We start from the raw sequence: 55,543 nt of genomic DNA, 5'->3' as shown, positions 1-55,543 counted from the left end.
GCGCAGGCGCGCCAGCGCGTCGGCCAGCCCGGGCAGGTCCGGGCGCCGGGCCGCGAGCGCCTCGCCGGTGGTCAGGGCCCGGTCCGGCTGCCCGATGGCCGAGTACGCCTCGACGAGTTCGAGCGCCGCGGCGTCCCGGAGTGCGCGCAGGTCGCGGATGACCGGCTGGGCGAACGCGTAGCGCTCGGTGTCGGACAGCGGGCGGCCGCGCCACAGCGACAGCGCCCGCTCCAGCAGCGTGACCGCGTCGACCGGCGTCTCCCGGCGGGCCCGTTCGACCAGGTCGCGGAACGCGTGCACGTCGACGTCGGCGCGGGGCGTCGTCAGCCGGTAGGCGGACACCTGGCCCGGTTCGGTGACGAGCACCGACGGGTCGGCCAGGAGCCGGCGCAGCTCCAGGATGCGTTTCTGCACGCCGACGCGGTCGGCGCGGGTGAGGGCGCGCCGGTCGCCCCACACGGCGGTGAAGATCTCGTCGACGGTGAGCGGTTCGCGGTCCGCGAGGACCAGCCGGGTCAGTACCACGGTGGTGAGCGGCGTCGGGCGCACCACCCGGCCGGCGACGTGGATCTCGGCCGGGCCGAGCAGGCTCACCGAGGGGCGTGACATCCGGGCCCCGGAAGCACATCGGAAGCACGTCGGAAGCGGCTGCGGCCTTGAGTCGCAAGCGGCGTCACGGGTCTCATTCTAAATCGGAACGTCCGATGCTCACCGTCCTCGTGGAGGGGCGAGGACGGCGAGTAATCGGCGTACTCTCTGCGGTCACGAGATGGGGGGCCTCGGAGGGGGCGCGATGCGCAAAGCACTGATCGTCGGAATCGACCACTACACGGAGCTGCCCGACCTGGCCGGCTGCGTGCACGACGCGCGGGCCGTCGGTGAGGCCCTGCGCCGCAACGCCGACGGGCGGCACAACTTCGCCGAACCGCGGATCGTCACCGCGCCCGCGCCCGGCGGTCTGCTCGTCCGGACCCAGTTACGGGCCGCGGTGGAGAGCCTGTTCGAGGGAAGGCCCGAGATCGCGCTGTTCTACTTCGCCGGGCACGGCTGGATCGACGACACCGGCGGCTTCCTCTGCGCCAGCGACTCGACCGCCGGCCACGACGGGCTCGCGCTCTCCGACGTGATGACGTTCGCGAACCGGTCCGACGCGCAGAACAAGGTGATCATCCTGGACTGCTGCCACGGTGGGGTCGCCGGTGAACGGGCGCTCAGCCGTGTCTCGGAGGTCGCGACCGGGATGACGATCCTGACCGCGTCGACCGCCGAGCAGTACTCGGTCGAGACACGCACCGGGGGTGTCTTCACCACGCTGCTGGTCGACGCGCTCGACGGCGCCGCCGCGAACCTGGTCGGGGCCGTCACCCCGGGCAGCGTCTACGCCCACATCGACCAGTCGCTGGGGCCGTGGGCGCAGCGGCCGGTGTTCAAGACCAACGTCGACAGCTTCGTGTCGCTGCGGACGGCGACGCCACCGATCGACGGCGCGGACCTGCTCGCGATCACCACGCTCTTCCCGACGCCCGATCACCGCATCCGGCTGGACCCGACGTACGAGCCGGAGCGTTCGACGGATCAGCGCACGCTCCCGCCGCCCGACCCGGCCCACACGGCCGTCTTCCGGGTCCTGCAGAACTACGTCAAGGTCAACCTGGTCCGCCCCCTCGGCGCCCCGCACATGTGGCACGCGGCCATCAACGGCAAGTCGTGCGAGTTGACCGTGCTGGGCCGGCACTACTGGCGGCTCGTCGACAAAGGACTTCTGTGACGCTGCGTTCCGAACGGCTCATCGAAACGCTGGCCGCGGTCGAACACGAACGGTGGGCGCACTGGCAGCGCTACCTGCACTCCCGCGGCGAGCGGGCCGCCGACGGGTCGCTCGTGCTCCCGGCCGAGCTGGTGGAGCGCTGGGAACGCCAGATCGCGACGCCGTTCGCCGAGCTGAGCGACGAGGAGAAGGAGAGCGACCGCGAACAGGTGTTCCGCTACCTGCCGATCATCGAGGCCGCCCTGGACGACACCGACTGACTACACCGGGAACTTGACGCCGGTCAGGTCCTCCGAGACCGACCAGAGCCGCTGCTGGAGCGACACGTCGTAGGACTGCGGGCTGGACGTGACCAGGCGGGGGTGGCCGCGCACCTCGCCGACGCCGGCCGGGCCGTAGTACTGGCCGCCGAGCACGGCGGGGTCGGCGGCGGCGCGCAGCGTGGGGAGTGCTCCCTGCGCCGGTTCCTGGGTGACCACCGGGGCCAGCAGCGTCAGCGTCCGCCGGAAGAGCGCGGGGGAGTTGCGCAGCAGTTCGGTGCTGGACATGCCGGGGTGGGCGGCGACGGCCGCGGTGGTGCCGTGCGTGGCGAGCCGCCGCTGCAGTTCGTAGGTGAACATCAGGTTGGCCAGCTTGGACTGCCCGTAGGCGGCGGCCCGCCCGTAGGAGCGCTCCCACTGCAGGTCGTCGAAGTGGATCGCGGCGCGGATGCGGTGGCCGACGCTGCTGACCGTCACGACGCGGGAGCCCGGCACGGGCAGGAGCCGGTCGAGCAGTAAGCCGGTGAACGCGAAGTGGCCCAGGTGGTTGGTGCCGAACTGCAGCTCGAAGCCGTCCCGGGTGGTCCGTTTCGGCGTGTACATCACGCCGGCGTTGTTGACCAGCAGGTCGATGCGGGGGTGCTCGGCACGCAGCGCGGCCGCGGCGGCGTGCACGGAATCCAGCGACGTGAGGTCCAGCGCTCGCACGGTGACGTCCCCGCCCATCCGCGCCGCGGCCAGCTTCCCCTTCGCGGTGTCACGCACGGCCAGCACCACCGACGCCCCCCGCTCGGCGAGCGCACGGGCGGTCTCGTAGCCCAGCCCGGTGTTGGCGCCGGTCACGACCGCGACGCGGCCGTGCTGAGCCGGGATGTCGTGCTCGGTCCAGGTCATGTCGTCCTCCTAAAGTACCGCCGGTCTGTTGAATTCAACGGTAAGAGACCGGCGGTCTACTGTCAAGAGACCGCCGGTCTGCAAGTTAGAGTGACGGCATGACGTTCCAGCGAGCGCGCAGTGCGGAGCAGCGGGAGGCCCGCCGCCGCGCGATCCTCGACACCGCCGCGACGATGCTCGACGAGATGCCGGTCGCCGACCTGAGCCTCAACGAGCTGAGCCGGCGGGTCGGCCTCGCGAAGTCGAACGTGCTGCGGTACTTCGAGAGCCGCGAGGCCGTGCTGCTCGAGCTGCTCGACCACTACCTCGGGACCTGGCTCGACGAGCTGGCCGACGAGCTGGCCGCCGACGTCGATCCGCGGGCCGGTGTGGAGGAGCGGTCGGCCCAGCTGGCCGTCGTGCTCAGCCGGTCGCTGGCCGTCCGGATGCGGATGTGCGAGCTCTTCGGCGCGCAGGGCTCCGTCCTCGAACGCAACGTCTCGCTCGAGGTGGTGGTGCGCTACAAGCGGGCGTCACTGCAGCGTCTCGCGACGATGACCGAGCTGACGCTGCGCTGCGTGCCGGAGCTGGGCGGCGCCGCCCAGCTGTTCTGCCTGAACACCATGATCGTGGCCGGTGCGCTGTCGGCCTACGCGTCGCCGATGCCCGCCGTGCTCGCCGCCTACGAGGCCGAGCCCGACCTCGCGGTGATCGACCTCGACGTGCGCGAAGCCCTGCGGCTCGCGATCGTCACCGGCCTGCTGGGCACCGTGCCGCGCTGACCCGGGCCGACGGCGGCAACCGGGCCTACCCGGTGGCGATGTCGCAGACCCCGATCCGGCCTCCGGCTATCGTCGAGCAGGAACTTCGTGCTCAGGGGAGTAGCTCATTCGTACCGTCAACGCCATCGCCGCGACCTCCGCCACCGACCCACTGGTCCGCACCACGATCGAGCGCCGTGACCTCGGCGCCCGTGACGTGCTCATCGAGATCCGCTACGCCGGTATCTGCCACTCCGACATCCACACCGTGCGCAGCGAGTGGGGTCCGGTGGCCTACCCGCTGACGGTCGGCCACGAGATCGTCGGCCGGGTCGCCGAGGTCGGGCCGGACGTCACCAGGCACGCCGTCGGCGAGCGGGTCGGCGTCGGCTGCATGGTGAACTCGTGCCGCGAGTGCGAGGCGTGCCGGGACGGCCAGGAGCAGTACTGCACCGGCGGCAACACGATGACCTACGCCGGCGTCGACCGGGACGGCACCGTGACCCAGGGCGGCTACTCGACGCACGTCGTCGTCGACGAGGACTTCGTGCTGCGGGTGCCCGAGGCCATCCCGTACGAGGCGGCGGCGCCGCTGCTCTGCGCGGGCATCACCACGTACTCGCCGCTGCGGCACTGGAAGGCCGGCCCCGGCTCGAAGGTGGCCGTGGTGGGCCTCGGCGGCCTCGGCCACATGGCGGTCAAGATCGCCGCCGCGCTGGGCGCCGAGGTGACGGTGCTCTCGCAGACGCTCAACAAGAAGGACGACGGGTTGGCGTTCGGCGCCGAGCACTACTACGCCACCGGCGACAAGGCCACGTTCCAGGCGTTGCAGAACACGTTCGACCTGATCATCAACACGGTCAGCGCGCCGATCAAGATGTCGTCGTACCTGCGTCTGCTGCGCCTGGACGGCGTGTTCGTCACCGTCGGCGCGCCGCCCCAGCCGCTGGAGGTGCCCGCGTTCGCGCTGATCAACTCGCGTCGCTCGTTCGCCGGCTCGAACATCGGCGGCATCGCCGAGACCCAGGAGATGCTCGACTTCTGCGCCGAGCGGGGCATCGCCCCCGAGGTCGAGGTGATCGGCGCCGACGCGGTGAACGAGGCCTACGAGCGCGTGCTCGCCTCCGACGTGCGGTACCGCTTCGTCATCGACGTCGACACCCTGCGCTAGGGCCTGTTTCAAAAATTCAGGCCGCACGCCGCCTCCGGGTGGGCGTGCGGCCCACCGCTACCGTTCGGATCCATGTCGTTCCCTCACGATCCGTACGGCGGCCAGCCGCAGCACCCCTACGGCACCCCGCCGCCGTACGGCCCGCCGCCCGGAGCGGCCCCGTACGGTCCGCCGCCCTACGGCGCGCCCCCGGGGTACGGGCCGCCGCCGCCGAAGAAGTCGAACGGCGGCGTGATCGCGATCGGCGTCGGGGTGGCCCTGCTCGCCGTGTGCCTGGTCTGCGGCATCGCCGGCGCGATCTACCTCGCCAACCGCGGCGGGAGCGAGACCACCGCCGGCTCCGACCGCGCGCCGACCGGCCGGTTGAACCAGCCGGTCAAGGACGGGGATCTCGAGTGGACGGTGAAGTCCGGCGAGTGCGGCGCGACGTCGATCGGGTCGGTGAAGGCGGCCCAGCAGTTCTGCGTCTACCAGGTCACGGTGACGAACACCGGCCGGGCGTCGGTGCCGCGCGGCCTGGGCTTCCACGAGGCCTACGGCGCCGGCGGCGAGAAGTACGAGTTCAACCTCCTCGCCTCCACCACGGCCACCGAGAACGATCCGCGGGAGTTCGCACCGGGCGCCACCGCGAACCTCAGCCTGGTGTTCGAGGTGCCCACCGGCGCGACCCCCACGACGATCCGGCTGCGCGACAGCACCCGCGCGGACGGCGTCAGCGTGACAGTGCGGTGAAGAACGCGGTGATGTCGTCGGCCAGCAGCGCCGGCTGCTCGTGCGCGGCGAAGTGGCCACCGCGCGGCATCTCGGTGTACCGCCGGACGTCGGGGTAGGTCCGCTCGATCCAGCTCCGCGGTTTGCGCGCCCCGAGGTCGGCGGGGAACCGCGCGTACGCGGTCGGCACCGTGACCAGCGAGACCGGCGGCACCAGCGCCAGGGCCCGCTCGTAGTAGGGCCGGAACGACGTCGAGATCGAGTTGGTGAACCAGTACAGCGACGCCTGGGTGAGCACGAAGTCGTCGCTGAACGCCGCGAAGTCGTCGCTCCAGGCCCGGTACTTCTCGACGATCCAGGCGAGCAGGCCCGACGGTGAGTCCGACAGCCCCTGGGCCAGCGTCAGCGGACGGGTCTGCTGCTCGTGCGAGTACCCGCGTTCGGCCTCGGCCCAGGCGTTCTCGGCGTCCAGGAACGCGCGTTCCGCACCGGTCAGCCCGGCCGGGTCGTACGCGGCCGGGTTGGCCGTGTCGAGCAGGTGCAGGCCGACCACCGACTCCGGGTGGGCCTGCGCGAGGCGGCTGACGTCGCCGGCGCCGATGTCCGAGCCGTGCGCGCCGTACCGGGGGAAGCCGAGCTCGTCGTGCATCAGCGTGTGCCAGAGGTCGTGGGTGTGCGGTGCCTCGGCCAGCGCGTGCCGCTGCGGTGCCGTCCCGTAGCCGGGCAGGGAGGGGACGATCACGGTGAATCCCGCCGAGGCGAGACGCCGCGCCAGTTCGACCAGCTCGAGGAACGTGCTCGGCCAGCCGTTGGCGAGCAGGAGCGGGAAGCCCTCGCCGAACCGGAGGTAGGGCACCGCCCCGGCGTGGTGCGGCAGCGCGTTGATCGCGGCCTCGTGTTCGCGCCAGTCGTAGTCCGACGCCCAGTGCTCCACCAGCCGGCGCAGGGTGGCGCCGTCGGTGCCCGCTTCCCACGCCGGGACGGGCCACGGCGTCGCCCAGCGGGTGTTGCGTAGCCGGGTGCGGAGATCGGTCAGGTCAGCTTCCGGAATATTCAACACCATTGAAACCTATTACCGGTGTCGCGACGATGTCAACACCGGTATCCGGGTATAGTGGTGTCGTGCAGCTGGTCGTGGACTTCCTCAACACGCTCGACGAGCGGACGTTCAGCCGCCACGGCGCGCAGCACGAACCCTCCGACCGGCTCGAGCCCGGTGACGCCGTCGCGCTGCGCACCGCGCTCCGGCAGGCGCTCTCCGGTGGTGAGCCCGACCTCGCCGCCTTTCCGCTGCGCCTCACCGGCAACCTGCGCCTCGCGGCCGACACCGGCACACCCTGGCTCGACACAATCGTCGAAGCCGTGGCCGTGAGCGTCGCCACCGGAGACTGGAAGCGGCTCAAGCTCTGCGCTGCTCCCGACTGCCGCTGGGCGTTCTACGACACCTCGCGCAACGGCCGCGGGCGCTGGTGCGAGATGGAGGTGTGCGGCAATCGCCACAAGACGCGCACCTACCGCGAGCGCCGCCAGCGAGCCGAGTGACGCCGGGCGCCAGAATCTAGGAGTGGTTGCGAACACCGACGACGATCTCCGCCTGCTGCGCGCCTACGAACCGGTGCTGCGGTTCACCCGGGGTGAGTACTTCTTCCCCGTCTCGGTCGAGCACTACGTGGCCCAGGCCGGCCTCTGGCGCACCGAGGCCGGTGTCGGCCAGGTCGAGGAGATTCCGGCCGGTGGCCTGTCGCTGGCCAAGCTGGCCGACGCGGCCGGTGCCGAGCAGGGCCTGCGGCTCTCGCTGTCGGGCATCGGGGGCAACGGCAAGGGGCTCGACGTCACGCACGTTCCGCTGCGTGAGCGCCCGCCGCACCTCGCCCGGGCCAGCCGGCTGGCGTCCGTGGGGCTCACCGCGCGGCTCATCGACACCGCCAACCGGGCGTCGTTGCTGTTCCGCGGCAGCGTCCCGGGCGGAAGCGCGGCGCGCTCATTCCTGCTCCAGCGCGAGCACCTGCGGCCCGACCTGCCGACGTACTACGGCCGCGTGTACCGCGACGACCCCTGGATCGTCTGCCAGTACTGGTTCTTCTACAGCTTCAACAACTGGCGGTCGGCGTTCGGCGGGGTCAACGAGCACGAGGGCGACTGGGAACAGGTCACGGTCTACCTCGACGGCACCTCCGCCGACGCGCTTCCCCCGCCGCGCTGGGTGGTGTTCGCGGCGCACGACGAGGTGGGCGACGACCTGCGCCGCCGCTGGGACGACCCGGATCTGAGCCTGGTCGACGGTCGCCACCCGGTGGTGTTCGCCGGTGCCGGCTCCCACTCCGGCGCGTACCTGCCGGGCGACTACCTGATCACCGTCCGCCCCCCGCGGCTGGGCGGCGTCGTCGACGCGCTGCGCTGGACCGCCCGCCACGTCGTGCCCTGGTCGCTCAAGGACCGGCACGCCGTCGGCATCCCCTACGTCGACTACGCCCGCGGAGACGGCCGGGCGATCGGCCCCGGTCAGCCCGAGTGGTGGCGCCCGGTGCTGATCGACGACGACACCGACTGGGTGCGCAACTACCGGGGGCTGTGGGGCCGCGACACCCGCGACCGGCTCGGTGGCGAGCGCGGCCCGGCCGGTCCCCGCTACTCGCGTGACGGCAGCGTCCGGGCGTCCTGGGGCGACCCGGTCGGCTGGGCCGGACTGGCGAAGGTCGCGCCCAGCCCGGCCGCGGAGCGGGAGCTGGTCGAGGTGCGGGCCCGCCGCAACTCCGACCGGGTGGCCGAGCTCGACCGCAGGATCGCCGAACTGCGTACCGAACTCTCGGTCGACGCCGCCGGGCTGCCGGTCGCGGCGCCGGAGGTGACCGCGCTGGCCGCGCGGGAGAAGAAGCTCCTGGGGCTGCGCATGGAACGCATCCGGCTGGCCGACGAACAGGTCCACATCGACGCCGCGCCGGCCCAGCATCCGCACGCCCACCTGCGGCACCGCCGGATGCCGATCGAGCCGATGTCCGGGCTGCGGGCCCGGTTCAGCTCCTGGTGGGCGGTGCTGAGCACACCACTGATCCTGCTGGCCGTGGCCGCCGTCGTGTCGCCGCTGATCAGCCGGGGTCCCGACGCGGCGCTCGTGCTGCTGCTGGTGCTCGTGGCGGTGGAGGGCCTGGTCAAGAAGAAGCTGCTGGCCGTGCTGCTCCGCCTGCTGGTGGCGGTCGTCGCGGTCGCGGTGCTGGCCGTGCTCTGGTTCGAGGGGCGCTACGTGGTCACGTTCGTGTTCCTCAGCGCGGCCCTGCTGGTGCTCTCGGTGAACGTCCGCGAGGCGTGGCGTCGTTAGGCTGGGCGGATGACCCCCGCACCCGGCGCGCTCGATCGTGGGCTCGGCATCCTGCGGCTGGTCGCGCAGCACCGCCGGATGCCGGTCGCCGGTATCGCCGACGCGCTCGGCCTGAGCCGCGCCACCGCCTACCGCCTGGTGGAGCGGCTGCGTGACGAGGGCTGGCTGATCAGCGAGGGCCACGGCGGCCCGGTGCGGCTCGGCCCCACGGCGGCCCAGCTCGCCGCGGCCGCGCTCGAGTCGGTCGACCTGCGTGAGGTCGCGATCCCGGTGCTGCGCGAGCTCGTCGAGGCCACCGGGGAGACCGCGAACCTCGCGGTGCCGAACGGCACCGAGATGGTGTTCGTCGCCCGCGAGCAGCCCCGGCGGACGGTGAGCGTCGTCGTGTACTCCGGCTCCGGCCGCCCCTTCCACACCACGTCGCTCGGGCGGGCGTACCTGATGGCGTTGCCGCGGCCCCGGCTCGACGACTTCGGCCTTCCCCCCGACCTCGAGGACAAGCTGAACTCCATGCGTGCCCGCGGCTGGTCGGAGGACCGTCGCGAGTACGACCCGTCGAGCTGCTGCTGCGGCGCGCCGATCCGCGATCACACCGGCGAGCCGGTCGCCGCGCTCAGCGTCGCCGGCGTGGCCGAACGCATGGACCCGGTGCTCGACGAGGTCGGCCCGCAGGTCAGGGACGCCGCCGCGCGAATTTCGGCCAGCCTCGGCTATCTCCCGCCGCCCTCGGCGGGCTAAGGTAAATCCAGATTAGTGAGATTCAGTCTCACCCACTGAGAATTCGGAGGGACGCCCGCATGCGCCTCGCCCACGCCCGCACCGCCGACGGTGACCGACCGGTCGTCCACCTCGACGGCCAGTGGTACGACCTGCGCCCGCTGCACGCCGCCGTCACGCCCGCGGTGCTCGGCCCCGACGCGCTCGCCGCGATCCGTTCCGCGTCGCTCCCGGCGGTCGCGGAACCCACCGAATTCGCTCCGCCGCTTACCGGCATCGGCAAGATCGTGTGCATCGGGCTCAACTACACCGACCACGCCGAGGAGACCGGCGCCACCGCGCCGCCCGAGCCGATCCTGTTCATGAAGGCGCCCGACACCGTGGTGGGCCCGACCGACGACGTGCTGATCCCGCGCACCTCGGTGAAGACCGACTACGAGGTCGAGCTGGCGATCGTCATCGGCTCGACCGCGCGGTACCTGGCCTCGCCCGACGAGGCGCTCGCGCACGTCGCCGGCTACGCGGTCAGCAACGACGTCTCCGAGCGCACGTTCCAGATCGAGCGCGGCGGCCAGTGGGACAAGGGCAAGAACTGCGAGACGTTCAACCCGTTCGGGCCCTGGATCGAGACCGACGTCGCCGACCCGCAGGACCTCGAGCTGAAGCTCTGGGTCAACGGCGACCTGCGCCAGAACGGCAACACGAAGAACCAGATCTTCGGCGTCGCGCACGTCGTCTGGTACCTGAGCCAGTTCATGACGCTCTACCCGGGCGACGTGATCAACACCGGCACACCGGCCGGCGTCGCGATGGGCCGGGCCGACGGGCAGTTCCTGCGCGACGGCGACGTCGTCGAGTTGGAGATCACCGGCCTGGGCCGGCAGCGCCAGACGTTCCGGCCGGCCTGAGGTGGGCGAGCTCGACGGCCTCCGCGCGCTGGTGACCGGGGGAGCGTCCGGCATCGGCCTGGCGATCGCGACGGCCTTCCGGGCCGAAGGCGCCCGCGTCGCGGTGCTCGACGTCGCGGACTCCGGCCCCGCCGATGTGGTGTACGTCCAGGCCGACCTCGCCGACGACGACGCCGTGCGCGCCGCGGTGGCGTCGGTGGTGTCGCGGCTCGGTGGCCTCGACGTGCTGGTCAACAACGCGGGCATCGGCGCGCAGGGTTCGGTGGAGCAGAGCACCGACGCCGAGTGGCACCGGGTGCTCGACGTCAACGTGGTCGGCACCGCGCGGGTGTCCCGGGCGGCCTGGCCCCACCTGCGCGAGTCCACGCGTGGGGCGATCGTGAACACCGCGTCGATCGCGTCGACGGCCGGGTTGCCGCAGCGTGCGGTGTACTCGGCCAGCAAGGGCGCGGTGTCCGCGCTCACCCGCGCGATGGCCGCCGACGGCATGCCCGACGGGATCCGGGTCAACGCGGTCAACCCGGGAACCGCGGACACCCCGTGGGTCGGCCGGTTGCTCGACAGCGCGCCCGACCCGGCGGCGGAGCGCACCGCCCTGGAGGCGCGCCAACCCCACGGGCGCCTGGTGAGCGCGGAGGAGATCGCCCACGCCGTGGTGTATCTGGCGTCGCCGCGGGCGGGCTCGACGACGGGCGTCGAACTCGCCGTCGACGGCGGCATGCACGGCTTGCGCCTGCGCCCCCGCTGACGGAGCCGGGGCTACAGCCGGTAGGTCGTGGCGGCGGTGGTGGTGAAGATCGCTTCGCGTTCGGCCGGGGTCAGGTCGGCCACCAGCTCCTCGGTGGCGCGCACGACGTCGGCGTAGGGGGCGGCCAGGAGGCAGACGGGCCAGTCGGAGCCGAACATCAGCCGGCTCGGGCCGAACGCCTCCACCGCCACCTCGACGGCCGGGCGCAGATCGGCGAGGGTCCACGAAGCCCAGTCCGCTTCGGTGACCAGACCCGAGAGCTTCGCGACCACATTCGGCGCCGTCGCCAGCTCGCGCAGGTCCGCCTCCCACGCCGCCAGCGCGCCGGTCGCCAGCGGCGGCTTCGAGAGGTGGTCGAGCACGAACCGTACGTCCGGCAGCGTGTTCACCAGCTCGATCGCGGCCGGGAGCTGCGGGGGGAGCGTGAGCAGGTCGTAGACCAGCCCGCGGGCGCCGACCGCGCGGACGCCCCGCTGGACGTCGGGGCGGAGCAGCCAGCGCGGATCGGGTTCGGCCTGCACGAGGTGGCGCACGCCGACCAGGCCGGCGGGCAGGGCGTCGAGCACGTCACCGACGTCGGGTGCGGTGAGGTCGACCCAGCCGACGACCCCGGCGATCCGGTCCGACGCCGCCGCCAGCGACAGGAACTCGCGGGTCTCGTCCAGGTCGGGGAGCACCTGCACCAGCACCGTGCGATCGAAGCCGGGCGGCAGATCGTCCACTCCGAACGACCGGTGGATCTCACCCAGCGGCTCGAGCCACTCCTGCGGGCGCCGGCTCAGGTCCCACAGGTGGTGGTGAGCATCGATCCTCACTCAGTCCAGCTCCGCCCACAGCTCGTCGGGAATCGCGAGGCGTATTTCATCATATGAATAGGTCGTCACCTCCCTGGTCGACCCGATCGTGCTCGAGGCGCAGATCCGGCACGACCGGGAGCTCGGCATCCTGGACGACCTGGTCGCGGCGACCGCGCGGGTGATCATGCCGGCGCAGCAGGAGCCCTCCGCCGGGTGTGAGAACCGACCGCCGGGAGCGGGGGAGACTGCTACCGTCGAAACATACATTCATCATGTATGTAAACGGAGGCGGCCATGAACGAGACCTCGCTGGGCGGCGTGCGAATCCGTTACCGCGACACCGGCACCGGGCCGCCCGTGGTGTTCGTGCACGGGCTCTTCGTCAACGGGGAGCTGTGGCGGAGCGTCGCGCCCGCCGTCGCCGCGGCGGGGTTCCGGTGCCTGGTGCCCGACTGGCCGCTCGGAGCGCACACCGTGCCGGTGCCGGCCGCCGACCTCGCCCCGCGCGGTGTCGCGGCGCTGATCGGCACGTTCCTCGAGCAGCTCGACCTGCGTGACGTCACGCTCGTCGCCAGCGACACCGGCGGCGCGTACACCCAGCTCCTGCTGGCCGCCGGGGCCGCGAACGACCGGATCGCCCGGGTGGTGTTCACCCCGTCGGACGCGCTCGACGTCTTCCCGCCGGCGGTCTTCCGGCTGCTGCCGGTCTACGCACGCAGCCGCGCCGGCACCTGGCTGCTGACCCGGCTGCTCGGCGTCCGTGCCGTCCGGAACCTGCCGATCGCGTTCGGCCGGCTCACCCGCCGCCCGCTGGCCGACGACGTCGCCGCCCGGTACTTCGGCCCGGCGCGGGCGTCCGCGGAGATCCGGGCCGACCTGCGCCGGGCGCTGCGCCACGTGCACCGCAGGCACACGCTCGCCGCGGCGCCGGCGCTCGCGGGTTTTCCCGGCCCGGTGCTGCTCGCCTGGGCCGCCGACGACCGGCTGTTCCCGCTCGAACTCGGCCACCGGCTCGCCGCGCTGTTCCCCTCCGCACGTCTGGTGGCGCTCCCCGACACCTACACTCTGGTCCCGGAAGACCAGCCCGAGCCGCTCGCGCGGCTGATCGTGGAGTTCGCCACCACCCATGCCGCCCCCGCGCCGTAGCCAGCAGGACCGGTCCCAGGCCACCCGGTCGCAGCTGGTCGCCGTCGGCCGCACGCTCTTCGCCGAGCGTGGTTACGCCCACGTCAGCGCGGACGAGATCGTCGCGGCCGCCGGGCTGACCCGCGGCGCGCTGTACCACCACTACGGCGGCAAGGAGGAGCTGTTCGCGGCGGTCTTCGAGAACCTGGAGGCGGAGCTCACCGCCGAGGTCGTCGCCGCGCTGGGAGCCGAGCCCGACCGGAGCGCGGCACTCCGGCTCGGGCTGGGCACGTTCCTCGACCTCTGTTCCCGGCCCGACGTCGTGCGCATCGCGCTCACCGACGCCCCGGCCGTGCTCGGGTGGGAACGGTGGCGGGCGATCGAGGCCGCGCAGGGGCTCGGCGTCCTCGTCGACGCGCTGCGCGCCGCCGGGGTGGAGCGCGACGTGCCCACGCTGGCCCGGCTCGTGCTGAGCGCGGTGATCGAGGCGGCGCTCCTGATCGCCCACCACCCGCAGCCGGAGCAGGCCCGGGCCGAGGCCGAGCGCGCGCTCACGGCGCTGCTGGCCGGCCTGCTACCGGGCTGAGCCCAGCGTTCCGCTGATCTCGTTCGGCACGCCGTCGAGCGTGACCGACCCGGTGACCTCGCCGGTGGTCAGGTCGAGGCGGTGCACCTTCTTCGCCGCCGGCTCCGAGACGTAGGCGACCGTGCCGCGCACGAAGTACGCCGGGCGGGGCTGCTGCCAGTCCAGCGGCTCCTGCCACGGAGCCACCACCGGCCACGCGTGCACGAACCGGCCCGAGACCGGGTCGACGACGTGCAGCTTGCCGTCGGTGCCGAGGATCAGCGCCTCGCCGTCCGGGCCCCGGCCCAGCGAGCGGAACGTGTAGCTCACCCCGGCGGGCATCGGCACCGTCCGGAGCCGGTTCGTCGCCGTGTCGATCAGCGAGAAGTGCGTCGGGCGCTCGAGCTCGGCGTCCGGCTCCACTTTGTAGTCGCCGAGCAGGATCGGCGAGGCGTCGCTGCCGGACTGGTTGCCGGTGCGTGCGTACTCGCGGCCGCCGTCGACCTTGACGAACTTCCCGCCCTTGTAGAGCAGCACCCCGTCGTTGCAGCCGAGCGCGACGACGTCGTCCTTGGCGACGGCCTCGCCGTGCACACCGTCGCAGTCCTCGCTGCGGGCGATCTCCTTACCCGCGGCGTCCAGGGCGATCGCGCCCGGCCGCGACTCCTCGGTGCCGAGCGTCACGACGAGCGTCCCGTCGGCGAGCTCCACCGCCACCCCGTGGTGCGGGGTCGCGGCCCGGTACGTGCGGCCCTCCGGTTTGCCGTCGGCGAGCTCGGCCGGGTCGAAGCTGTTGACCTCGCCGGTGCCGTCGGTGAACAGGGTCGTGCGGTCACCGTGGCGCACCACGTGACCCGGCTTGGCGCCCGGGTAGGCGATGTCGGTCATCGTGCCGTCGACCGCGTCGAGCACCCGGAAGCCGTCGGTGGTGGAGACGAACACGTGCTCGTCGTCGCCGGCCGGGTTGACCCGGTTGAAGCCGTCCAGGTCGATCGTGTGCGCGACCTTCAGCGACTCGCCGTCGAGCACGAGGATGCCGCCGTCGTAGGTGACGGTCACCGGCTGCTTCACCCGGGTCGTCGCCGCGGCGCCCGTCTCGTCGGACTCGGTGCCGCAGGCGCTGAGCGCCAGCACGGCGGTGGTGAGCGCGGCCGCGCCGAGGGTCGTGGGTCGTTTCACTGATTCTCTCCTTGGTCGGTGCGGGTCAGGCCGCCGACGATCGCGTCGGCGTTGAAGCGCATCAGCGCCAGATAGGTCGCGGCGTCGCCGTCGGGGCCGCTGAGGGATTCGGAGTGGAGCGCGATCACCCGGACGGTGAGCCCGGCCGAGGAGGCCAGCACCTCGGCCAGCCGGGCCGGCTGGGAGGTGTCGGCGAAGATCGCGGGCACCCGGTGGCGGGTGATCGCCGTGGTCAGCGAGGCCAGGTCGGACGCGCTCGGCGACGCGAGCGTGGTGCCGCCGGGGATGATCGTGCCGACCACGGTCAGGTCGTACCGGTCGGCGAGGTAGCCGAACACGTGGTGGTTGGTGACCAGCACCCGTCGCCCGGCCGGGATCGCGGCGAACCGTTTCCCCAGGTCGGCGTGGAGGGCGTCGAGCTCGGTCGTGTAGTCGCGGGCGCGTCGGCGCACCGCGTTCTCGTCGACGTCGACGTGGTCGGCGATCTCGTCGGTGATGATCCGCACCGCGGTGGCCATCCGCACCGGGTCGGTCCAGAAGTGCGGATCGGGTTGCCCGGCGGCGTCACCGTCCCGGTACTCGATCGGGTCGACCCGCGCGCCGACCTCGAGGGTGGGGACGTCGGCGGCGTCCACGTGCCTGGCGATGCCCTCTTCGAGCCCGAGTCCGTTGTGGACGAGCAGGTCGGCGGTCTGCATCGTCCGTGCCTCGCGGGCCGAGATCGCGAACGAGTGCGGGTCGGCGTCCGGCTTCATCAGCACGGTGACCTCGGCCTCGTCCCCGACGATCGTGCGCACGACGTCGCCGAGGATGTTCGTGGTCACGACGATCCGGGGCCGGCCGTCGTCGGGCGCCGTGCAGGCGGTCAGGCCGACGAGTACCAGCAGGGCCAGCAGCGCTCTCATCGGCCGACCTCGACCGCGAGGTCCGGTCGCGCGGACACCCGGAGGGTGCGGGCGGTGCGTAGCCCGTCGCGGTAGTCGATCTCGTGGACGACCCGGGCGCGCGGCTCGGCCAGGTAGGCCCGGTTGACGTCGAGCGTCAGCGACTCGCCGCGCACCGACGCCGTCGCGAGCACCGTGCCGCGGTTCAGGTCGACGCTGGTCAACACGCCGTTCGAGTCGAGCGCGAGCACGGTGGCGCCGTCCGCGGGGGAGGCGACCGCGGCCCGATCGCGCCCCGGCACGTGCCGGAGCGTGCCGGTGGACGCGTTCACCGACCAGATCCCGGTGCCGTCGGTCGTGGCGGCCTCGTTGCTGCGTGGGCGGTAGGCCCAGCCGGTCGTCGGCAGCGGGACCGCCGACGCGGGTAGCGTCACCGCGGTGAGCCGTTCCTTGACCCGCACCACGCTGTTCTCGCAGGCGATCACCGCGCCGCCACGCAGCACGGCCCAGCCGCGCGGGGCGGAGCACGCGACCGCGAGCTTGCCGGTCCGCCGCCCGTCGGCGTCCGTCGCGACGAGCCGCCCGCCGGTGGCCACCAGGAGCGCGTCGGCGTAGGGCACGGCGAGCGTCGCGGACCCGAGCGTGGTGCGTTCGACGATCGCGCCGGACTCCAGGGCGCGGCGGTCGAGCACGGTGACCCGGCCGGACGTGGTGCCGATCGCGGTGTGGGCGCCCGCGCCGGCGATCGTGGTGGCCGGCGCATCGAGGGTGAGGACCCCGAGCGACCGGGCCGGTGCCCGGTAGTAGTGCACGTGGTCGGTGTGGTCGACGGTCCACACCCCGGCGTCGACGATCTCGACGCGGCCGTCCCCGGCGTCGACGTAGACGAACCGGCCGTCCTCGACGATCCGCTGGGCGCCGACGCGCAGCGCGACGTGCGTCTCGGTCTCGCCGGTCAGGTCGAGCAGGTGCAGCCGGTCGCCGCCGCGGGTGGCGTACGCGATCGCCGGCCGGGGCTCGGGTAACTCCTCGGCGCCGGCGACGTAGCCGTGCGGCGTCGCCTCCGCGGCCGGCTCCGGCGCGTCGGCGCAGGCCGCGAGCGTGAGCGTCGCGACGGTCGCGGCGAGCAGTCGGGTGAGGGTCACAGCTGTCCTTTCGTTGCCGGGACGACCCGCCGCACGGTGAGCACGACGAAGAACAGGGCGACGGCGACCGCGGCGATCGTGGCTCCGGCGGCGGTGGCGGCGAACCAGGAGATCCACAGGCCGATCAGGACCGCGGCCGAGCCGAGCAGGAACGCGGTGAACATCACCGCGGGCAGCCGCCGGGCGACGAGCAGGGCCGCCGCCGACGGCGCGATCAGCAGCCCGAACGCCGGCAGCGTGCCGACGACGCTGAAGGCCACCGCCATCGTGATCGTGAGGAGCACCAGCATCGCCGCGTTGGCGAGCCCGGGCCGCAGGCCGAGCGTGCGTGCCTTGCGGGGGTCGAACGTGAGGGCCAGGAACGGCCGGTAGCCGACGACGGAGACCGCGGCCACGACGACCGCGGCGCCGCCGAGCAGCACCAGGTCGGCCGAGCGGATCGCCAGCACGTCGCCGAACAGGAACGCGGTCAGGTCGGTCGCGAACGACCGCGAGTGCGAGACGACGATGACGCCGACCGAGAGCATGCCGACGAACAGCAGCCCGATGCTCGTGTCGCGCCCGAACTCGCGGCTGTGGCGCAGCGCGTTGACACCGATCGCCATCGCGAGCGCGCTGGCCGCGGCGCCGGCCACCAGGCTGCCGCCGAGCACCGAGGCGATCGCGACGCCGGGCAGCATGCCGTGGCTCATGGCCTCGCCGAGGAACGTCATTCCCCGGGCGATGACCCAGACGCCGACCAGCGCGCAGACCGCCGCCAGCAGTACTCCGCCGACGAGGGCACGGCCGACGAAGGGCACGGTGAAGGGTTCGACCAGGGATGACGTCACGCGGTCACTATAATGAAGATGACAATCGTTGTCGTTAAGGAGGTCGGGTGAGCAACGTCATCAGTGCCGAGGGCGTGGGTTTCCGCTATGGCGGGGTGCCGGTGCTGCGCGAGGTGACGCTCGGCCTGGCGGCCGGGTCGATGCTCGCGGTGACCGGTCCGAACGGGTCCGGCAAGAGCACGCTGCTGCACCTGCTGGCCGGGGTCGGGACCCCGACCGAGGGGCGCGTGCACCGTGACCGGGGCACCCGGGTCTCGTTGTTGCCGCAGCGCACCGGCGACATCGACGCGTTACCGCTCACCGTGGCCGAGTGCGTCCGGATCGGACGGTTCCGGCCGCTGCGCCGCCTCCGCCGGGCCGACCGGCTCGCCGTCGACGCGATGCTCGACCGGCTGGAGCTCGCGGACCTGGCCGACCGGCGGCTGCGTGAACTCTCCGGCGGGCAGCGTCAGCGCACGCTGCTGGCGCAGGCGCTCGTCCAGGACGCCGAGGTGTACGTGCTGGACGAGCCCACCGCCGCGCTCGACACCGGCAGCCGGGCGCGGGTGCACGAGCTGCTCGCCGAGCGCAGGGCGGACGGCGCCGCGATGGTGCTGGCCAGCCACGACGCCGACGAGTCGGCGCTGGCCGACGAGGTGCTGACGCTCGGTTAGGCCAGCGTCTGCTTGATCTCGTTCTTGAGGATCTTGCCGACCTTGGAGCGGGGCAGGTCGGGCCACACCTCGACCTGCTTCGGCGCCTTCACGCTGCCGATGCGCTGCTTCACGAACGCGGTGAGCTCGGCCGGGTCCACCTCCTGGCCCCGGCGCGGCTGCACCACGGCGGTGACCCGCTCGCCCCATTTTTCGTCGGGCAACCCGATCACCGCGCAGTCCTGCACGGCCGGATGGGCCATCACCGCCTGCTCCACCTCGGTGGAGTAGACGTTGAAGCCGCCGGTGATCACCATGTCCTTGGCCCGGTCGACGATGAACAGGTAGTTGTCCTCGTCGAGGTAGCCGATGTCGCCGGTGTGGTGCCAGCCGTGCGCGCCCGCTTTCTCCGAGGCGGCCGGGTCCCGGTAGTAGCCGCGCATCACCAGCGAGCCGCGCACCACGATCTCGCCCCGCTCACCCCTCCGGAGCAGGGCGCCGTCCTCGGCCATGATGCCGACCGTCACCAATGGGGTCGGGCGTCCGGCCGAGGAGAGCTTGTCGGTGGCGACCGACCCGTCCGCGCGGAAATGGTCGCGCGGGGCCAGCGTCGAGATCATCATCGGCGCCTCGGTCTGCCCGAACAGCTGCCCCATCACGGGGCCGATGCGGTCCAGCGCCTCGGCCAGCCGCGCCGTCGACATCGGGGCCGCGCCGTACCAGAAGCACTGCAGCGACGTCAGGTCCGTCGTGTCCAGGTCGGCGTGGTCGAGCACCAGGTAGATCAGCGTCGGCGGCAGGAACGTGTGGGTGACGCGGTGGCGCTCCACCAGGGCCAGGAACGCACCGACGTCGGGCGCGCGCATCACGACGATCTCGCCGCCGAGCGCGAGCACCGGGAAGCACAGCACCCCGGCGGCGTGGGTGAGCGGCGCCAGCGCCAGGTACGTCGGGCGGCCCGCGAACGGGTAGCTCATCAGCGTGAGCGCGGTCATCGCCTCGAGGTTCGCGCCGGTGAGCATCACGCCCTTCGGGCGGCCGGTGGTGCCACCGGTGCCGACCAGCATCGCGAGATCGTCGGCCGCCGGCCGGTCCAGGGACCCCTCCCCGAGGAACTCGTCCCAGGTGAGGGCACCCTCGACCGCGCCGTCGAGGCAGACGAGCGTCAGCTCCGGCAGGCCCAGTTTCGCCACCAGCGGTGCGAACGAGACCTGGAAGATCAGCACACCGCACTCGAAGAGCTCGAGCAGCTCGCGGTTCTCCGCGGCCTCGTTGCGTGGGTTGATCGGGCACCAGACCGCGCCGGCCCGGCTGATCCCGAAGACGCAGCTGAACGCGACCGGATCGTTGGCCGACAGGATCGCGACCTTGTCGCCGGGTTCGACGCCCTGCCCGGCCAGCGCCGCGGCGACGCGGAAGCTGAGCTCACGCACCTGCGCGTAGCTGCTGGAGCGCCCGTCGGTGGTCAGACAGGGTGCGTCGGGCCCCAGCGACGCACCCTTGTCGAGGTAGTCGACCAGCCGCACGGTCACATCCCCATGCCGCCGTCGACCGGCAGACCGGCGCCGTTGACGAAGCGCGACCCGTCCGAGGCGAGGAACACGACCGCGTCGGCCATGTCGCTGACCTCGCCGAGCCGGCCCGACGGGGTGAGCGCGACGACCGCGCCGACCGCCTCCTCCGGCGAGGCGAACAGCCCGAGCCGGGCGACGTCGTCGGCCAGACCGGCGCCCATCGCGGTGGGGACGAGGCCGGGGTAGATCGTGTTGACCCGGACGCCGTAGCCCATCCGGCCGGACTCCGCCGCGGCGACCCGGGTCAGGCGGTCCACGCCGGACTTCGTGGCCGAGTAGACCGCGATGCCGGGGAACGCGATCGTCGCGGCGACCGATGCCACGTTGATGACCGAACCGCCGTGGCCGGCGACCCCACCGGGGCGCATGGCACGGAACGCGTGCTTGATGCCGAGCGTGGTGCCGAGCAGGTTGATCTCGAGCTGCCGGCGGATCTGGTCGGCCTCGACGTCGACCAGCAGGCTGGTGATCTCGACCCCGGCGTTGTTGACGACGATGTCCAGCCCGCCGAGGGTCTCGGTGGCGGCGCCGACCGCGGACTCCCAGTTGGCGTCGTCGGTGACGTCGAGGTGGACGAAGCCGTGGCCGTCGCCGAGCGACTCGGCGACCTTGGTGCCCAGCTCGTCCTGCACGTCGGCGACGATCACCGTCGCGCCGGCGGCGGCCAGTGCTAAGGCCATCCCCTCGCCGAGCCCCTGCGCTGCTCCGGTGACGAGAGCCTTGCGTCCGGTCAGGTCGAAAACGGTCATGAGGCGCTCCGTTGCGTCATGAAGTGGCGGCGGTTCCAACTTACGGCGCGGTGCTTGACGGTTGTCAAGACTTCTTTGGTCAACTGTCAAGACGACGTAGGATCGGGTCCTACCGACGGGGGAGGGTGGGATGGCGGCGACGCGCACGGCGCGGAAGGCCCCGGCCGACAAGTACGACGAGCGACGCACCCAGCTCGCCGAGTCGGCCCTGCTCACGCTGGGTGAGCTCGGGTACGCCCGCAGCAGCCTGCGCGAGATCGCCAACAACTCCGAGTTCAGCCACGGAGTCGTGCACTACTACTTCGCCGACAAGCTCGAGCTGATCATCTACTGCGTCCGCTACTACAAGGCGCGCTGCGTGACCCGCTACGACGCGGTCGTCGCCGACTCGTCCACTCCGGAGCAGCTGGTCGAGGCGTTCGCGGCCAAGCTCGTCGAGACGATCCTCGACGAGGCCCCGATGCACCGGCTCTGGTACGACCTGCGCACCCAGAGCATGTTCGAGGAAGGGCTGCGCGAGGCGGTCCTGATGATCGACCGGACGCTCGAGGAGATGATCTGGCGGGTGGTCGCCCGCTACGCCACGCTGAGCGGCCGGGACGTCGTGACCACGCCGGCGGCGGCCTACGGCCTGCTCGACGGCGTCTTCCAGCGCGCCCTGCTCGGCCACCTCACCGGCCGCGCCGACGCGCTCGACGACCTGCGCGACCAGACCCGCTCCCTGCTCCCGCTCCTGCTGGCCCCCGCCACGTAGCCCGCCCGGTGGTGCCCGCTAACCGAGGATCTCGCCGTCCTGCAGATACCGGGAGACGCCGAAGCGGAGCGCCTCGCAGGCCGCGGAGAGGCGGGGGCGGCCCTGTTCGGGGAGGAGTTCGCCGGCCTCGCCGGGGTCGCAGAACGCGGACTTGCGGGCGCGGATCGCGTCGGTCTGGGCCTCGGAGAGCGTGCCGGCGTCGAAGATCAGCGTGAGGTGGTCGTCGACGTAGTCCACGACCAGCAGGCGGGTCGGGGCCCGGTCGAGCCCGAGTCCTTCGTGGAGGGCGCGCTCGGCGGCCGCCCACGGCGACTCGTGCGCCGCGACGTCGCTGCCGGGCAGGTCGTCGTCGACGAGGAGGACGCGGCCCTGCTGGTCACGCACGAGGACATCGGCGATGACGCGCTTGCGCGGCTGATCGGGGTTACGTTCCTGGAGCGGCAGTACCTGAGTCTGGGTCACAGGGAACACGTTCCCGGGAGGACGCGGAATGAATCTCGTCAGCCATCTCCTCGAGCGTCAGCTGCGGCTGCCCCCACCGATCACCCGCGACGTGGTCTGCGAGAAGGACCTGCGGATCCCGATGAGCGACGGGGTGGAACTGCTGGCCAACCGGTGGACGCCCCGCGACGGCGGCGACGGGCTGCCGACCGCGCTCCTGCGCACCCCGTACGGCCGGGGCGGCGCGTTCGGCACCGGGCTGGCCCGTCCGCTGGCCGAACGCGGCTACCAGGTGCTGATCCAGAGCACCCGCGGCGGGTTCGGCTCCGGCGGCACGTTCGACCCGCTGCGCCAGGAGCGCGCCGACGGGCTGGCGACGCTGGACTGGCTCGTCGAGCAGCCGTGGAGCGACACGATCGTGCTGTTCGGGATGAGCTACCTCGGGTACGTGCAGTGGGCGGTCGCCGACGCGCTGCCGCCGCAGGTCCGGGCGCTGATCCCGATCGTCACCGAGTCCGCGCTGACGCTGGAGTTCCTGCGTGCCGACGGGCGGTCGCTGGAGGCGCCGGTCGGCTGGGGCGTGATGGTCAGCCTGCAGGAACGTCCGTTCGCGAGGCTCCGCCAGCTCACCCAGGAGCGCCGCACCGATCGTGCGTTCCGGTCGCTGCCGCTGTCCTCGGCCGACGTCGCCGCGAGCGGGGTGCGGTCGGCGTACGTGCAGGACGTCCTGGCGCACGACGCGCGGGCGCCGCGGTGGGCCGAGCTCGACCACACCCACCGGGTGGCGTCGGTGACCGCGCCGGTCAGCTCGATCGCCGGCTGGTACGACATTTTCCTGCCCGGTCAGTTGCGTGACTTCCGGCTGCTGCGCGAGGCCGGCAACCCGGCCCGGCTGACCGTCGGGCCGTGGACGCACGTGGACTTCCACAACACGCCGTTCACCGAGGCGCTCGACTTCGGACTGGCGTACGCGCGGGGCGAGGAGCCGAAACCGCGTCCGCCGGTGCGGCTGTACGTGGGTGGGCAGGACCTGTGGCGTGATTTCGAGTCCTGGCCGCCGCCGGGGTACTCGCCGTCCCGCTGGTACCTGTCGTCCGGCGGGGTGCTGGGAGCCGAGGCCGCGGGCGAGCCCGACCGGTACCGCTACGACCCGGCCGACCCGACGCCCGCGGTCGGCGGCGTGCGCCTGGTGCGCGGCGGGGGAGCGGGCCGGGTCGACAACACCGCGCTCGAGGCGCGCCCGGACGTGCTGACCTACACCACGCCGGTGCTCACCGACGACGTCGAGGTGATCGGCGAGGTCAGCGCCGAGATCTGGTTCTCCTCGAGCGTGCGCCACGCGGACGTGTTCGTGCGCCTCTGCGACGTCGACCCGGCCGGGACGTCGTGGAACGTGTGCGACGGGCTGGTGAGCCTGACCTCCGCCGACGAGGTGACCCGTGCCGACGTGACGCTCTGGCCGACCGCGTACCGGTTCCGCCGGGGTCATCGCATCCGGGTGCAGGTGTCGAGCGGCGCGTTCCCCCGGTTCGCCCGCAATCCGGGCAGCGGTGAACCGCTGGCGTCGGCGACCACCCTGCTCGCCGCGGACCAACAGGTGCACCACGACGCCGCCCACCCCTCGGCGATCGTGCTCCCGCTGCGCGACGCCTAGCTAGGCCCAGCGCGGGTCGGCCGGGCGGGTGTCGCCGAGGCCGGCCGCGCGCAGTGCCGCGTGGGCCTCGTGCACGTGGGCCGGCACGTCGACGTGGGCGATGAAGCCGCGGCCGGCCGGGCCGTAGCCGTGCTCGTCGTCGGTGAGGCGGGGAACTTCGCCCATCAGCAGCGCGAGGTACCGCTCGGGGCTCCACATCCCGAGCGGCGGGTCCACGATCCGGAGCCGCTCGTCCACCGTGGCCCGGTGCGCGGCGAAGTTCACGACCTCCACGTCGGGCGCCAGCAACCGGAAACACGCGTGCATCCGCCGCTGCATCGACGCGTCCTGGATGATCACGATCCGCCGGTGCGGCACCTGCTCGGCGGCCAGCAGCTCCAGCGCGTTGCGTACGTTGTTGCCGCAGTTCGTCGACGCGGTCTCGAGCAGGTCGGCTTTCACCCCGTGGCGCTCGCGCAGGTACCGGTCGAAGAGCGCGGCCTCGGTGCGGTCGTCGACGTCGTCCCACCCGAGCACGCGCCGGAACGCGTCCCGCAGCGCGTCGGTGGAGTGGCCCTGGCCACCGACGATCACGTAGTGGTCGGCCACGCGGTCGGTGATTGCCCGCGCGAACACGTCCCCACCGGCCAGGATGCTGCCGCCGAACAGGACGGCGACGTCGACGGGGCCGAGCGCGTCGCGGGTCAGCTCCGCCACGTCCCGGCGGGCACAGAACTCCACGAGCGTGTTGACCGCGTCTCTCGGCTGCACGGACCCGATCCTATCCATCTCTCACTAGTCTTACGCCCGTCACGATCTTGAGATACCGTGCCGGGTGTGAGCATCGAGCATGGGCAGCGGCCGCTGGAGAGCGGCGTCCGAACCGACTTCCGCGACGCGATGAGCTACGGCTCCTACCTGCGCCTGGACCTGGTGCTGGGCGCGCAGCAGCCGCTCAGCTCCCACCACGACGAGCTGCTGTTCATCGTCCAGCACCAGACCTCCGAGCTCTGGCTCAAGCTGATGCTGCACGAGCTGCGCTCCGCCCGTGAGCTGCTCGACGCCGACCAGCTCTCCTGGTCGCTCAAGCGGCTCGCCCGGGTCAAGCGCATCCTCGAGACGATGACCGAGCAGTGGGCGGTCCTGGCCACGATGACGCCGAGCGAGTACGGGGAGTTCCGCACGATCCTCGGCCCCTCGTCGGGCTTCCAGTCCCACCAGTACCGCGCGGTGGAGTTCCTGCTCGGCAACAAGAACGCCGACATGCTGACGGTGTTCGAGTCCGACCCGCCGGCCTGGGAGACGCTGCACACGCTGCTGGAGGAGCCCAGCCTGTACGACGCGTTCCTGCGCATGCTGGCCCGCCGCGGCTACCCGATCCCGAAACCGGTCCTCGACCGGGACGTCCGGAAGGCCTGGGTCGAGGAACCCGAGCTGATCGGCGTCTTCGAGAGCGTCTACGACGACCCGGCCGCGGCCTGGGACGTCTACGAGGCCTGCGAGGACCTCGTCGACCTCGAGGACGCGTTCCAGTTCTGGCGCTTCCGGCACCTCAAGACCGTGCAGCGGATGATCGGCACCCAGCCCGGCACCGGCGGCTCGTCCGGCGTTCCGTTCCTGCGCCGCGCGCTCGACCTCACGTTCTTCCCCGAGCTCTACAGCGTCCGCGCCCGGATCGGGGGCTGACGTGACAACCGCTGCCGACCGCGACGCCGCCGACCCGCTGGCGCACTTCCGCGACCGGTTCGTCCCGGCCGACATCGTCGCCTACCTCGACGGCAACTCGCTCGGGCGCCCGCTGCGCGTCACCCGGGACAACCTGGTCCGCTTCGTCGACGACGTCTGGGGCGAGCGGTTGATCCGGGCCTGGGACGAGGGCTGGATGCAGACGCCGACCGAGCTCGGCGACACGATCGGCCGGGTCACGCTGGGCGCGGCCCCGGGGCAGACCACGGTCGGCGACTCGACCACCGTGATGCTCTACAAGCTGGTCCGCGCCGCGCTCGAGGCCCGCCCCGGGCGCACCGAGATCGTGCTCGACACCCAGAACTTCCCGACCGACCGCTACGTCCTGGAGGGCATCGCCGCCGAGCGGGGCGCGACGCTGCGCTGGATCGACGCCGACCCGGGGTCCGGGGTCACCGCCGACCAGGTGGCCGCGGTCGTCGGGCCGGGCACCGCGGTCGTGGTGCTCAGCCACATCGCGTACCGCTCCGGGTACCTGGCCGACGTCCCGGCGATCACCGAGGTCGTCCACGCCGCCGGGGGGCTCGTGGTCTGGGACGTCTGCCACTCGGTCGGCGTCGTCCCGCTCCAGCTCGACGCCTGGAACGTGGACCTCGCGGTCGGCTGCACGTACAAGTACCTGAACGGCGGTCCGGGCGCACCGGCGTTCGCCTACGTGGCCGCCGCGCTGCACGGCACGGCCCGGCAGCCGATCCAGGGCTGGATGGGCGCGGCCGACCCGTTCGCGATGGGCCCGGCCTACCACCCGGCCGCGGGCATCCGGCAGTTCGTCAGCGGCACCCCACCGGTGGTCGGCATGCTGCCGATGCGCGACATGCTCGCGCTCGTCGACGAGGCCGGCATCGACGCGATCCGCGCGAAGTCGACAGCGCTCACCGAGTTCGTCCTCGACTTCGCCGACGAGCACCTGGTCGGCAAGGGCGTCAGGATCGCCACCCCGCGCGACGCCGAGCGGCGCGGCGGCCACGTGACCCTCGACCACCCGTCGTTCCGCGACCTCGTCCAGCAGCTCTGGAAACGCGGCGTGATCCCCGACTTCCGCCCGCCGGACGGCATGCGTATCGGGCTCTCCCCGCTCTCCACGAGCTTCACCGAGGTCGAACGGGCCCTGCGCATCGTGGCGGACGCCCTGCCGTGATCCTCGACGACATGGAGTCGTCGCCGGGCAGTACGACGTCGCTGCTCCGCACGATCGTCGGCACGTCGCTGCGCCGGCTCGGTGGCTGGATCAGCGTCGCGCACCTGGTCGAACTGGGGACGGCGGCCGGCCTGCCGGAGGCGCGCACCCGTACCGCGCTCACCCGGATCAAGGCCAAGGGCCTGCTGGACGCCGAGCGCCGGGACGGGGTGCCCGGCTACGCGATCGCGGCCGGCGCGATCGCCATGCTCGAGCGGGGCGACCGGCGGATCTTCGGGCCCCGGTCGATGGGCGACGAGGACCGCTGGTGCCTGGTTTCGTACTCGGTGCCGGAGGAGAACCGCGACCTGCGTCACCGGCTGCGCCGTCGGTTGACGTGGATCGGGTGCGGCGCGGTGTCGCCGGCGCTGTGGATCTGCCCGGAGTACCTCACCGACGAGGTCGAACAGATCCTCGCCGACCTGGGCCTCACCGGGAACGCGACGGTGTTCCGGGCCGAGGTGCGCGGCGCCGTGGACGCCACGCGCTGGTGGGACCTGGACGCGATCCGGGCCCGGCACGAGGCGTTCCTGGCCCTGGACCTGGACACGGCGGCGGACACCCCGCGGGAGGCCTACCGAACCTGGATCCACGGCCTCGACGCCTGGCGGATCATCCCGTACGTCGACCCCGGCCTGCCGGCCCGGTTGCTCCCGGGCGACTGGCCCGGCCACCGCAGCGTCGCCGTGTTCCGCGAGCTGCGTGACCGGGTCCTGCCGCGCGCCCAGGCCTACGTGGACGGCGTGACGCGGTAGATCGCGCCGGCGGCGTCGTCGCTGACGTAGATCGCCTTGTCGGTGCCGACGATCGCCATCACCGGGCGGCCCCAGCGGGAGCCGTCCTCCAGCTGGAAGCCGGTCAGCAGCGTCTGCTGGGCGTCGAGCGTGCCGTTGCGCCAGGGGAAGAACGACACCTCCGGCGGACGCGGGGGCTTGCGGTTCCACGAGCCGTGGACCCCGACCAGCGCGCCCGGCCCGTAGTCGCCGCCCACGTCGGCGAAGCTCAGCCCCAGCGGGGCCGAGTGGGCACCCATGCCCTGCTCGGCCGGGGCGAGGCTCGCGCAGTCCAGCTTGCTGCCGTCGGGGTTCAGCTCGTCGTCGTTGACGAGGGGACGCTTGGTGTAGCCGAGCGGGGAGTCCTTCTCGCCGGGCTTCAGGTCCGGGTCGGGGTTGCAGTACGGCCAGCCCAGGTCGCGGCCCTGGGTGAGCTTGGCCAGCGGCTCCAGCGGGTGGTCGTTGACGTACTCCTGGATGACGTCGCCGTTGTCGAGCGTGCCGTCGCCGTCGAAGTCGGTCTTGTGCGGGTACTGCAGGTTGTCGCGGTGGTTGACCGCGGTCCAGACCCCGCCGTCCGGGTCGATCGCGAGCCCGGTGCCGTTGCGGACGCCGCGCGCGAACGTGGTCGGGTCACCGCCGGCGGCCGGGGCGGTGAGGATCGTGGCGCGTTCCGGGTCGGAGTCGCGGTCGTCGGCCGAGATGTTTCCGGTGGAGCCGACCGAGATGTAGAGCTGCGTGCCGTCCCGGCTCACCGCGACGCTCTTCAGCGCGTGCGCGTAGGCGCCCTTGAGGTCCGAGCTCTTCGCGTCGGGCAGGCCGTCGACCACGACCTTCTTGTCGGACAGCGCGCCGTTCGCGTACGTGAAGGCGTCGATCTGGTCGCTCTCGGCGACGTAGAGCGTGGTGTCGTGGAAGGCCAGGCCGTGGGGCTGGTTCAGGCCCTCGATCAACGGCCGCTGGGTGGGGGCGGCGTCGCCCTGGCCCGGCACGATCTCGATCACGTCGCCGAATTTCGGGCGGGAGACCAGGAGGCGGTTGTCCGGGGTCCAGGCCAGCAGGCGGGCGCTGGGGACGCGGGCCCAGACCGAGACCGTCCAGTCCGGTGGGGCCTGTAATTCGCGGGGCTGGTCGAAGGGTGCCTCCTCGGTGCCCGGTAACGCGTCGACGGTGGTCGTCTCCAACTCGGGCCCCGCCGGGGTGGCGGAGGGCGGACTCTCCTCGGGGTCCGCGTCGGAGGAGGTACAGGCGGCGAGCGTGAGCGCCAGCCCGCCGGCGATGACCGCTCGCGCGATCGACTTCATGAAAACTCTTCTCCCCGTATCGACTGCTGTCTCGGTCCCATCAGGAATGACCTTCTCCACCATGACTAACCGACTCGACCAAACGGTTGCCTTCGTATTCACTGTCCGGGTGGAATCGGACATCCGGGTTGCTCTCACGTCGGCGCTGAAAACCGCGATGAAGCGGCGGGACCGTGAGGCGCTGTCGGTGTACCGCACGGCGCTGGCGGCGATCGCGAACGCGGAGGCCGTCACCGCGGGTGCGGAACACCGCGCCGGGGCGATCGAGGCGTCGGTGGTGGGGGTGGGCGGCGCCGAGGTGGCACGCCGGGAACTCGCCGAGCCCGAGATCGCCGCGATCGTCCGCCGCGAGATCACCGAGCGTCACACGGCGGCCGCGGTCGTCCGGAACTCCGACGCGGACGCCGCCGCGCGCCTCGACCGGGAGGCCGCCCTGCTCGAGGCCGCCCTAGCGGGGGTGGATGCCGGCTAGCGCGAGCGTGGTGAGGCGCTCCGCGGCGTCCGGGTGGTTCTCGGTGGCCAGGGAGACCGCGTTGACCAGCGTGAGCAGGTCGGCGATCGCGACGTCGGGCCGCACCGCCCCGGCGGCCTGCGCACGGGCCAGGAGCTCGGCGCCGGCGTCGGCGAGCATCTGGTCGCAGCCGCTGCTCGACGGCAGCGCCAGCCCGCCGGCCAGCATCGACGCCGCCAGCCCGCGCGTGGTGGCCCCGTAGACCGCGAGCGCACGCAGCCAGTCGGCCAGCGCCGCCCCCGGATCGGAGGCGTGAGCGAACTCGGCCGCCCGGGCGCAGATCCCCTCGATGCGGTCGTGGAACACCGCGTCGAGCAGCGCCTGCCGGGACGGGAAGTGCCGGTGCAGCGTCGCCGAACCGACCCCGGCCCGGCGCGCGATCTCCTCCAGTGAGGCCCCCGCCCCGGATCGGGCGATCTCCACCTCCGCCGCGGCCAGGATCTGGTCGTAGTTGCGCCGTGCGTCCGCCCGCATCGATCCCTCCGCGTTGACAAGTGGGGTGACCCCCCGGTTATCGTAGCGGACGTAAACGGGGTACCACCCCACTTTTAGTCGGGAGATGACCATGCGCGTAGTACTCGTCACCGGCGCCGGCACCGGCTTCGGCCGCCTCACCGCGGAGGCCCTCGCCGCGCGCGGCCACCACGTCTGGGCCGGTGTGCGTGACGTCGGCGGCCGCAACGAGAAAGCCGCCGCCGAGCTGCGGTCCGCCGGCGTCACCGTGGTGGAGCTCGACGTGCTCGACCAGGCGTCGGCCGACGCCGCCGTGGCCGCGGTCGTCGACGCCGAAGGCCGGCTCGACGCGGTGATCAACAACGCCGGGCGCATGTTCGCCGGCCCGGTCGAGTCCTTCACCGCCGCGGAGATCCAGACGATCCTCGACGTCAACGTGCTCGGCCCGGCGCGGGTGGCCCGGGCGGCGCTGCCGGTGCTGCGTGGCCAGGGCCACGGTGTGCTGATCCAGAACGGCTCGCTGGCCGGGTGGGTGTCGATGCCCTACACCGGGCTGTACTCGGCCAGCAAGGCCGCGGTCAAGGCGCTCGTCGAGGCGTGGCACCACGAGCTGGCGCCGTTCGGCGTCGAGTCGGTCACCGTCGACGCGGCGTCCTACCCCACGAACATCGGGGCCAACGCCGGTTCACCCACCGACCTGGACCGGCTCGCGCCCTACGGCGCGAACTTCACCGGCTTCCTGTCCGACGTGACGGCGCGCGCCACCTCGACCGAGCCCGGTGACCCCCGCGAGGTGGCCGACGTGTTCGTCCGCCTCGTCGAGATGCCCGACGGCACCCGCCCGCGCCGCACGATCGTCGCGCCGGTGTCCGAACACGACGCCGTCACCGCGGCCACCACCGCCGCCGACTCCGCCACCGAGTCCGTGGCCACCGGCATGGGAGTCCGCGCCCACCTGGTCTGAGCGGGCTCAGAGCCGGTCGCGCTAGCGGGCGGCGACCGCGGCGACCCGCCGGCGCGGATGTTGCCCTGGGAACCGCGGCGCTGACCCAGCAGGATGGACCCGTGACGGCGTTACGGCTGGCGGTGCTGGGGCCACTGCGGATCTGGCGGGGGGACGTCGAACTCGATCCCGGCCCGCGCCAGCAGGTCTACCTGCTGACGTTGCTGCTGGCGCGGGCCGGCCGGCCGGTCAGCGCGAGCGAGCTGATCGAGCTGATCTGGGACGACGACCCGCCGGCCACCGCGCTGAACACCGTCCAGAAGTACGTCGGTGGTCTGCGTCGCCTGCTGGATCCGTCGTTCGTCCGGCGCCGCGGGAACGGGTACGTGTTCGTGGCCGGCCCGGAGACGCTCGACCTCGTCGCGTTCCGGGAGCTGGTCACCGAGGGGCGGGCCTCGGGTGACCTGGACTGCTACGTGGCGGCGCTGAAGCTCTGGCGCGGCTCGGCGGGGGAGGGCCTCGACCACGGCCCGGCCGCGACCGCGGTGTTCGCCGCGCTGGACGGCGAGTTCTACGACGCGTGCGTCGAAGCGGCCGAACTCGCCGTGTCGCTCGGCCGGGCCGAGCGCGTGCTCCAGCCGCTGCTGCTGGCCGCGCTGATGGCTCCGCTGCACGAGCCGGTGCAGGCGAGCCTCGTGACGGTGCTGGCCGCCGCCGGGCAGCAGGCCGAGGCGCTCGCGGTGTACCGGGCCGTCCGCGCCCGGCTCGTCGACGAACTGGGCATCGACCCCGGCCCGGCGCTGCGCGCGGCACACGCGCGGGTGCTCGAACGCGTCCCGGCGACGACGCCGGCCCGGGACGCGCCGGCGCTGGTCGGGCGGCGCACGGAGCTGGCCGTGGTGCGTGCCGCGGTGGACTCGGCGCTCGCGGACGAGACCGGACTCGTCCTGGTCGAGGGCGAACCCGGCGTGGGCAAGACGTCGCTGCTGGCGGCGGCGGGCGCGGAGGCGGCGCGGCGCGGCGTGCTCGTCGTCCGGGGCCAGTGCGGCGAGGACGAGGGCGCGCCGTCGATGTGGCCGTGGGTGCAGGCCATCGGCGCGGTCGTCGACGCGCTGCCCGAGGCGGAGCGCGAGAAGTGGATCGCCGGGGAGCTCGGCCGCCTCCTCGAGCCGCGGGACGACGTCCTCGGCGAACCCCGCGGCGGTGTCCTCACGGTGCCGGTGCGCTCGGACACCGGCGCCCAGTTCCGGCTGTTCGAACGCGTGCTGGCGCTGCTCGGCCAGGTGGCCGCGCGGCAACCGCTGATGCTCCTGCTCGACGACCTGCAGTGGGCCGACGTCGCCTCCCTGCAGCTGTTCGGGCATGTGGCGACGGGCCAGCCGCGCCGCACGGTCGTCGTCGGCGCGCTCCGCGACCGCGCTCCGGTGCCCGGCTCGGAGCTGACCCGCGTGCTCGCCACCGCCAGCCGGAACCCGCGGCACCGCCGGACCCGGCTCGGTCCGCTCGACCCCGGCGAGGTGGGCGAACTCGTCCGGCGCGAGACCGGTCGCCCGGTCAGCGCCGACCTCGCGCGCACCGTGCACGAGCGCACGGCGGGCAACCCGTTCTTCGTCCGTGAGCTCTCCCGGCTGCTGGCCTCGTCCGGTGACGCCGCCGGGCTGCCGACGAGCGTGCGTGACGTCGTCGTGGACCGGACGGCCGGCCTGGACGCGGTGTCCGGCGAGGTGCTGCGCATCGCCGCCCTGATCGGCCGGGAGGTGGACCTCGGGCTGCTCGCCCGGGCCGCCGGGCTGGGCGTGCCGGAGTGCCTCGAGGGCATCGGGCCGATCGAAGCGCTCGGCCTGCTCGCCTCGGTGCCGGGCGACCCGTTCGCGCTGCGCTTCCCGCACGACCTGATCCGCGAGTCGGTGACCGGGACGATCCCGGTGGCCGCGGTGCCCCGGCTGCACCTGCGTGTCGCCGACGCGCTGGAGCACGAGGACGACGTCGAGACCCTCGCGTACCACCTGTGGGCCGCCGGGCCGCTCGCCGACCCCGCGCGCACCGCGGACGCGCTGGTCCGGGCGGGCCGCCGCGCGGCGGCCAAGTCGGCGCTGGCGGCGGCCGAGCAGCAGCTCCGGTCGGCGGCGGCGATCGCACGCGCGGCCGGCCGGGCCGAACTGGAGCTGTCCGCGCTCTCCCAGCTGATCGCCGTCGTCGGGATGCGGTCGGGGTACGCGGGATCGGCGCTCGACGAGCTCGACCGGGCCGAGCGGCTGGCCCGGGGCCTCGGCCGGGAGCGCGACGCCACGGACTTCCTCTACTCCCGCTGTGCCACGTACTCGCAGACCCTGCAGTTCGATCGCGCCCGGCCGCTGGCCCGCCGGCTGCTCGAGCACGGCGAGGCCTCCGCCGATCCGATCGTGCGCGGCTACGGCGTGCACGCCTGGGGCATCCACCAGTGGGACCTCGGCAACATCGGCGAGGCCTACCGGTACCTGCGCCGGCTGGACGTGCCCGGCCGCACCGATCGCGAGACCCACCGGCTCCGCCACGACCTGCTGGGCTTGTCTCCCGCCATCCTCGCCCAGGTCACCGCGTTGCACGGCGAGGTCGACGCGGCCCGCGACCTGTTCGAGCGGGCCGCGGCCGCCGCCGGCGAGGATCCGCACGCGGTGACGCTGACCGCGAGCTTCACGTCGACGACCGCGATGTTCGTCGGTGACGCGGCCTGGGCGCTGCGTGCCGCGGAGCGCGGTATCGCGGCCGATCCCGACTTCTCGTTCGTCTTCTACGGCGCCTACCTGCGGATGAACCGCTGGTGGGCGCGTGCGGTCACCGGCCGGGACCCCGCGGGGGCCGCGGCCGAGATCGAGGCGCTGATCACCGCGACCGTGCTCGACCCGCCGCTCACCGGCGTCTCGACCCGGTTCGGGCAGCTCGCCGAGGCCTGGCTGGCGGCCGGCGAACCGGACCGCGCGGCCGACGCGCTCGACCGGGCCGAGGACTTCCTCGACCGGTACGGGCAGCGTTACGCCGAGGGCCACATCCTGCTGCAGCGCGCCCGCCTGCACCGGGCCCGGGGCGTCCCGGCCGACGCGGCGATCGAGCGGGCCCGCGTGGTCTCCACGCAGCGCGAGGCGCACCTGTTCGCGCGTCGCGCCGCCGCCCTTCAGGACACGGCCACCGGCAGGTAGGGCTCGATCGTGCGCCGGGCCCGCGCGACGTACTCGTCCTTCTCCCCGACCGGGGCGACGTAGTGCAGCGCGTCCCGGGCGGCGTCCGGACCCACGAGCCGGGTGACGACCCACGCGGCCAGGTACGGCGAGGCGAGGCAGCCGCCGGCGGTCGCGACGTTGCCGTCGGCGTAGAACGGCTGGTCGAGCACGTCGACACCGGCCGCGACCACCCACGGTTTGCTGGTCAGGTCGGTGCAGGCGGGGACGCCGTCGAGCAGGCCGAGCCGGGCCAGCACGAGCGCGCCGGAGCACTGGGCGCCGACGAGCTGACGGGCCGGGTCGAGCCGCCCGAGCGTCGCCATGATCGTGCGGTCCTCGACCACCTCCCGGGTGGCGACGCCGCTGCCGACGAGCACCGCGTCGGCGTCGCCGGCCTCCTCCAGCGTGGCCATCGACTCGATCACGACGCCGTTCATCGAGCGCACGGTCGGGGTGGGGGAGGCGATCGTGACCCGGAGGCCCGGTATGCGGTTGAGCACGCCGAGTGCGATCAGCGAATCGAGCTCGTTGTATCCGTCGAACGTCAGGATCGCGATGTGCATGCATTCACGGTATCCATGACAGTCCAATAATTGTTATGCATACAATTCCGCTCCGTGGCCCGGTACAAAGCACTCGTCGACGCGTTCGCGGCGCGGATCAGGAGCGGCGCGCTCGCCCCCGGGGCGCGGCTGCCCACCCATCGCCGCCTCGCCGCCGACCACGGCATCGCGGTCGTCACCGCCACCCGCGTCTACACCGAGCTCGAAACGATGGGCCTGGTCAGCCGCGAACAGGGCCGGGGGACGTTCGTCCGTGACCTCGCCGTGCCCGCCGGGCTCGGCGTCGACCAGCACGTGGTGGCCGCGGACGCGGTCGACCTCAACTTCAACTACCCGTCCCTGCCCGGGCAGACCGATCTGCTCCGCCAGGCCCTGCGCGACCTGGCGACGTCGGGCGACCTCGAAGCGCTCCTGCGGTACCAGCCGCACCGGGGCCGCCCGGCCGACCGGGCCGCGGTCGCGCGGCACCTGCGCCGGCGCGGGGTGGTGGCCGATCCGTCCCGGGTGCTGATCGTCAGCGGGGCCCAGCACGGGCTGGCGGTGGTGTGCCTGGCCGCGTTGAAGCCGGGCGACGTGGTGGCGGTCGACCCGCTGACGTACCCCGGGTTCAAAGCGCTGGCGCTCTCGCTGGGGCTGGACCTGGTGCCGGTGGCGGACGCGGACGCGCTCGGGCGGCTGTGCGAACGCCGGCCGGTGCGCGCGGTGTACACGATGCCGACGTTGCACAACCCGCTCGGCACGGTGATGCCGCTGGCGTCGCGGGCCGTGCTGGCGGAGCTGGCCCACCGGCACGACCTCCTCCTCATCGAGGACGGGTCGTACGCGTACCTGGAGCCCGACCCGCCGGCGCCGCTCGCGGCCCTCGCGCCGGAGCGCACGGTGTACGTGTCGGGGCTCTCGAAGAGCGTGGCCACCGGGCTGCGGGTGGGGTTCCTCGCGGCTCCGCCGGCGCTGGTGGCGTCGCTGGAGCGGGCGATCCGGCTGACGACCTGGAACACCCCCGCGCTCAGCACCGTGATCGCGTGCCGGTGGCTGGAGGACGGCACGGTCGACGACCTCGAGGCACGCAAACGGGTGGACGCCGCGGCCCGGCAGGACGTCGCCCGCTCCGAGCTGGACGGGCTGGGACCGATCGGCCACCCCTCGTCGTACTTCACCTGGCTGCCGCTGCCCGAGGACGCCCGCGCCGACCGGCTGGCCGCCACCCTCGGCCGCTCGCGGATCTCGGTGACGACCGCGGAGCCGTTCAGCGTGGCCTCGCCCGCGCCGCAGGCCCTGCGCCTCGCGCTGGGCTCCACCGACCTGGAGAGCCTGCGGACGAGCCTGCGTACCGTCCGGCGGGTGGTGCTCGAGGATGCGTTCCAATAGACCGATGTACGAAACGTTTCTCGACGAGCACCGGGCCGAGATCGCCGCCTCCCTCGACGGCCTGACCGAGGAGCAGGCCCGCCGCTCGCTCGTCGCGTCACGCACCACGCTGCTCGGGCTCGTGAAGCACCTGATCTTCGTCGAGAAGGTCTGGTTCGACGAGGCGATCACCGGGCGGTCGCGGGCGGAGATCGGCATCGGCCCGTCGCCGGACGAGTCGTTCGTGCTCGACGACCGCGACACGATCGCGAGCGTGCTCGCCGAGTACGAGAAGACCTGCGCGCAGTCGCGCCGGGCCGCGGCCGGGCTCTCGCCCGACGACGTGGTGACCGGCAACCGCCGCGGCCCGCTGCCGATGCGGTGGATCTACCTGCACATGCTGCGCGAGACCGCCCAGCACTGCGGCCACGCCGATATCCTGCGTGAACAGATCCTCGAGGAGTCGTAGCCGTGCCGGTGGTGGAGGCTTCGATCACGGTTCCGGTCCCGCCGGAGCTGGCGTTCGCCGTGTCGCAGACCACCGCGCCGATCCGGTACCGGTGGGATCCGTTCGTGCGTGAGCAGCACTTCGTCGACGGCGCCACCGCGCCCGGCAAAGGCGTGCGGACGTTCACCCGGTCGCGGCACGGCTTCACGATGGTCAGCGAGTACGTCTCGTTCGCGCCGCCGACGCACGTCGGGATGACGATGGTGCGCGGCCCGTGGTTCTTCGAACGGTTCGCCGGCGGCTGGCGGTTCGCCCCCGCCGCCGAACCCGGGCACACCGTGGCCACCTGGCGGTACAACTTCCGGTGCCGCCCCGGCTGGCTGCGTCCGGTGGCGCACCGGATCGGCACCCGCCTGCTCGGCCGCGACATCCGGCGCCGGATCGCCGGCTACGCGGCCGGCTGCGTCGACCCGGTCGTCGTCGCCGCGGCCCTCACACCCTGACCCCGGCCAGCGCCGCGTCGGTGAACGCGTGGATCAGCGGGTGGGCCCAGTGCGGGTCCGACGAGAGCTCGGGCTGGAACAGCGAGCCCAGGAAGAACGGGTGCCCGGGAAGCTCCACCATCCGCGCGGTGCCCTCGTCGTCCACCGCCGAGAACACCAGCCCCGCCGCCTCCAGCCGGGCCCGGAACCGGTCGTCGAGGCCGTAGCTGCAGAAGAACCGCTCGACCCGGCGGCCCGCCCCCAGCACCTGTGCGGCCCGGGTGCCCGGCGACACGATCACGTCCGCCTCCTCACCGACGAGCGAACACCGCAACGCGACGATGAGCGGCTCCGCGTCCGGGTCGAGCGGCTCCTCGGCGTGCTCGACGTCGAGCCCGCACACCGAACGGGCGTACTCCAGCAGCGCGTGCTGGAAGCCGCCGCAGGTGCCCAGGAACGGAACACCCGCCGTCCGGGCCACCGTCACCGCGTGGAGCACGCCGTCCCGGTCGGCGTAAGGGCTGCCCGGCACGACCCAGATCCCGTCGAACCCGGCGAGCCCGGTGAGCCGGGACGCGTCGGTGGAGGCGATCCAGTACACGTCGACCTCGTGATCACCGGCGGCCCGGCGCAACGCGTCGGGGATGCGTGAGTGTGCCAGGACGTGCGGGGAACGATCGCCGATCAGGGCTATGCGCGCGGGTTTCATGGGTTCCAGGGTCGAGGGGTCGCGACATGAAGTCCAACGATGATTCGACGCTCTCACATCAGCTTTTCTAATGTCGCGTCATGGGGCTCGGTCTTCTACCGTCGCGCCATGGATCTGCGTCACCTGCGGTCGTTCGCCACGGTCGCCCGCACCGGCTCGTTCACCGCGGCCGCCGCCGAGCTGGGGTTCACGCAGTCAGCGATCTCCCAGCACGTCGCCGCCCTCGAAACCGACCTGGGACGCCGCCTCCTGCACCGCCGCCCGGTGCGTCTCACCGCCGAGGGCACCCGCCTCATGACCCACGCGCAACACCTCCTGCTCCGCGCCGACGTCGCCCGCCAGGAGATCCTCCGCCAGAACGAGCACCGCCCGGTGACGGTCGCCGCGACCCCGCTGGCGGCCGGCGACCACCTCATCGACGCGCTCGGCGCCGTGGACCTGGTCGAACTCGTGCTGGCCCCGGCCGACGAGGCCGTGAGCCGACTAGCCACCGGCACCGCGGACGCCGCCGCCGTCGACGGCGTGACCGCCCCCAACGGCCCGTTGGCCCTGACCGAACCCGGGGTGCTGACCCGGGCGCTGATCGCCGAAACCCGCCTGGAAGTACTCCTGACCGCGGATCATCCCCTGGCCGACGCCGACGGGTTGGACCTGGACTCGATGCGCGATGCGCGCTGGATAGACGCTCCCGACCTGCGCTGCGACGTACCCGGCACGGCAGCTCCGAGCGTGACCGGACGGTTGCGTTACCGCGGCACGGATCTGGGTCTGCTGGCCAGGTTGGTCGCTCGGGGGCATGGGCTGGCCTTGCTGCCGCGGGGGTTGGCGCCGGACACCCCGGGGGTCGCGAGAGTGCCGATGGTTCACCCCGACGTGGTGCACCGAACCGAACTGCTGGTACCTCGCGGAAGGGCGGAGTACCTGGGGGCGTTGCTGGCGGGTCTGAGCCGGGGCGGGCTACCTGGCGGCTGAGCCAGGTCGGGACGACGCAGCGACAAATCGGTTGCTGCTTCGTCGATCTGTGGCACCGTGTGGATCCTCGCCCCCTACCGCGAGGCCACGGTGACGATCTACTTCTACGGCGCCGACGACGTTCCGTACGGCTGCTTCTCCAACTTCTCCTCGCACGGCTTCGACCTCGACGGACAGTGGTGGCCGACGTCGGAGCACTACTTCCAGGCCCAGAAGTTCGCCGGCACCCGCCACGCCGACCTGATCCGCCGGGCGGCCGGCCCGTTGCGCGCCGCCGAACTGGGCCGCGACCGGTCCCGGCCCCTGCGCCGCGACTGGGAGCGGGTCAAGGACGACGTGATGCGCCGTGCCGTCGCGGCCAAGTTCGCCGCCCACGCCGACATCCGCGCCATCCTGCTGGACACGGCCGACGCCGAGATCGTCGAGGACACCGGCACCGACCACTACTGGGGACGAGGCCGAACCGGCACCGGCAAGAACGTCCTCGGCCGGATCCTGATGCGCACCCGCACCCGACTCCGTGCCGACCTCGCCCGCACCGAGGTCCGGCCTGGCCGACAGCACCGATAGCTCCCGAGCGCAACTATCGCTGATCGCTTTGTCGTGGCGAGTCTGGACCCGGGCGTGACGTGGACCCGAGCGCGGACCTGGGCCTGGCCTGGGCCTGGGCCTGAACCCAGACCTGAGCCTGGACCTGCGCCTGGCCTGTGCCTGCGCCTGGGCCTGTGCCTGTGCCTGCGCCTGGCCTGGACCTGCGCTCGGGTCTGGACCTGCGCTCGGGCCTGGACCTGGCCTGGACCTGGACCTGGCCTGGACCTGGACCTGGACCTGACCTGGGCCTGGACCTGGCCTGGGTCTGGACCTGGGCCAGGGTCTGGCCTGGGTCTGGCCTGGGTCTGGACCCCGGACCCGGACCAGGGGAGGGCCGGAACCGGGCGCGGGCCGGACCTCGGGGAGGGCCGGCCCACACCCGGCCATCAGACGCCGGCGAAGCGCGCGACCTCGGTGACGTGATCAACGTGGGCCCGGGGAACGACCCCGGAGTACACGGCGGTGTAGCACCCCGGGCACGACAGCTGCCGGAATACCACCTCGTCATCCACGTAGTCCCTCGGATCGGACACGATCTGCGGCCCGGCTTCCGTGACCGGACCGTCGTAGCGCAGCAGAACCAGATGCGAGTCGGTCGTCGTGTCGGCGAGCTTCTGACCACAGTGCGCACAGCCGACCAGCGACCCGGACACGACAAGGTTGTCATCGATACGCCGCGCCGCGCTCAGATCGACCGTCCCCTCCGGAGCCGGGACCGACCCGGACCGGGAGGCCCGAACCGCAACGAGCTCGCGCCGACGTTCCGCGGTGGCCTCGATGTCCGCGACCCCGTCCACGAGCACCACACCGTAGACGTCGGCCGCCGCCCCGGGCGTGACCTTGAACTCGCGAACATCGGCCGCGACCGCGTCCGGATCACGCCGCAGCGGGTCACCGTACCCACCACCGCCCTGCCAGTTCATGTAGAGCACCTCGCCCGGAGCCAGGTACGACTGCGCGTAACAGGGCGCGATCTCGGCGTCGCCACCGAAGTCCTCCACGGACTGCGGGATCGTCCCCTGCGCCAGGGCCCGGTGCACGTCCGAGCCCCGCACGAGCACCTCGAGCCCGGTGTTGCCGGGGTATCCGCCGGCGAGCCCGTTGTTCTGCGCCACCGCCTTACCGGCCGACGCGAACACGACGCCGGCCGGCACCTGCGAGCCGTGGAGCGCCACCGCGAGCGAGGCGCTCACACCACCACGCTGACGGCCGGGGCCGCCGGAGTCCGGTTCCTCCCGCCGCCAGAGGGTCAACAGCGGATAGAGGAATTCGGTCATCTCGACGTCGGGAATCCGGCCCATCGGGATACAGAACAGACCACCGGTGTCCATGCCGTCGAGCTGCGGGCGGGCGCCGTACCCGCCGGCCATCGGCTCCATCATGATGTTGAGGAACGGCACGGGTACCTCGCCGCGCTGGTCGAGCCCGGCGACCACGGCCGTGTCCCAGGTGCCGCAGCAGGCCGCCTGGACACTCTTGCCCAGATCGGGGGAGCAGTCGAGCATCTGCGAGAGGCACTCGGCCACCAGCGTTCCGGTGAGCCACGCGGGCCCGATGGGACCTCGGCCGACCGCCGCCGGGAACGTGGCGTTGTTGATCGTGCCTTCCTCGGAGACCAGGTCGAAGCAGCGCATCAACCCACCCGCCGACCACGGGATGTCCTGCGCGAGCATCGGCAGCAGCGCCAGCATCACGCCGCCGCGCATGCCCGCGTACGTGCAGTTGATGACGCCGGCCTGCGGATCGGTGCCGGTGAAGTCGAACGTCAGCCGGTCGTCCTGTTTGACCATCGCGACCGTGATCTTGTGGACGCCGCGGTCGCCCTCGTGCGACTGGTCCTGGTACCCGGTGGACTTCCAGGTGCCGTCGGGCAGCGAGCGCAGCTTGTCACGCAGCCGGCTCTCGGCGTCGGACATCATCCGCTTCATCACGGCCTTGACGGTGTCGGCGCCGTACTGGTCGATGACCTCGTGCAGGCGCTTGCGGCCGACGGTGTTCGCGCCGATCTTGGCCCGCAGGTCGAGGCTGACCAGCATCGGCACCCGGGACCGGCGGATCCAGAGGTCGGCGACGTCGTCCTGGAGCGCGAAGTCACGCACGACCTTCACCGGTGGCGTGGGGAGCGCCTCCGAGAACACGTCCTGCGCGGCCGGGCTGAACGAGCCGAGGCCGACACCGCCCAGGTCGGGCTCGTGGCAGATCGCGCTGGTCCACGCGAAGAGCTTGCCGTCGTGGAAGACCGGCTGGTAGACGATGACGTCGTTCTGGTGCAGGCCGCCGCCGACCCAGGGGTCGTTGCAGAGGAACATGTCGCCCTCGCGGATGCCGGGGTTGGTGGCCCGGTTGCGCAGCGTCCAGTAGATCGCCAGGTCGACGGCGCCGACCAGCATCGTGTTGTAGAGGCCGACCTGCACCTCCTGGCCGATCTCGTCGCAGATCGCGAAGTCGAAGTCGTTGGCGTCGGTGACGATCGGGGAGCCGGACATGCGCTGCAGCGCTTCGCCCATCTCCTCGGTGACCGACCACAGCCGGTGGCGGATGACCTCGTAGGTGAGCGGGTCGAGCTCGTCGATCTGTTCCTGGGTGACCGAGTGGACGGGCAGGCTGTCCGGTAGTTCGGCGGCGAGCGCGTCGGGGTCGACGGGGCGGCTCGCGAAGCGCTCGGAACCGGGGATCGGCATGGTCATGAGCGGCTCTCCGTGGTGATCGTCAGGTTGCCGAGGTGATCGACCGTGCCGCTCATGCCGGGCGGCACGACGACGGTCGTCGTCGGCACCTCGATGACGGCCGGACCGGTGATGACGTGCCCGTGGCGCAGCGCGCGGTAGTCGTAGACCGGGGTGTCGACGTAGCCGTGCCGCGCGTCGACGCAGACTTTGCGGATCCCTGACCGGGCCTCCGCCGGGTCGGGGCCGGAGGCGTCGGCGAGCTTCGGCAGTTGGGGGTCGAACGGCAGGATGCCGGTGGCGCGGACGCGGAACGTGATGGCCTGGATGCCGGCGGCGCTGAAGCCGGTGCCCTCGCCGAAGAGCTCGGCGTACCGGCGCTCGAAGTCTTTCGCCACGGTCGACATCGCGCCGTCGTCGAGCGCGCCTTCGGGCACCGTGACCGAGACCTCGGCCAGCTGCGAGGTGTAGCGCAGGTCGATCGAGCGGACGTACTCGATGCGGTCGTAGCGCAGGCCCTGCCGCTCGAGGTCGGCCGCCAGCGTCGCCTCCAGCTCGTCGAAGTGATGCTGGACCTGCGCGGCGGGCAGGGGCATCTGACCGGGGTCGGACACCTCACGGGCCAGCACGATGTCGGAGGAGGCCAGACCGTAGGCGGAGAACGCCGACGCGACCGGGCCGAGGGGCACGACGACCTGCCGGACGCCGACCTCGGCGGCGTAGGAGGCACAGTAGGCGGGGCCGGCCCCGCCGAACGCGTAGAGCACGAACTCGCGAGGGTCGTGCCCGGCCTCGACGACGGTCTTGCGCAGCAGGTCGCCGGTCTGAGCGTTCTGGATCGCGTAGATCGCGGCGGCGGCGTCCTCGACGCTGAGCTTCAACGGTTCGGCGATCTTCGTGCGGATGGCCTCGCGGGCGGCCCGGACGTCGAGGGCCTTGCGCCCGCCGAGCAGGCCCGACTCGGGCAGGATGCCGAGGACCAGGTTGGCGTCGGTGTTCGTCGGCTCGGTGCCGCCGGCGCCGTAACACGCCGGGCCGGGTACCGACTGGGCGCTGCGCGGACCCACGCGCAGGTTGCCGCCGGCGTCGATCCAGGCGATCGCGCCGCCGCCGGAGCCGATCGCGTGCACTTCGAGCGTGGGCACGTTGATCGGGTGGTGGTTGATCACGGTGCTGCTCGTGCGCACCGGCTCACCGTCGACGACCAGCCCGACGAGGAACGTGGTGCCGCCGACGTCGGTGGAGATGATGTTGCGGTGGCCGAGCTGCTGACCCAGTGAGACCGCACCGACGACACCACCGGTGAGCACCGAGCCGACCGTGCTGATCGCGGTGCGGGGAGCCTCGGCCGCCGCGATCGCGCCCCCGTTGCTCTGCATCACCAGCAGCGGGCCGGTGAGACCTTCGGCGCGCAGCCGCTCCTCCAGCGTGCCGAGGTAGCTGCGCAGGCCGGGGCCGATCTGGGCGCTCATGATCGTGGTGGAGCTGCGCGAGAACTCCCGGATCCGCGGACTGACCTCGCTGGAGAGCGCGACGAACACGTCCGCGTCGAGCTCGTGCACGAGCTCGCGGATGCGCTGCTCGTGGACGGGGTTCTTGAACGACCAGAGCAGCGACACCGCGATCGAACGGACGCCCTGGTCGAGCAGGCCCCGTACGGCGACCCGCACCGACTCCTCGTCGAGCCCGACGACGACCGTGCCGTCACGGTCGAGGCGTTCGACGACCTCGACCGCGTGCCGCTTCGGGATCAGCGTGTGGCTCTTGGTCTGGCCCAGCACGTTCTGCAACTGATCGGGCGACGATCCGAGGTAGCGGCCCTCGACGTTCATGATGAAGATCGAGTCGCGGTGGCCCTGCGTCGTGATGAAGCCGACCGGCGGCACGTTGCCCATGACCAGCGCGTTCAGCGACGACGTGGTGCCGTGGGCGATGTGGTGGGTCGTCGCGAGCATCTGCTCGAGCGGCTCGCCGAGGTTCTCGGCCAGTCCGGCGAGGACATCCATGACGCCCTGGGAGTAGTCGGGCGGCGTCGACGGAGCCTTGGCCGCGACCAGATTTCCCGAGTCGTCGTCGAGCACCGCGTCCGTGAAGGTCCCACCGACATCCACACCGATGACGTAAGCCATGTCAGTCCGCCTTGCGTTCTGTGTCTGGGCTCACACAACATAAGCAAGAGCTGACGACTCCGTCAATAGGTCGACGCAGGTGTAAATTTTGCTGCTGGAGACGGGTAACGGCGCACACGAACGACCCCCGGAGCGCCGCTCCGGGGGTCGGGGATGTGCTGCGGGCTAGAGGAGCCGCTCGAGGCGGTCGAGGTCCTCCCTGACCGCGGACAGGGCCTCCGCGGGCGACTGCGGTGCCCGCCCGTCGTCGCGTCCGCGCAGGCCGGCGACCGCCATGTCGGCGAGCTCGTCGCACACCATCACCAGATCGTCGCGACCACCGGGGCGGTACCACCAGGCCACCCAGTTCGCCATGCCCAGCGCACCCAGGGCGGCGACCCGCGGATCCACCGTACGGAACACCCCGCTGTTCACACCCTCCTCGATCACGCCGGCGATCGACCTGAGCACCGAGCGGCGCCCGGCCTCGTGCGTGGTCGCGATCTCCACCGGCAGGTCGGCCTCGGACCGCACGAGCAGCCGGAACCGGTCGGCGTGCTCGCCCTGGCGCCGCGCGGTGCTCGCCACGATCGAGTGGAGCTTCTCCGCGGGGTCGGCGTCCGTGCGTGCGGCCTCGGCCGCGATGTCGGTCGCCGCGTCCTGGGTGATCTCCGCGACCAGCTTGGCCAGCAGCTCTTCCTTGCTGCTGACGTAGTGGTAGAGCGCCGGGCGGGTGAGGCCGACGGCGTCGGCGATGTCCTGGAAGTTGGTGCCGGCGAAGCCCCGCTCGGCGAAGAGCCGGGTGGCCTGGACGTAGATCTCCTGCTCGATCAGGCCCCGGCGGGTGTTGGTGCGGGTGTGCGCGGGGGCCTCGGCGATCTTCTGGACCGTCCGACGTGCGCGCTTCGCGGGCAGCTTCGCAGGGTCGTCCTGACTACCTGTCATGAACGGTCACGTTATCAATTCGTCGGTCGCGTCCAACGCGGACTCGCTGACATCCGCGTTGACTTTTCGTCGTGTGCGTTGAAGAATCGTCTCCATGAAGCATGTGCGCGTAGGGCTCGTCGTCCCCAGCTCGAACGTCACCGTCGAGACCGAGATGCCGGCGATTCTCGGCCGCCACCCGGGCGCGTCGTTCTCGTTCCACGCGAGCCGGATGCGGATGGCCCGCGTGTCGCCGGAAGGCCTCGCCGCGATGAACGCGCAGCGGGAGCGGTGCGTCCTCGAGCTCGCCGACGCGGGCACCGACGTACTGCTCTACGCCTGCCTGGTCGCGCTGATGGCCGCCGGCCCGGGGGAGCATCAGCGCGTCGAAGGGCTGGTCGCCGAGCAGCTGGCCACCGGGGGTGCCGGCACGCTCGTCCGGTCGAGCGCCGGTGCGCTCACCGAGGGGTTGGGCGCGCTCGGCGCGCGGCGGATCGCGCTGGTCACGCCGTACCTGCGCCCGTTGGCCGAGAAGGTCGTCGAGTACCTGGAGGCCGAAGGGTTCGAGGTCGCCGACTGGCGGGCGCTCGAAGTGGAGGACAACGTCGCGGTCGGCTGCATCCCCGGCGACCGGGTGATGGACGCCGCGCGCTCCCTCGACCTCACCGGCGTCGACGCGCTGGTGATCTCCGCCTGCGTACAGATGCCCTCGCTCGGGCTGGTGGACTCGGCGGAGAAGGAGTTCGGCCTGCCCGTCCTCTCGGCCGCCACGGCCGGTGCCTACAGCATCCTGCGCGCCAACGGCCTGCCGGTGGCGATCCCCGGTGCCGGTTCGCTGCTCCGCGCCGACGTCCCCGTTCCGGCCTGAAGGAGGTCACCGTGGAACATCTCGTTCGCGGCGTCGATCACGCCGCTTTCCCGACGTTCGACCCGGCCGGCACGGTCGCGTTCTATCGCGACACCCTCGGCTTCCCGGTCGTGCACTCGATCTGTGCGGCCGGCTGGGGGCCGGAAGCCCACCCCGACTTCATCCATTTCTTCTTCGACATCGGCGGCGGGGACCGGCTGGCGTTCTTCTACTACTTCGGTCTTCCGGCGCCCGACACCAGCGAGGGCCAGGGCGACGTGTACGCCCGCTTCGGCGACGACACCCCGCTGTTCTTCGTGCGCTCCCGGCACCTGGCGCTCCACGTCGACTCCGAGGAACACCTGCTGGAGTACCGCCGGCGGCTCGACGCCAGTCAGTGGCCGGTCGAGATGCAGATCCAGCACGAGACGATTGAGTCGATCTACACCCACGACCCCAACGGCTACATGGTCGAGATCACCCGCGCGATGCGTCCGGTCACGCCCCAGGAAGACCTCGACGCCAACCTGACGATCGACGCGCTCGTCGACGTCGTCTCGCGACCGGGCGCCGGAATGGACGACCTGTTGGTCCGCAAGGCCGAGCTGATCGTCGAGCGGGCCGAGCAGTGGCAGGAGCAGCACTCCTTCCCGGAAGGGCCGGTGCGCTCATGACGAATCGGCTGTTCGTGCTCGACGTCCCGGAGAACGTGCCGATCGTGGCCGTCGCTCGCGACCTGCCCCAGGTCACGGTCGACCGGGTCGGGCCGTACTTCGTGCTCGAGTCCGACCGGCCGATCTCCATCGATCGGCGGAGCACGGGCGTGCGGCACGCCGTCTGGTACAGCTGCGTCGCCGGCCTGGCGGGCTGGCGGATCGCCCAGTGGGACAAGGACGCGCTCCGGACGGAGGCCCGATGACCAGGGGACTCGGCTCCGGGCGGTACGCCGACCCGGTCCTCGTCGCGGACGCTCCCACGTCGGTGCACGAGCTCACCACCGCCGACGGGGCGCACGTCACCGGGGTGCTGCGGGTCCCGCCGGGCGCGCGGACGGTGGTGACGCTCATGCACCCACGTCAGGATGTCACGCACCACGCGCTCGTGCCGCACCTGCTCGCGGCCGGCCGCGCCGTCTGGACCCAGGGGTCGCGCTCGCCGAACAACGACCTGAACCTGCTGCACGAACACGCCCTTCTCGACTTCGCCGCCGGCCAGGTGTTCCTGCGCGCGCACGGGTTCGATCGGATCGTCACGCTCGGGCACTCCGGCGGCGCCACCCTGGCCGCGTTCTACTGTCAGCAGGCGGCACTCGCGCCGGGGCAACGTCTCGCGGCCGCCCCGTCCGGCCGGCCGGTCCCGTTGAACGACGCGACGATGCCGCTACCCGACGGCGCCGTGTTCCTCGCGCCGCACCCGGGGCAGGGCGCGCTGCTGCAACGGGTCATCGACCCCTCGGTCGTGGACGAGAACGACCCGCTCGCCGTCGATCCGTCACTGGATCCGTTCGCGCCGGCCAACGGCTTCCGCGAGGCACCGGCGTCGGCGCAGTACGAGCCGGAGTTCGTCGCGCGTTACCGCGCGGCGCAGGCGGCCCGGGTACGGCGGATCGATGCCGTCGCGGCGGCCCTCGTGGCGGAGGGCCAGGCGGCCAACCGCGCGTTCAAGCGCTCGGGCGACGCCGGAGCGCGGCGCCGTGCCCTCGCGCCCCGACTCGTCACCGTGCACCGCACCGACGCCGACCTGCGGAATGTCGACCTCTCGATCGATCCGAACGCCCGCCCGTACGGTTCGCTCTTCGGCCGCCGCCCCGATCTCACCAACTACGGGCTCGTCGGTTTCGGCCGGTTGTCCACGGCCGAGGCATGGATGTCGACGTGGAGCGCAACCACCACGAACGCCGACTTCCTGCGGTGCGCCCCGGGCGTGAGCGTGCCCACGCTCCTGCTGGAGTTCACCGGCGACCAGGCGTCGTTCCCGCCCGACATCGTGGCGTTCAGTAAGGCGCTCGGCGCCTCGGACCTCACCGTCGACGCGGTAGCCGGCACCCACTTCGGCCGCCCGCTGACCGAAGACACCCCGTCGGGCAACGAACTCGCCTCCGCAGTGATCCAGCAATGGCTGGCCCCTCGCTTCCCAACCTGACGCCCCGGCCCCACCCCGAGGGAGGCTCCGCGCTGGCATGAGGGTTCACCGGCATAACTTCGACCCGGTGTGGGCCTCGCATCCCAGCGTGACTTCGATACCCAGCGCGGCTCCGTCCTAGCTTGACGCTCTCCCCCGCGGGCTTGGCTCCGCGCTCGATTCGGTGTGCCGCGTCGCCCTGCAGGTGTGGCGCCGTGCTTGGTGTGGCGCCGTGCTTGGTGTGGCGCCGTGCTTGGTATGGCGCCGTGCCTGGGGTGGTGCCGTGCCTGGGGTGGCGCCGTGCCTGGGTTTGGGTCCGGCCCCCGGCATGGCTCCAGGGCCGGTGTGCGTCGGTGACCGGCGTGGCTAGGGCCTCTCGCCGGGCCCCGTCATGTCCGGCGGCTCGCCCACCAGTCTCGTGGAGCGCCTGTGCTCCCTGCGGCATCTCGCCGTCCCCGCCTCGTCCAGCGCGGACTGAGCCGAGCCCGCCGCCTGGTCACGACCGCGGGAGTTGTGAGCAGGGCAAGAATCGCGGTCTGCCGCGAGGGCGGTGTCCAGATCGGCCAAGACCTGACCTCGGAGGGTCAGGAGGTGCGGCGGAGGTACATTTCGAAGACGGCGTCCAGGACCGGGCGGTTGTCGGACCGTACGAGCCGGCCGCGGACGGCGACCAGGGCTCGCTCCGGGCCCCGGGCGGTGACCTCCTCGACGACCAACGAGCCGGTCAGCGTCGTCCCGTCGGTCACGGGGGCGGTCAGTTCGATCGAGCGGATCCGCCGCCCGGCGATGACGTCCCAATGCTCGTACGCCCCGAGCACCGCGAGCCGCTGCAGAACCCCGAGGGTGTGCAAGCCGCTCGCGATCACCTCGCCGAAGTAGCTGTCGGCGGCGGCCGAGGGATCGACGTGGAAGCTCTGCGGATCCCACTGGCGGGCGAACTCCACGATCTCGTCCGCCGTGACGGTGTAGCTCCCGAGATCGATCTCGAGCCCGATCGTGAGGTCCTCGGCCCGAAGCAGTGCCACGTCGCCCCCCGCCTCGTATCAATCGATCAGGTCGACCCGGTCGACGCGGCCGCTCACGAGGGCCGCGGCGGCGAACTCGGACCAGCGCCGGTTGACCCGGGCAACCACGACGCTAGCAGTCTCCCGGCGGACCCGTTCTCCCACGTCGAAGAGCGTGAGCATCGCCTCCCGATCGTCGTCGGCGACCAGCACGACCGGCCCCGAGGTCGTCCGGGCCCGCGTCAGCAGCGTCTCGGCGGCCGGGCCCCACGCGTCGACACCGTCGACCGGCAGTGGATGAACCGAGGCCGCCGGAGCGGACGCCGACCCGGCTCCGACGCCGCGGCTGAGCACCCATGCGGCTCGATCGGAGTCGGGGACGTCGACGGGGTCGCAACCGGCGTACTGCGCCAGCCCGGTTCGCACCACGTCGGGGGCGAGCGCGCCGAACCGGTCGAGCGTGACCTTCCCCGCGCGCGTCATGTAGGCGATCAGCAGCTGTTCGACCGGCAGGTCGAGCCGGCCGGGAAAGGACTCCCACCAGCGCATGCTGCGGTGCGCGGTGGCCTGCAGGTGCTCGACCGCCGGGCGGCGCTCCTCCTCGAACCGCTGCAGCGCGGCCGGGAGGTCGGCGGCCTCGTCGAGCGCGCGGACCAGCGCGATCCCGTCTTCCATGGCGAGCTTCGTGCCCGACCCGATCGAATAGTGCGCGGTGTGCACCGCGTCGCCGAGGAGGACCACGTTGCCGTGGTGCCAGCGGGCGCACGTGACGGTGCGGAACCGTAGCCACCGGGTGCGGTTGCCGATGAGCGGATGGCCCTGCAACTCGTCGTGGAAAGCCTTCGCGAGGTAGCTGAGCGAGTGCTCGTCGCTGACGTCGGGCGGGGTCTGTTCGGTGGAGACGTCGAAGCCGGCGCGGCGCCAGGTGTCCTCGTCGGTCTCGACCAGGAACGTGCTGCGATCGGCCCGGTAGGGGTAGGCGTGCGCGACGAACGTGCCGAACTCGGTGGTGACCGGCCGGAACACGGCGCTGGGCAGCGCGAAGTCGGTGCCGGCCCACAGGTAGAGGCCGCGGTGGGTGGAGACCTCCGGGCCGAAGGTGGCCGAGCGGGTCGCGCTGTTGACTCCGTCCGCGGCGATGACGAGGTCGGCGTCGAGATCGCCGGCCGACACACGGGCGCCGGACCGGATCCGCACTCCGGCGGCCTCGGCGTGCCGACGGAGGATGTCGAGCAGGGTGGACCGGCCGATCGCGATCAGGTTGCCGACCGGCAGCGTGACCTTCTGTTCGCCGACGGCCATCGCCATGTCGTGGCTCCACGCGTTGTCGACGATCTCGGCGAAGCTGGCCGGATCGGCGGCGTCGAGGTTGCGCTGCGTACGGGTGGCGAGCCCGACGCCGAAGCCGAACGTCTGCCCGGGGGGACTCTGCTCGTAGACGGTGACCGAACACCCCGGACGGCTCAGCTTCAGGAGCCTGGCGACGTACAGACCCCCGGGGCCTCCGCCGAGTACGGCGACGGATCGCAGGTTCACGGCGACTCCTTGTCGGACGACTGATCCGACGCCAATGTAAGCCGGATCAACGTTTGCGTCAATCTTTTGACATCAGCGTCCAGGAGCGCTAGATTCGAGACCATGAGCAGCACCGATGGGCTGGTTCGGTACCCCGCCGACGTCGCCGCGCGCTACCGAGCCGCGGGCGCGTGGGGCACCCGGTCGCTCGCGGCCGAGTTCCGGGCCGTCGCCGAGCGCGTCCCCGAGCGGGAGGCCGTCGTGGCCCCCGACGGCCGGCTCACCTACCGCGAGCTCGACGAGCGGGCCGATCGTCTGGCGCTCGGCCTCACCGAACTGGGCCTGCGGCCGGGAGGCCGGGTCGTCCTCCAGATCGGCAACCGGTTGATGTCCGTCGTGGCCTGGTACGGGTTGCTCAAGGCCGGGCTGGTGCCGATCTGCTCGCTCCCGGCCCACCGCGAGCACGAGATCTCCGGCGTCAACCGGAAGACCGGCGCGGTCGCGCACCTGGTCGAGGCCGGCGGGCGGTTCGACCTGGTGGAGTTCGCGCTGCAGCAGCGGATCGGCGTGCCGCTGACGATCGGCGCGGCGGACGGGCCGAACCGCCTCGAAGACCTCGTCGACCGTTCCGATCCCGGCGTCGCGCGCGCCGTGGTCGACCGCATCCAGGCCCGGATCCACCCCGATGAGGTCGCGGTCTTCCAGCTTTCCGGCGGCACCACCGGTGTTCCGAAGGTCATTCCGCGCCTGCACGCCGAGTACTGGTACAACGCGCGTGCCTACGCGGAGGCCTCCGGCTGGGACGAGACCACACGTAACGGGCACCTCATTCCGGTGATCCACAACGCGGGCATCGTGTGCGGGGTCCACGCCCCGCACAGTGTGGGCGGCTGCACGCTGCTCACCTCGCCGGTGCTCGACGAGGCGCTGCCGATGCTGGCCGCTGAGCGGGTCACCGATGTCCTGTTCGGCCACGGTCATTACGGCGCGGTCGGTCATCCGGTGTTCACGCAGCTCGTGCCGAGCCTGCGCCGGGTCGTGCTCTCCGGCGCGAAGGTTCCGCTGCCCCTGTTCGAGGCCCTCGAAGGCCACGGGCTGTGGTCCGGTCAGCTGTTCGGCATGGGGGAGGGGTTCTTCGCGCTGAGCGGCTCCGGGGCGCCGCGCGAGGCGCGCCTCACCACTGTCGGCACGCCGATCTCCGCTCTCGACGAGTTCCGGGTGCTCGACCCCTCCTCGGAGAAGGAGCTTCCCGACGGTGAGGTCGGGGAGCTCGCGTGCCGTGGTCCGTACACGCTGCGGGGGTACTTCGACGCACCGGACGTCAACGCGGTCGCGTTCACGTCCGACGGGTTCTACCGCACGGGGGATCTGGTCGCCGTGCGGACGTTCGGGGGTGAACGTGCCATCTCGGTGGAGGGGCGGATCAAAGACGTCATCAATCGGGGCGGCGAGAAGATCAGCGCCGAGGAGGTGGAGGTGCTGTTGCTCCGGCACCCGGGCATCCGGGAAGCGGCGATCGTCGCGATGCCGGACGAACGCCTCGGTGAGCGGTCCTGCGCGTACCTGGTGCCCAGTGGAGGGCGGCTCACCCTGCCTGATCTGCAGGAGCATCTCGCGGGACTCGGGGTAGCGAAGTTCAAGTGGCCCGAGCGGCTCGAATGGGTGTCGTCGTTGCCGAAGACGGCGGTGGGCAAGCTCGACAAAAAGCTCCTCCACCGCCAGATCGCGGCGAAGCTATCGGAGGAGTGACCCGGCCCCCACCGCGGGAGAAGGCCCCGTCCCCGCCGCGGAGGAAAGCCCGGCCCGCACCGAGGAGGAAAGTTCAGGCCGACCCGAAGGACGCCCGGGCCCGTACCGGGGCGGATCGATCGAGCCCTCCTGATGGAAGCCGAGGCCCGCACCCAGCGGCGGATCGACCGCGCCCACCCGAGCGACTGCCCGCGGTGCGTCGGCCAGACCGACCCGGCGCTGTTACGGCCACGGCCAGTCTCTTCGGGTCGAAGCCGAGTTCGCGGGCGTTGTCGGCCACCCACCGCGTCGCGGCGAAGCCCGCCTCGATCGCGGCCGGGTGGCGGTGTTCCGGCGCGAGTGGGTAGTCGACCGACACGACGACGCTTCCGGACCGGTTGGTCAACGCGCGGGCGAGGCCGTCGTGGGAGTCCAGGTCACCCGCCGCCGTGGACGAACACGACGACCCGGGAGCGGGCTCGAGAGGGCAGGGCGGTAGATGCCCGCCGGTCGTGGACGTCGGCGAGCGGTCCCGCGACGAGCATCCCGGCCAACCGGCGCGCGCCTGGGCCGGGGTGACGGTGTGCCGACCGGCGAAACCGGTACCGGCGAGCCGATCGAGATGGGACGAGTGCCGCGGGCCGATCGAGTCGAGCGGCCGCGACGGGCTGCGTCGCACGTTCGATCCGAGCGTGCTCGACCGGATCACGCTGATCGGCTGGGCCCGCGCGGCCGGGTTCACGCCGGCGCGGATCGCCCGCTTCCTGGTCGCGCCGCCCGGTGACGACGAGGCGTGAGCGCCTGGCCGAGAAGGCCCGCGAGCTGGAGGAGGACATCGACCGGCCGACCCGGATGCGGGACTGCCTGCGTCACGCCGCCACGTGCACCCACCCGCCCCTGGTGGAGTGTCCGGAGTGGAAACCCCGGATGGGATGGTGCAACAGTTCACCGACTCCGCTGCGTTCCGGTTGTGAACTCACGGGGAACGGGGACGGTGCGATGGGCCGGACGGCCGACGACGACGCGTTCGAAGCCTTCGTCAACCAACGCAGCCGGGCGCTGCTGCGTTACGGCTTCCTGCTGGCCGGGGACTCGCACACCGCTGCCGACCTCGTGCAGGAGGCGTTGCTGCGCCTGCGTGACGCGTGGGGACACGGTCGTGGCCGGGACCATCCGGACGCCTACGTCCGCACCACCATGTACCGGCTCCACATCAGCTGGTGGCGCCGGCTGCGCCGGGAACACCTCAGCGAGCGGGTGCCGGACACCGCGGTCGTCGATCCGGGCCTGCGCCGGGTCGAGGACGACACCGGGCTGTGGCCGGCGTTACGCACGCTCGGCCGGCGGCAGCGTGCCGTGCTCGTCCTGCGCTACTACGAGGGCCTGGACGACGACCGGATAGCCGAGTTGCTCGGCATCAGCCGGGTCACCGTGCGCACCCAGGCGATGCGTGGCCTGCGCACCCTGCGTGAGCAGCTGACCGAAGAGACCGTCCCCACCGGCCCGAGGAGGAATCGTGGCTGAGACCGTCGAGGCCGCCCTCGCCCGCACCCTGGACCGGGCCGCCGAGGCCGCCCCCGTGCCGGGGCCGGACCTGGCCGCCTCGCTGACCCGTCGTCACTACCAGCGCGCGAACCGGCGAGTCGACGGGCGCGGCCGGCTGATGGTCGTCGCGGCCGCGTTCGCGGTGGTGGCGGTGCTCGCCACCGGGGTCACCGCGGTGCGGACGATCCGCGACGGGCACCCGCCGACCACCGGGGCGGAACCCGGCGCGCTGGCCTTTCTCACGCCGGCGGCTCCGGTGGTGGAGCGCGCCGACTATCCCGACGGCGCGACGGTCGAAGACGTCTGGCCGTCGGCGTACAGCAAGATGACGGGGTCGTTCCCGATCTACCGTTTCCTGGCCGGTGGCCGCGTCCTCGTCGGCAGCCCGTCGAGCGCCGAGAACACGGACGACCAGGTCGGCCGGAAGAGCTCGATCGTCTCGGTGGACACCGTGACCGGTGCGACGCGTGCGATCAGCCCGGCCGGTCAGAGCCACTTCGCGGTCGGTGAGCCGGCCAACGCCGGCGCCGAGAAGTGGGTCGTCTGGGCGGTGTCGGCGCCGGATGGACGAGGGGAGATCTGGCGGGCCCCGGTCGACGGCGGCGCGGCGGCCCGGGTCACGACGCTGCCGCCGATCAAGAACGTCCACGTGGCCGAGCTCCGGCTGACGGTCGTCGACGACGTGGTGCTGATCGACCCCTATCCCGGCGTGGACGGACATCGCAACTTCGGCGTGCTCTGGGTGCCGCTCGACGGCAGTTCCGCGCCGGCCGTCATCCCCGGCTCCCACGACTACCGGTACCTGCAGTGGCCGTGGTTCGGGTCCACCGCGGTCATGAACAACTCGACGATCTGGAACGCCGTCACCGGTGAGCGGCAGACCACGCCCCTCAGCTGGAAGTCGATGAGCTGCTCGAGGTCGTGGTGCGTCGGGCGCGAGCAGGACGTCGTCGTGGTGGGGCGGCGCGACGGTGCGGACGTGCGCGAGATCGCGCTCGGGCCCGGCGGTGGCGGCTACCGGATCGTCGCCGACCGTTTCGTCGTGGGCGCGTTCGTCGGTAGCGGCGCTTTGATCTACGACCTGGTCGCGCGCAAATACCTGCGGCTGCCCCGGGCCGGCCGGGGGGAGCAGTGGCGGGACGCGCAGCTCAGCGCCGCGACCAGCACCGACCCGTTCTACCTCTGGACGGTGACGACCGCGGGGCGGCCGGATTCGCTCCGCGTACTGCGGGTGGGGGAGATGCGCTAGCTCTACTCGGTCATGACGTCGGTGTCAGGGGGCTGCCACCGGCCGACGGTCGGACGCGGGACACCCATCCGGCCGGTCCCGCGAGCCCGGGGACGCCCCTGACGGCAGTTGCCGGACCGGTCCAGGATGATTGCCGCGACGATCGCGTCCCGCGCGCCGATCGCGGCCGAGACCGCGAAGGTGGCCCTGCGGGCCGAGCCGCCGTCGCCCCACCGTGCACTCACCCGGAGGTAACGAGATGAACTGGCCTCCCACGGCTGCCCTTCCCGTCGACGCGGGCTCCGCGACACTGGTTGGGCGCGTGTGGCGGCCGGGCCTCGGCCCGTCCGTCGTGGCCGTCCGGGGCGGAGCGCTGTTCGACGTCACCGACAGCTTCCCGACCGTCCGGGAGCTCACCGAGTCCGACGACCCCGCCATGGCGCTGAGCGGAGCGACCGGCGAATTCCTCGGGCCGCTCGACCCGGTTCTCGCGAACACCCCGCCGGAGACCCGGGACGCGAACCGGCCGCACCTGCTGGCCCCGGTCGACCTCCACGTCGTCAAGGCCGCCGGTGTCACGTTCGCCGCCTCTATGCTCGAGCGGGTGATCGAGGAACGGGTCCGCGGTGACGCCGGTGCCGCGGCCGACGCCCGCGCCGACATCCACGCGCTGATCGGCACCTCGACGCCCCGCCCCGGCTCACCGGAGGCCGCGACGCTGCGCGAGGTGCTCGTCGCCGAGGGCCGCTGGAGCCAGTACCTCGAGGTGGGCCTCGGTCCCGACGCGGAGATCTTCACCAAGGCCCCGGTGCTCGCCGCGGTCGGCACCGCCGTCGACGCCGGCGTGCGCCGCGACTCCACCTGGAACAACCCGGAGCCCGAGGTCGTCATCGTCGTCTCGTCGGCGGGCACGATCGTCGGCGCCACCCTGGGCAACGACGTCAACCTGCGTGACATCGAGGGCCGCTCGGCGCTGCTGCTGCCCCAGGCCAAGGACAACAACGCGTCGGCCGCGCTCGGCCCGTTCGTGCGTCTGTTCGACGCCGGCTTTACCCTCGACGACGTCCGCGGCGCGACCGTGACGCTGACCGTCGACGGCG

Annotated in this window: 58 protein-coding genes (2 of these 58 only partly in view); 35 read left to right on the top strand and 23 right to left on the bottom strand. The window is 72.4% G+C overall.

Annotated features, from left to right (window positions below; all coding sequences use genetic code 11):
• A protein-coding gene (locus tag ABD437_RS36465) for an AfsR/SARP family transcriptional regulator (protein ID WP_344653522.1) crosses the window boundary here: on the bottom strand, positions 1–609 show its 5' portion. The gene continues 696 nt to the left of window position 1, outside the view; only the first 609 of its 1,305 coding nucleotides appear in the window; the start codon lies at positions 607–609; the stop codon falls past the left edge of the window.
• A gap of 184 nt (positions 610–793) precedes the next feature.
• Here ABD437_RS36465 and ABD437_RS36460 point away from each other — a divergent pair, with 184 nt between their 5' ends.
• Positions 794–1,768, top strand: coding sequence for a caspase family protein (locus tag ABD437_RS36460; protein WP_344653521.1), 975 nt, complete (start codon positions 794–796; stop codon positions 1,766–1,768).
• Positions 1,765–2,028: a hypothetical protein gene (locus ABD437_RS36455; RefSeq protein WP_344653520.1), complete on the top strand. Its 264-nt coding sequence runs from the start codon at positions 1,765–1,767 to the stop codon at positions 2,026–2,028. The genes ABD437_RS36460 and ABD437_RS36455 overlap by 4 nt, the downstream gene beginning before the upstream one ends.
• Here ABD437_RS36455 and ABD437_RS36450 read toward each other — a convergent pair whose 3' ends face one another.
• Entirely contained in the window at positions 2,029–2,922 is an 894-nt protein-coding gene (locus ABD437_RS36450; RefSeq protein ID WP_344653519.1) for an SDR family NAD(P)-dependent oxidoreductase, read from the bottom strand.
• 98 nt (positions 2,923–3,020) lie between these two features.
• On the opposite strand from ABD437_RS36450, the gene ABD437_RS36445 reads away from it, so the two are divergent.
• The 3 genes from ABD437_RS36445 (at position 3,021) to ABD437_RS36435 (ending at position 5,565) form a co-directional block, all read left to right on the top strand.
• Positions 3,021–3,683 carry a TetR/AcrR family transcriptional regulator gene (locus ABD437_RS36445; RefSeq protein ID WP_344653518.1) on the top strand — a complete coding sequence of 221 codons (663 nt, stop codon included), beginning with the start codon at positions 3,021–3,023 and terminating at the stop codon, positions 3,681–3,683.
• Between the two features lie 106 nt (positions 3,684–3,789).
• Positions 3,790–4,833: an NAD(P)-dependent alcohol dehydrogenase gene (locus ABD437_RS36440; RefSeq protein WP_344653710.1), complete on the top strand. Its 1,044-nt coding sequence runs from the start codon at positions 3,790–3,792 to the stop codon at positions 4,831–4,833.
• A gap of 72 nt (positions 4,834–4,905) precedes the next feature.
• Entirely contained in the window at positions 4,906–5,565 is a 660-nt protein-coding gene (locus ABD437_RS36435) for a DUF4352 domain-containing protein (RefSeq protein ID WP_344653517.1), read from the top strand.
• Here ABD437_RS36435 and ABD437_RS36430 read toward each other — a convergent pair.
• Positions 5,546–6,604: an epoxide hydrolase family protein gene (locus tag ABD437_RS36430; RefSeq protein ID WP_425558322.1), complete on the bottom strand. Its 1,059-nt coding sequence runs from the start codon at positions 6,602–6,604 to the stop codon at positions 5,546–5,548. The genes ABD437_RS36435 and ABD437_RS36430 overlap by 20 nt on opposite strands.
• A gap of 62 nt (positions 6,605–6,666) precedes the next feature.
• On the opposite strand from ABD437_RS36430, the gene ABD437_RS36425 reads away from it, so the two are divergent.
• Genes ABD437_RS36425 through ABD437_RS36405 form a run of 5 tightly spaced genes read left to right on the top strand, consistent with a single transcriptional unit; the run spans position 6,667 to position 11,233 of the window.
• The gene (locus tag ABD437_RS36425; protein WP_344653515.1) at positions 6,667–7,086 is read left to right on the top strand and encodes a CGNR zinc finger domain-containing protein; all 420 of its coding nucleotides are present in this window, start codon (positions 6,667–6,669) and stop codon (positions 7,084–7,086) included.
• Positions 7,087–7,108: 22 nt separating this feature from the next.
• Positions 7,109–8,860, top strand: a complete 1,752-nt coding sequence (locus tag ABD437_RS36420) for a hypothetical protein (protein ID WP_344653514.1) — start codon at positions 7,109–7,111, stop codon at positions 8,858–8,860.
• A 9-nt stretch (positions 8,861–8,869) separates the two neighbouring features.
• Positions 8,870–9,598, top strand: coding sequence for an IclR family transcriptional regulator (locus tag ABD437_RS36415; RefSeq protein WP_344653513.1), 729 nt, complete (start codon positions 8,870–8,872; stop codon positions 9,596–9,598).
• 59 nt (positions 9,599–9,657) lie between these two features.
• Complete coding sequence (locus ABD437_RS36410; RefSeq protein WP_344653512.1) at positions 9,658–10,485, top strand: fumarylacetoacetate hydrolase family protein; 828 nt, start codon at positions 9,658–9,660, stop codon at positions 10,483–10,485.
• A gap of 1 nt (position 10,486) precedes the next feature.
• Positions 10,487–11,233, top strand: a complete 747-nt coding sequence (locus ABD437_RS36405) for an SDR family NAD(P)-dependent oxidoreductase (RefSeq protein WP_344653511.1) — start codon at positions 10,487–10,489, stop codon at positions 11,231–11,233.
• 11 nt (positions 11,234–11,244) lie between these two features.
• Here ABD437_RS36405 and ABD437_RS36400 read toward each other — a convergent pair whose 3' ends face one another.
• Positions 11,245–12,048, bottom strand: coding sequence for an amidohydrolase family protein (locus tag ABD437_RS36400; RefSeq protein WP_344653510.1), 804 nt, complete (start codon positions 12,046–12,048; stop codon positions 11,245–11,247).
• A 276-nt stretch (positions 12,049–12,324) separates the two neighbouring features.
• On the opposite strand from ABD437_RS36400, the gene ABD437_RS36395 reads away from it, so the two are divergent.
• Together ABD437_RS36395 and ABD437_RS36390 are read left to right on the top strand one after the other, a co-directional pair.
• Positions 12,325–13,176 carry an alpha/beta fold hydrolase gene (locus tag ABD437_RS36395; RefSeq protein WP_344653509.1) on the top strand — a complete coding sequence of 284 codons (852 nt, stop codon included), beginning with the start codon at positions 12,325–12,327 and terminating at the stop codon, positions 13,174–13,176.
• The gene (locus ABD437_RS36390) at positions 13,157–13,741 is read left to right on the top strand and encodes a TetR/AcrR family transcriptional regulator (RefSeq protein ID WP_344653508.1); all 585 of its coding nucleotides are present in this window, start codon (positions 13,157–13,159) and stop codon (positions 13,739–13,741) included. Before ABD437_RS36395 ends, ABD437_RS36390 begins: the two co-directional genes overlap by 20 nt.
• Here ABD437_RS36390 and aztD read toward each other — a convergent pair.
• From aztD to aztB, 4 genes are read right to left on the bottom strand one after another with little or no spacing between them, the layout of a single operon-like run.
• On the bottom strand, positions 13,730–14,899 hold the full coding sequence (aztD, locus tag ABD437_RS36385) for a zinc metallochaperone AztD (RefSeq protein ID WP_344653507.1): 1,170 nt from the start codon (positions 14,897–14,899) through the stop codon (positions 13,730–13,732). The two genes, ABD437_RS36390 and aztD, sit on opposite strands and share 12 nt — an antisense overlap.
• Positions 14,896–15,804 (bottom strand): zinc ABC transporter substrate-binding protein AztC, encoded by a 909-nt coding sequence (gene aztC / locus ABD437_RS36380; RefSeq protein WP_344653506.1) that lies wholly within the window; start codon positions 15,802–15,804, stop codon positions 14,896–14,898. Before aztC ends, aztD begins: the two co-directional genes overlap by 4 nt.
• On the bottom strand, positions 15,801–16,928 hold the full coding sequence (locus tag ABD437_RS36375) for a PQQ-binding-like beta-propeller repeat protein (protein WP_344653505.1): 1,128 nt from the start codon (positions 16,926–16,928) through the stop codon (positions 15,801–15,803). The genes aztC and ABD437_RS36375 overlap by 4 nt, the downstream gene beginning before the upstream one ends.
• A complete protein-coding gene (gene aztB, locus ABD437_RS36370) occupies positions 16,925–17,758 on the bottom strand; it encodes a zinc ABC transporter permease AztB (protein WP_344653504.1) in 834 nt (277 codons plus the stop codon). Before aztB ends, ABD437_RS36375 begins: the two co-directional genes overlap by 4 nt.
• 47 nt (positions 17,759–17,805) lie before the next feature.
• Here aztB and aztA point away from each other — a divergent pair, with 47 nt between their 5' ends.
• The gene (gene aztA / locus ABD437_RS36365) at positions 17,806–18,411 is read left to right on the top strand and encodes a zinc ABC transporter ATP-binding protein AztA (protein ID WP_344653503.1); all 606 of its coding nucleotides are present in this window, start codon (positions 17,806–17,808) and stop codon (positions 18,409–18,411) included.
• Here aztA and ABD437_RS36360 read toward each other — a convergent pair.
• Together ABD437_RS36360 and ABD437_RS36355 are read right to left on the bottom strand one after the other, a co-directional pair.
• Positions 18,408–19,916 carry an acyl-CoA synthetase gene (locus ABD437_RS36360; RefSeq protein ID WP_344653709.1) on the bottom strand — a complete coding sequence of 503 codons (1,509 nt, stop codon included), beginning with the start codon at positions 19,914–19,916 and terminating at the stop codon, positions 18,408–18,410. The genes aztA and ABD437_RS36360 overlap by 4 nt on opposite strands.
• A gap of 2 nt (positions 19,917–19,918) precedes the next feature.
• Positions 19,919–20,713 carry an SDR family NAD(P)-dependent oxidoreductase gene (locus ABD437_RS36355; RefSeq protein ID WP_344653502.1) on the bottom strand — a complete coding sequence of 265 codons (795 nt, stop codon included), beginning with the start codon at positions 20,711–20,713 and terminating at the stop codon, positions 19,919–19,921.
• Between the two features lie 130 nt (positions 20,714–20,843).
• Between ABD437_RS36355 and ABD437_RS36350 the strand changes: the two genes are divergently transcribed.
• A complete protein-coding gene (locus tag ABD437_RS36350; protein ID WP_344653501.1) occupies positions 20,844–21,467 on the top strand; it encodes a TetR/AcrR family transcriptional regulator in 624 nt (207 codons plus the stop codon).
• 18 nt (positions 21,468–21,485) lie between these two features.
• On the opposite strand, the gene ABD437_RS36345 is transcribed toward ABD437_RS36350, so the two are convergent.
• On the bottom strand, positions 21,486–21,929 hold the full coding sequence (locus tag ABD437_RS36345) for an NUDIX hydrolase (protein WP_344653500.1): 444 nt from the start codon (positions 21,927–21,929) through the stop codon (positions 21,486–21,488).
• A gap of 28 nt (positions 21,930–21,957) precedes the next feature.
• On the opposite strand from ABD437_RS36345, the gene ABD437_RS36340 reads away from it, so the two are divergent.
• Positions 21,958–23,562 carry a CocE/NonD family hydrolase gene (locus tag ABD437_RS36340; protein WP_344653499.1) on the top strand — a complete coding sequence of 535 codons (1,605 nt, stop codon included), beginning with the start codon at positions 21,958–21,960 and terminating at the stop codon, positions 23,560–23,562.
• Here ABD437_RS36340 and ABD437_RS36335 read toward each other — a convergent pair whose 3' ends face one another.
• Positions 23,563–24,312: a YdcF family protein gene (locus tag ABD437_RS36335; protein WP_344653498.1), complete on the bottom strand. Its 750-nt coding sequence runs from the start codon at positions 24,310–24,312 to the stop codon at positions 23,563–23,565. It abuts the gene before it with no gap.
• 129 nt (positions 24,313–24,441) lie between these two features.
• Between ABD437_RS36335 and ABD437_RS36330 the strand changes: the two genes are divergently transcribed.
• Genes ABD437_RS36330 through ABD437_RS36320 form a run of 3 tightly spaced genes read left to right on the top strand, consistent with a single transcriptional unit; the run spans position 24,442 to position 27,219 of the window.
• Positions 24,442–25,227: a tryptophan 2,3-dioxygenase gene (locus ABD437_RS36330; protein ID WP_425558329.1), complete on the top strand. Its 786-nt coding sequence runs from the start codon at positions 24,442–24,444 to the stop codon at positions 25,225–25,227.
• A 1-nt stretch (position 25,228) separates the two neighbouring features.
• The gene (kynU, locus tag ABD437_RS36325) at positions 25,229–26,425 is read left to right on the top strand and encodes a kynureninase (protein WP_344653496.1); all 1,197 of its coding nucleotides are present in this window, start codon (positions 25,229–25,231) and stop codon (positions 26,423–26,425) included.
• Entirely contained in the window at positions 26,422–27,219 is a 798-nt protein-coding gene (locus tag ABD437_RS36320; RefSeq protein WP_344653495.1) for a PaaX family transcriptional regulator, read from the top strand. Before kynU ends, ABD437_RS36320 begins: the two co-directional genes overlap by 4 nt.
• Here the strand turns inward: ABD437_RS36320 and ABD437_RS36315 are convergent.
• A complete protein-coding gene (locus ABD437_RS36315; protein WP_344653494.1) occupies positions 27,195–28,541 on the bottom strand; it encodes a PQQ-dependent sugar dehydrogenase in 1,347 nt (448 codons plus the stop codon). The two genes, ABD437_RS36320 and ABD437_RS36315, sit on opposite strands and share 25 nt — an antisense overlap.
• A gap of 109 nt (positions 28,542–28,650) precedes the next feature.
• On the opposite strand from ABD437_RS36315, the gene ABD437_RS36310 reads away from it, so the two are divergent.
• Complete coding sequence (locus ABD437_RS36310; protein ID WP_344653493.1) at positions 28,651–29,013, top strand: hypothetical protein; 363 nt, start codon at positions 28,651–28,653, stop codon at positions 29,011–29,013.
• Here the strand turns inward: ABD437_RS36310 and ABD437_RS36305 are convergent.
• Complete coding sequence (locus tag ABD437_RS36305) at positions 28,990–29,526, bottom strand: TetR/AcrR family transcriptional regulator (RefSeq protein ID WP_344653492.1); 537 nt, start codon at positions 29,524–29,526, stop codon at positions 28,990–28,992. The genes ABD437_RS36310 and ABD437_RS36305 overlap by 24 nt on opposite strands.
• An 85-nt stretch (positions 29,527–29,611) precedes the next feature.
• Between ABD437_RS36305 and ABD437_RS36300 the strand changes: the two genes are divergently transcribed.
• Positions 29,612–30,469, top strand: a complete 858-nt coding sequence (locus tag ABD437_RS36300) for an SDR family NAD(P)-dependent oxidoreductase (protein ID WP_344653491.1) — start codon at positions 29,612–29,614, stop codon at positions 30,467–30,469.
• Between the two features lie 101 nt (positions 30,470–30,570).
• Positions 30,571–33,624, top strand: a complete 3,054-nt coding sequence (locus tag ABD437_RS36295) for an ATP-binding protein (protein ID WP_344653490.1) — start codon at positions 30,571–30,573, stop codon at positions 33,622–33,624.
• Here ABD437_RS36295 and ABD437_RS36290 read toward each other — a convergent pair.
• Positions 33,600–34,208 (bottom strand): DJ-1/PfpI family protein, encoded by a 609-nt coding sequence (locus ABD437_RS36290; RefSeq protein ID WP_344653489.1) that lies wholly within the window; start codon positions 34,206–34,208, stop codon positions 33,600–33,602. The two genes, ABD437_RS36295 and ABD437_RS36290, sit on opposite strands and share 25 nt — an antisense overlap.
• Positions 34,209–34,262: 54 nt before the next feature.
• Here ABD437_RS36290 and ABD437_RS36285 point away from each other — a divergent pair, with 54 nt between their 5' ends.
• Genes ABD437_RS36285 through ABD437_RS36275 form a run of 3 tightly spaced genes read left to right on the top strand, consistent with a single transcriptional unit; the run spans position 34,263 to position 36,506 of the window.
• Positions 34,263–35,576: an aminotransferase-like domain-containing protein gene (locus ABD437_RS36285; protein ID WP_344653488.1), complete on the top strand. Its 1,314-nt coding sequence runs from the start codon at positions 34,263–34,265 to the stop codon at positions 35,574–35,576.
• A 4-nt stretch (positions 35,577–35,580) separates the two neighbouring features.
• Positions 35,581–36,024: a DinB family protein gene (locus tag ABD437_RS36280; RefSeq protein ID WP_344653487.1), complete on the top strand. Its 444-nt coding sequence runs from the start codon at positions 35,581–35,583 to the stop codon at positions 36,022–36,024.
• A 2-nt stretch (positions 36,025–36,026) separates the two neighbouring features.
• Positions 36,027–36,506 carry an SRPBCC family protein gene (locus ABD437_RS36275; protein ID WP_344653486.1) on the top strand — a complete coding sequence of 160 codons (480 nt, stop codon included), beginning with the start codon at positions 36,027–36,029 and terminating at the stop codon, positions 36,504–36,506.
• On the opposite strand, the gene ABD437_RS36270 is transcribed toward ABD437_RS36275, so the two are convergent.
• Positions 36,496–37,194 (bottom strand): CTP synthase C-terminal region-related (seleno)protein, encoded by a 699-nt coding sequence (locus ABD437_RS36270; RefSeq protein ID WP_344653485.1) that lies wholly within the window; start codon positions 37,192–37,194, stop codon positions 36,496–36,498. The two genes, ABD437_RS36275 and ABD437_RS36270, sit on opposite strands and share 11 nt — an antisense overlap.
• A gap of 108 nt (positions 37,195–37,302) precedes the next feature.
• On the opposite strand from ABD437_RS36270, the gene ABD437_RS36265 reads away from it, so the two are divergent.
• Positions 37,303–38,166, top strand: coding sequence for a LysR family transcriptional regulator (locus ABD437_RS36265; RefSeq protein WP_344653484.1), 864 nt, complete (start codon positions 37,303–37,305; stop codon positions 38,164–38,166).
• Between the two features lie 90 nt (positions 38,167–38,256).
• Positions 38,257–38,736 carry a riboflavin biosynthesis intermediates N-glycosidase gene (ybiA, locus tag ABD437_RS36260; RefSeq protein WP_344653708.1) on the top strand — a complete coding sequence of 160 codons (480 nt, stop codon included), beginning with the start codon at positions 38,257–38,259 and terminating at the stop codon, positions 38,734–38,736.
• A 407-nt stretch (positions 38,737–39,143) separates the two neighbouring features.
• On the opposite strand, the gene ABD437_RS36255 is transcribed toward ybiA, so the two are convergent.
• The 3 genes from ABD437_RS36255 to ABD437_RS36245 form a co-directional block, all read right to left on the bottom strand.
• Positions 39,144–41,444 carry a hydantoinase B/oxoprolinase family protein gene (locus ABD437_RS36255; protein WP_344653483.1) on the bottom strand — a complete coding sequence of 767 codons (2,301 nt, stop codon included), beginning with the start codon at positions 41,442–41,444 and terminating at the stop codon, positions 39,144–39,146.
• Positions 41,441–43,552 carry a hydantoinase/oxoprolinase family protein gene (locus ABD437_RS36250; RefSeq protein WP_344653482.1) on the bottom strand — a complete coding sequence of 704 codons (2,112 nt, stop codon included), beginning with the start codon at positions 43,550–43,552 and terminating at the stop codon, positions 41,441–41,443. Before ABD437_RS36250 ends, ABD437_RS36255 begins: the two co-directional genes overlap by 4 nt.
• Positions 43,553–43,717: 165 nt before the next feature.
• Entirely contained in the window at positions 43,718–44,476 is a 759-nt protein-coding gene (locus tag ABD437_RS36245) for a TetR/AcrR family transcriptional regulator (RefSeq protein WP_344653481.1), read from the bottom strand.
• 94 nt (positions 44,477–44,570) lie between these two features.
• Between ABD437_RS36245 and ABD437_RS36240 the strand changes: the two genes are divergently transcribed.
• From ABD437_RS36240 to ABD437_RS36225, 4 genes are read left to right on the top strand one after another with little or no spacing between them, the layout of a single operon-like run.
• Positions 44,571–45,323 (top strand): maleate cis-trans isomerase family protein, encoded by a 753-nt coding sequence (locus ABD437_RS36240; RefSeq protein WP_344653480.1) that lies wholly within the window; start codon positions 44,571–44,573, stop codon positions 45,321–45,323.
• Between the two features lie 11 nt (positions 45,324–45,334).
• Entirely contained in the window at positions 45,335–45,976 is a 642-nt protein-coding gene (locus ABD437_RS36235) for a VOC family protein (protein ID WP_344653479.1), read from the top strand.
• Positions 45,973–46,221, top strand: coding sequence for a hypothetical protein (locus ABD437_RS36230; protein ID WP_344653478.1), 249 nt, complete (start codon positions 45,973–45,975; stop codon positions 46,219–46,221). The genes ABD437_RS36235 and ABD437_RS36230 overlap by 4 nt, the downstream gene beginning before the upstream one ends.
• Positions 46,218–47,444 carry an alpha/beta fold hydrolase gene (locus tag ABD437_RS36225; RefSeq protein ID WP_344653477.1) on the top strand — a complete coding sequence of 409 codons (1,227 nt, stop codon included), beginning with the start codon at positions 46,218–46,220 and terminating at the stop codon, positions 47,442–47,444. Before ABD437_RS36230 ends, ABD437_RS36225 begins: the two co-directional genes overlap by 4 nt.
• A 563-nt stretch (positions 47,445–48,007) precedes the next feature.
• Here ABD437_RS36225 and ABD437_RS36220 read toward each other — a convergent pair.
• The gene (locus ABD437_RS36220) at positions 48,008–48,448 is read right to left on the bottom strand and encodes a MaoC/PaaZ C-terminal domain-containing protein (protein ID WP_344653476.1); all 441 of its coding nucleotides are present in this window, start codon (positions 48,446–48,448) and stop codon (positions 48,008–48,010) included.
• A gap of 18 nt (positions 48,449–48,466) precedes the next feature.
• Complete coding sequence (locus ABD437_RS36215; RefSeq protein ID WP_344653475.1) at positions 48,467–49,963, bottom strand: FAD-dependent monooxygenase; 1,497 nt, start codon at positions 49,961–49,963, stop codon at positions 48,467–48,469.
• Positions 49,964–50,065: 102 nt separating this feature from the next.
• Between ABD437_RS36215 and ABD437_RS36210 the strand changes: the two genes are divergently transcribed.
• A complete protein-coding gene (locus ABD437_RS36210; RefSeq protein WP_344653474.1) occupies positions 50,066–51,691 on the top strand; it encodes a (2,3-dihydroxybenzoyl)adenylate synthase in 1,626 nt (541 codons plus the stop codon).
• A gap of 73 nt (positions 51,692–51,764) precedes the next feature.
• Here the strand turns inward: ABD437_RS36210 and ABD437_RS43165 are convergent, their stop codons facing one another.
• Positions 51,765–52,076 (bottom strand): alpha/beta hydrolase fold domain-containing protein, encoded by a 312-nt coding sequence (locus tag ABD437_RS43165; protein WP_425558328.1) that lies wholly within the window; start codon positions 52,074–52,076, stop codon positions 51,765–51,767.
• A gap of 106 nt (positions 52,077–52,182) precedes the next feature.
• Here ABD437_RS43165 and ABD437_RS36200 point away from each other — a divergent pair, with 106 nt between their 5' ends.
• From ABD437_RS36200 to ABD437_RS36190, 3 genes are read left to right on the top strand one after another with little or no spacing between them, the layout of a single operon-like run.
• The gene (locus tag ABD437_RS36200; RefSeq protein WP_344653719.1) at positions 52,183–52,467 is read left to right on the top strand and encodes a MerR family transcriptional regulator; all 285 of its coding nucleotides are present in this window, start codon (positions 52,183–52,185) and stop codon (positions 52,465–52,467) included.
• A complete protein-coding gene (locus tag ABD437_RS36195) occupies positions 52,451–53,194 on the top strand; it encodes a SigE family RNA polymerase sigma factor (RefSeq protein ID WP_344653473.1) in 744 nt (247 codons plus the stop codon). The genes ABD437_RS36200 and ABD437_RS36195 overlap by 17 nt, the downstream gene beginning before the upstream one ends.
• Positions 53,187–54,464 carry a hypothetical protein gene (locus ABD437_RS36190; protein WP_344653472.1) on the top strand — a complete coding sequence of 426 codons (1,278 nt, stop codon included), beginning with the start codon at positions 53,187–53,189 and terminating at the stop codon, positions 54,462–54,464. Before ABD437_RS36195 ends, ABD437_RS36190 begins: the two co-directional genes overlap by 8 nt.
• Positions 54,465–54,466: 2 nt before the next feature.
• Here ABD437_RS36190 and ABD437_RS36185 read toward each other — a convergent pair whose 3' ends face one another.
• Positions 54,467–54,688, bottom strand: a complete 222-nt coding sequence (locus ABD437_RS36185) for a hypothetical protein (protein WP_344653471.1) — start codon at positions 54,686–54,688, stop codon at positions 54,467–54,469.
• 14 nt (positions 54,689–54,702) lie between these two features.
• On the opposite strand from ABD437_RS36185, the gene ABD437_RS36180 reads away from it, so the two are divergent.
• Positions 54,703–55,543, top strand: the 5' portion of a protein-coding gene (locus ABD437_RS36180) for a fumarylacetoacetate hydrolase family protein (protein WP_344653470.1). It continues 308 nt past the right edge of the window; only the first 841 of its 1,149 coding nucleotides appear in the window; its start codon is at positions 54,703–54,705; the stop codon falls past the right edge of the window.

Source organism: Cryptosporangium japonicum (genome assembly GCF_039524755.1).
In the GTDB taxonomy this organism is placed as follows: Bacteria; Actinomycetota; Actinomycetes; order Mycobacteriales; family Cryptosporangiaceae; genus Cryptosporangium; species Cryptosporangium japonicum.
Note: the sequence above shows the minus strand (reverse complement) of the source record. Positions and strands in the feature narration are given on the sequence as shown.

Excerpts from the sequence above, each read along its gene's own strand:
- ABD437_RS36435 (WP_344653517.1), top strand. The coding sequence starts at position 4,906 with ATGTCGTTCCCTCACGATCCGTACGGCGGCCAGCCGCAGCACCCCTAC.
- ABD437_RS36330 (WP_425558329.1), top strand. The coding sequence starts at position 24,442 with ATGAGCTACGGCTCCTACCTGCGCCTGGACCTGGTGCTGGGCGCGCAG.
- ABD437_RS36415 (WP_344653513.1), top strand. The coding sequence starts at position 8,870 with ATGACCCCCGCACCCGGCGCGCTCGATCGTGGGCTCGGCATCCTGCGG.
- ABD437_RS36300 (WP_344653491.1), top strand. The coding sequence starts at position 29,612 with ATGACCATGCGCGTAGTACTCGTCACCGGCGCCGGCACCGGCTTCGGC.
- ABD437_RS36395 (WP_344653509.1), top strand. The coding sequence starts at position 12,325 with ATGAACGAGACCTCGCTGGGCGGCGTGCGAATCCGTTACCGCGACACC.
- ABD437_RS36305 (WP_344653492.1), bottom strand. The coding sequence starts at position 29,526 with ATGCGGGCGGACGCACGGCGCAACTACGACCAGATCCTGGCCGCGGCG.
- ABD437_RS36410 (WP_344653512.1), top strand. The coding sequence starts at position 9,658 with ATGCGCCTCGCCCACGCCCGCACCGCCGACGGTGACCGACCGGTCGTC.
- ABD437_RS36270 (WP_344653485.1), bottom strand. The coding sequence starts at position 37,194 with ATGAAACCCGCGCGCATAGCCCTGATCGGCGATCGTTCCCCGCACGTC.
- ABD437_RS36250 (WP_344653482.1), bottom strand. The coding sequence starts at position 43,552 with ATGGCTTACGTCATCGGTGTGGATGTCGGTGGGACCTTCACGGACGCG.
- ABD437_RS36460 (WP_344653521.1), top strand. The coding sequence starts at position 794 with ATGCGCAAAGCACTGATCGTCGGAATCGACCACTACACGGAGCTGCCC.
- aztC (WP_344653506.1), bottom strand. The coding sequence starts at position 15,804 with ATGAGAGCGCTGCTGGCCCTGCTGGTACTCGTCGGCCTGACCGCCTGC.
- ABD437_RS36290 (WP_344653489.1), bottom strand. The coding sequence starts at position 34,208 with ATGCACATCGCGATCCTGACGTTCGACGGATACAACGAGCTCGATTCG.
- ABD437_RS36445 (WP_344653518.1), top strand. The coding sequence starts at position 3,021 with ATGACGTTCCAGCGAGCGCGCAGTGCGGAGCAGCGGGAGGCCCGCCGC.
- ABD437_RS36350 (WP_344653501.1), top strand. The coding sequence starts at position 20,844 with ATGGCGGCGACGCGCACGGCGCGGAAGGCCCCGGCCGACAAGTACGAC.
- ABD437_RS36245 (WP_344653481.1), bottom strand. The coding sequence starts at position 44,476 with ATGACAGGTAGTCAGGACGACCCTGCGAAGCTGCCCGCGAAGCGCGCA.
- ABD437_RS36315 (WP_344653494.1), bottom strand. The coding sequence starts at position 28,541 with ATGAAGTCGATCGCGCGAGCGGTCATCGCCGGCGGGCTGGCGCTCACG.
- ABD437_RS36355 (WP_344653502.1), bottom strand. The coding sequence starts at position 20,713 with ATGACCGTTTTCGACCTGACCGGACGCAAGGCTCTCGTCACCGGAGCA.
- ABD437_RS36340 (WP_344653499.1), top strand. The coding sequence starts at position 21,958 with ATGAATCTCGTCAGCCATCTCCTCGAGCGTCAGCTGCGGCTGCCCCCA.
- ABD437_RS36280 (WP_344653487.1), top strand. The coding sequence starts at position 35,581 with ATGTACGAAACGTTTCTCGACGAGCACCGGGCCGAGATCGCCGCCTCC.
- ABD437_RS36210 (WP_344653474.1), top strand. The coding sequence starts at position 50,066 with ATGAGCAGCACCGATGGGCTGGTTCGGTACCCCGCCGACGTCGCCGCG.
- ABD437_RS36230 (WP_344653478.1), top strand. The coding sequence starts at position 45,973 with ATGACGAATCGGCTGTTCGTGCTCGACGTCCCGGAGAACGTGCCGATC.
- ABD437_RS36225 (WP_344653477.1), top strand. The coding sequence starts at position 46,218 with ATGACCAGGGGACTCGGCTCCGGGCGGTACGCCGACCCGGTCCTCGTC.
- ABD437_RS36265 (WP_344653484.1), top strand. The coding sequence starts at position 37,303 with ATGGATCTGCGTCACCTGCGGTCGTTCGCCACGGTCGCCCGCACCGGC.
- ABD437_RS36390 (WP_344653508.1), top strand. The coding sequence starts at position 13,157 with ATGCCGCCCCCGCGCCGTAGCCAGCAGGACCGGTCCCAGGCCACCCGG.
- ABD437_RS36255 (WP_344653483.1), bottom strand. The coding sequence starts at position 41,444 with ATGACCATGCCGATCCCCGGTTCCGAGCGCTTCGCGAGCCGCCCCGTC.
- ABD437_RS36240 (WP_344653480.1), top strand. The coding sequence starts at position 44,571 with ATGAAGCATGTGCGCGTAGGGCTCGTCGTCCCCAGCTCGAACGTCACC.
- ABD437_RS36450 (WP_344653519.1), bottom strand. The coding sequence starts at position 2,922 with ATGACCTGGACCGAGCACGACATCCCGGCTCAGCACGGCCGCGTCGCG.